Source organism: Bartonella sp. AA9NXGY, assembly GCF_042196845.1.
Lineage (GTDB): Bacteria > Pseudomonadota > Alphaproteobacteria > Rhizobiales > Rhizobiaceae > Bartonella.
Genome location: NZ_JBHIRB010000010.1, coordinates 1 through 57671 on the forward strand (window position 1 = coordinate 1; position 57671 = coordinate 57671).

A 57671-nucleotide genomic window follows, 5' to 3' on the forward strand; every position below is an offset into this window, starting at 1 on the left:
GTTTTGCTATTCGTGAAGGTGGTCGTACTGTTGGTGCCGGTATCGTCTCTAAGATCATTGAATAAATAATGCTTGTTAAAGGGGTGTTAAAAGTGTTTTAGTTTTGAGAGTTAGGGGTATAGCTCAGTTGGTAGAGCGGCGGTCTCCAAAACCGCAGGTCGCGGGTTCAAGTCCTGCTGCCCCTGCCAAAGAGGGATTTTACATATAAGGGAGTGGATTTTGCTGCCTTTTTCGCTTTTTTTGATATGGGGCTTGTTTTTTTGTGTGTGAAACGGTATTGAATAGAAAGTAAGGAAATTGCATAAGTCTGAAAGTTGGCTTTTGCATTTTTTCCTGTTTATTTTGTTCTATAAAACACAATAGGACTAGAGAGAGTATAGTGTGACGATGGCATCTAAAACCAATCCGATTACCTTTTTGAAGCAGGTTTATGCAGAAACAATTAAAGTGAAATGGCCTACACGTCGTGAGACGGTTATTTCTACTATTATGGTTTTGTTGGTAACTGCATTGGCTTCAGCTTTCTTTTTTATTGTGGATCAGGTTATGCATTTTGGTGTTTGGCGGGTTATTGATCTTCTGAAATATCTTTTTAGTTGAGAATGTAAGGAAGTGTGACTGTGGCAGCTCGTTGGTATATTGTTCAGGCATATTCAAATTTTGAAAAGAAAGTAGCGGAAGCTATTGATAAGGAGGCAAAGCAAAAGGGACTTGATCATCTTTTTGAAAAGATTTTTGTTCCAACAGAGCGTGTTGTAGAGGTTCGTCGTGGACGCAAAGTTGATACTGAGCGAAAATTTTTTCCTGGTTATGTTCTTGTTCGTGCTGAGTTAACAGATGAAGTTTATCATCTTATTAAGAATACGCCTAAAGTGACAGGTTTTTTAGGGTCGGATGCGCGTCCTGTTCCTATTTCTGATCGAGAGGTTGAACAAATTCTCAAACAAGTTCAGGAAAGGGTTGAGTCTCCAAAGTCCTCTGTATTGTTTGAGGTTGGAGAGCAAGTTCGCGTTGCTGATGGTCCTTTTGTTTCGTTTAATGGAATTGTTCAAGAGGTTGAAGAAGAGCGCTCTCGTCTTAAGGTTGAAGTGCTTATTTTTGGGCGTCCTACGCCTGTTGATTTGGAATTTGGTCAGGTTGAAAAACTCTGATTAAACTTAGAGTAGTTTTAATTACTTTAAGGAAGGAGTGGGAGGTGATTTATAGCTTTTGTCGGCTTAATGATCCGAACCACGTGACTGCAAGCGGGTAACGGGCAAGATGAATTGTCAGTATACCAGTGAAATTAAAGGCAGATTGTTATGGCAAAAAAAAGTATAGGTCAGCTTAAGTTGCAGGTTCCTGCAGGAGCTGCTACTCCATCTCCACCAATTGGTCCAGCTCTTGGGCAGCGTGGTATTAATATCATGGAATTTTGTAAGGCGTTTAATGCAGCGACACAAGAAATGGAAAAGGGGGCACCGATTCCAGTTGTTATTACGTATTACCAAGATAAGTCTTTCACCTTTTCTCTCAAGACGCCTCCTGTATCATTCTTTTTAAAGAAGGAAGCAAACCTGAAATCTGGCTCAAAAGAGCCTGGTAAAGTGTCTGTAGGAAGCATTTCTCGCGATAAAATTCGTTCGATTGCGGAATCAAAGATGAAAGATCTTAATGCGAATGACATTGAGGCAGCAATGCGTATGGTTGAAGGTTCTGCTCGCTCGATGGGCTTGGAAGTGGTGGGCTAATATTATGGCAAAAGTAGCAAAAAGAATAAAAAATATCCGAAAAGATATTGATTTTAATGAACTCTACGCTTTAAAAGATGCCGTTTCAATGGTTAAGGAGCGTGCCGTTGCTAAGTTTGATGAAACAATCGAAATTTCAATGAACTTGGGTGTTGATCCTCGTCATGCTGATCAAATGGTTCGAGGCGTTGCTTATTTGCCTAATGGAACAGGGAGAAATATTCGTGTTGCCGTTTTTGCTCGTGGGGATAAGGCTGAGGAAGCTAAGGCGGCAGGAGCTGATATTGTGGGTGCCGAAGATTTATTTGAAAGCGTTAATAGAGGGACTATAGATTTTGATCGTTGTATTGCAACGCCAGACATGATGCCTCTTGTTGGTCGTCTTGGTAAGATTCTTGGTCCACGGAGTTTGATGCCGAATCCGAAAGTTGGTACTGTAACACTTGATGTCGCCGGTGCTGTCAAAGCTTCTAAAGGTGGTGCTGTTGAGTTTCGTGTGGAAAAAGCTGGTATTGTGCATGCTGGTATTGGTAAGGCTTCTTTTGGTGTTGAAAAAATCGTAGAAAATATAAAAGCCTTTGCAAGTGCAGTTATTAAAGCCAAACCGCAAGGTGCAAAAGGTGAGTATATTAAGCGCGTTGCTGTTTCGTCGACTATGGGAATTGGTGTTAAAGTTGATCCAGCAACGGTTCGTTCAGAGCTAGTATAAGCTGATTTATAATTTTGTTTTGGGGTATGGGAATATCAAAATTGTATTTAAAATGCTGATTTTGATCAGCTCGCTATCTAAGCTTTATAGGGCTTAGGTTGTACCGGGAGAAATTCCGGAATATCCTGTCCGAGATTGTAGGTGATGCTTTTAAGTATCTTAATCAAAAAAACCTGCATGAGACTGGGGTAAAAACTGAGAGTTAAAAGACTTAAAGGGTTTGAGCCAAGGTTGCCTTTGAACGCTGTGCGTGAAAAAGGGGACAGGATCCTCATCGGTGACATGAAGTATTTTATGTTATCAAAGGTAACCAACAGGTTTGTTTTAAGCAAATCTGTTAAATGGAGAGAGACAGTGAATAGAGCGGAAAAACGCGAATTTGTTACATGGCTTAACGAGGCTTTTCGGAAGTCTGGTTCTGTTGTTGTTGCACATTATTCCGGTCTGACAGTTTCACAGATGAATGATCTGCGTTCGAAAATGGGTGAAGCTGGCGGTGCCGTTAAGGTCGCCAAAAACCGTCTTGCTAAAATCGCTCTTCAGGGCACGGAATCTGAATCGATAGTGGGTTTGTTTACTGGACAAACACTTATTGCTTATTCAGAAGATCCAATCACAGCACCGAAAGTTGCTGTTGATTTTGCGAAAAGCAATGACAAATTTGTCATACTTGGCGGTTCAATGGGTGCAACAAGTTTAACTGTAGATGCTGTGAAGTCATTGGCTTCATTGCCTTCATTAAACGAGTTGCGTGCAAAACTTGTGGGTATGATTTCTACCCCTGCGACCCGTATTGCACAGGTTGTTAATGCCCCTGCTGGTCAGGTTGCACGTGTCATTGGAGCATATGCTCAGGAGGATAAGGCGGCTTAAGGCTGTTTGTATTCACGTTTATGGAAGAGCTTTAATGCTTTTCTGTTTTTTTGAATAAGATTTAATAATGGTTCAAATCTTTTAATTGAAGGAATTTAAAAATGGCTGATCTAGAGAAGATCGTAGAAGACCTTTCTAATCTAACCCTTTTGGAAGCCGCTGAGCTTTCTAAGTTACTTGAAGAAAAGTGGGGAGTTTCGGCTGCTGCTCCTGTAGCTGTCGCTGCTGTTGCTGGTGCTGCTGCTCCAGCTGCTGAAGAAAAAACAGAATTTGATGTTATTCTTGTTGAAGGTGGCGCACAAAAAATTAATGTTATTAAGGAAGTTCGTGCTCTTACTGGACTTGGTCTTAAAGAAGCTAAAGATCTGGTTGAAGGTGCACCTAAGCCTATTAAAGAGGCTGCTTCTAAAGAAGAAGCAGAAAAAATTAAATCTCAACTTGAAGCTGCCGGTGCTAAGGTGGAACTTAAGTAAATTTAATTTTATCGGCGGGCATTTATGTTCGCCGATTTTCTTTCTCTTAATACAAAGAGGGAAAATAATGAGTAAAAAACTTTTCCCAATGGTTTCGTAACAGGAATGGGATAGGTTTGGATTACTTACCCCTTCATCATAGAGTCAAAGAGATAAATGGCTTATGTTGGTGGGGAAAGTTAATGATGCTCATTATTGAGTGTCAAGTGAACTGGTCTGCATATGCAGGTTAATGGTATAAGGCTTTCAAGGTTGGTCTACCTTGAAGAGTAAAGATCAAGGAGCGACGATGGCTCAGACTCACGCAATGATGTCTCAATTCAATGGTCGTAAGCGCGTACGGAAATTTTTTGGTAAGATTCCTGAAGTAGCAGAAATGCCGAATCTTATTGAGGTTCAAAAAGCCTCATACGATCAATTTCTCATGGTTGAGGAACCGAAAGGTGGGCGACCAGATGAAGGTTTGCAAGCTGTTTTTAAATCGGTTTTTCCTATTTCAGATTTTTCCGGTACAGCTATGCTTGAGTTTGTAGGTTATGAATTTGATTTACCAAAATTTGATGTTGAAGAGTGCCGTCAACGTGATTTAACTTATGCTGCCCCATTAAAGGTCATATTGCGTTTGATTGTTTTTGATGTTGATGAGGATACTGGCTCCAAAGATATCAAAGACATTAAAGAGCAAGGCGTTTATATGGGCGATATGCCTTTAATGACGACGAATGGTACCTTTATTGTTAATGGTACGGAGCGTGTTATTGTTTCTCAGATGCATCGTTCTCCTGGTGTCTTTTTTGACCATGATAAAGGAAAGTCCCATTCATCAGGAAAGCTTCTTTTTGCTGCTCGTGTTATTCCGTATCGTGGTTCTTGGCTTGATATTGAGTTTGATGCTAAGGACATCATTTATGCGCGTATTGATCGACGGCGCAAGATTCCTGTTACTAGTCTTTTGATGGCATTAGGTATGGATGCGTCGGATATTTTATCGACGTTTTATGATAAAGTGACTTATGAGCGTGATGGAGAAGGATGGCGAGTTCCTTATTCTGTGGATCGCTTTAAAGGAATGAAGCTCATTTCTGACCTTATAGATGCAGATAGTGGTGAAGTCGTTGCGGAGGCTGGTAAAAAATTAACAGTTCGTACTGCGAAGTCTTTGGTAGAAAAAGGACTTAAAGCGGTTAAAGTTAGTGAAGATGATTTATTAGGTTGTTATCTAGCCGAAGATATCGTCAATTACGAAACAGGTGAAATCTACCTTGAAGCTGGTGATGAAATTGACGAAAAAGTATTAAAAGTTCTGCTCGATGTTAGTGCTGATCAAGTCAATATTCTTGATATTGATCACATGAATATTGGCGCTTACATCCGCAATACTTTGAAGGTGGATAAAAATGAAAGTCGGCAGGATGCGTTATTTGATATTTACCGGGTGATGCGTCCAGGTGAACCTCCAACAATCGATACAGCAGAAGCAATGTTCCATTCATTGTTTTTTGATCCAGAGCGTTATGATCTTTCAGCTGTCGGGCGTGTTAAGATGAATTTACGTATGGATCTTGATTGTCCAGACACAGTTCGCATTTTACGCCAAGAGGATATTCTTGCTGTTGTTAAGATGTTGGTTGAATTGCGTGATGGACGTGGTGAAATTGATGATATTGATAATCTTGGCAACCGTCGCGTTCGTTCCGTCGGGGAGTTGATGGAAAATCAATATCGCATTGGTCTTCTTCGTATGGAACGTGCGATAAAAGAGCGTATGTCATCGGTTGAAATTGATACAGTTATGCCACAGGATTTGATCAATGCAAAGCCTGCGGCAGCAGCAGTCCGTGAATTTTTTGGGTCTTCACAATTGTCGCAGTTTATGGATCAAACCAATCCATTGTCAGAAATTACCCATAAGCGCCGTCTTTCTGCTCTTGGTCCAGGTGGTTTGACTCGTGAACGTGCGGGTTTTGAAGTCCGTGACGTACATCCTACGCATTATGGTCGTATTTGTCCGATTGAAACACCAGAAGGCCCCAATATTGGTCTGATTAACTCCTTAGCAACATTTGCGCGAGTTAACAAATATGGCTTTATTGAAAGCCCATATCGAAAAATTATTGATGGAAAAGTCACAAAAGAAGTTATTTATCTTTCAGCGATGGAAGAAGCAAAGCATTATGTCGCTCAGGCTAATTCTTCATTAGATAACGAAGGTCGTTTTATAGAAGAGTTTGTTGTTTGCCGTCATGCTGGTGAAGTTTTAATGGCGCCGCGTGATCATGTTGATTTGATGGATGTTTCACCAAAACAGTTGGTTTCAGTTGCAGCAGCGCTTATTCCTTTTTTGGAAAATGATGATGCGAATCGTGCGCTTATGGGATCGAACATGCAGCGTCAAGCAGTTCCTCTTGTACGCGCTGAAGCGCCATTTGTTGGGACGGGAATGGAATCTATTGTTGCGCGCGATTCAGGAGCTGCTGTGAGTGCAAAACGTAGTGGTGTTGTTGATCAAGTCGATGCTACCCGTATTGTTATCCGTGCAACAGAAGATTTAGATCCTTCAAAATCAGGCGTTGATATTTACCGCTTACAGAAATTTCAGCGTTCTAATCAGTCCACTTGTATTAATCAGCGTCCTCTTGTACATGTCGGTGATAGGGTAGAGAAAGGTGATATCATTGCAGATGGTCCATCCACGGATCTTGGTGATTTGGCTCTTGGGCGGAATGTTCTCGTAGCCTTTATGCCTTGGAATGGATACAATTATGAAGATTCTATTTTGTTATCCGAGCGCATTGTTGCTGATGATGTGTTTACTTCAATTCATATCGAGGAATTTGAAGTTGCGGCACGCGATACAAAACTTGGACCTGAGGAAATTACGCGCGACATTCCTAATGTTGCGGAAGAAGCGTTAAGAAATCTTGATGAAGCTGGCATTATTTATATTGGTGCTGAAGTTCAACCAGGTGATATTTTAGTTGGAAAGATTACCCCGAAAGGTGAAAGTCCCATGACGCCGGAAGAAAAGCTTCTGCGTGCAATTTTTGGGGAAAAGGCATCCGATGTTCGTGATACTTCTATGCGTATGCCTCCTGGGACTTTTGGTACTGTTGTTGAAGTTCGCGTTTTTAATCGCCATGGCGTGGAAAAAGATGAACGTGCGATGGCAATTGAGCGTGAAGAAATTGAGCGTTTAGCAAAAGACCGTGATGATGAACAGTCTATTCTTGATCGCAATGTTTATGCGCGCCTCACCGATATGTTGACAGGTAAAGTTGCTGTAGAAGGTCCGAAAGGCTTTTCGGGTAGTAAAAAGCTTGATAGTACAGTAATGGGGCATTATCCGCGATCCCAGTGGTGGCAATTTGCTGTTGAGGATGAAAAGCTTCAAAATGAAATTGAAGCTTTGCGCAAGCAATATGATGAATCAAAAGAAGCATTACAACGTCGCTTTATGGATAAGGTTGAAAAGGTCCAAAGAGGTGATGAAATGCCTCCTGGTGTCATGAAAATGGTGAAAGTTTTTGTGGCTGTGAAGCGCAAAATCCAACCAGGTGACAAGATGGCGGGACGTCACGGGAATAAGGGTGTTGTTTCACGTATTCTTCCCGTAGAGGATATGCCATTTCTTGAAGATGGGACCCATGCTGATATCGTCTTGAATCCGCTGGGTGTGCCTAGTCGTATGAATGTTGGACAAATTCTTGAAACGCATCTTGGTTGGGCATGTGCGGGGATGGGCAAGAAGATTGGTGCTTTGTTAGAGTTATATCAAGAGACTGGGGATATATTGCCGTTGCGTCAGCGTATTGAAAATCTTATGCCTGATGATAATCATAATGAACCAGTTCGTCAGTATGATAATGAAAGCCTTTACAAATTGGCATTGCAGATGAAGAAAGGGGTTTCAATTGCAACGCCTGTTTTTGATGGAGCACATGAGTCTGATATTAACATGATGCTGGAAGACGCAGGCTTAGATAGTTCAGGGCAGGTTACGCTTTATGATGGTCGTACTGGGGAGCCTTTTGATCGTCCAGTAACGGTGGGATATATTTACATGTTGAAATTGCATCACCTTGTTGATGATAAGATTCATGCGCGTTCTATTGGTCCCTATTCACTTGTTACGCAGCAGCCATTAGGAGGTAAGGCACAATTTGGTGGTCAGCGTTTTGGTGAAATGGAGGTATGGGCGCTTGAAGCTTATGGTGCTGCATACACTTTGCAGGAGATGCTAACAGTAAAATCAGATGATGTGGCTGGTCGAACAAAAGTCTATGAGGCAATTGTGCGTGGTGATGATACATTTGAGGCAGGTATACCCGAAAGCTTTAATGTGTTGGTAAAAGAAATGCGCTCACTTGCTCTTAATGTGGAGCTTGATGATGCGCGTGAACTTATTGCACAGCGGGCATTGTCTGATACGGCAGAATAATAATTCAAGGAGCGCACTAGAAAAGGGCTGCGCTCTTATTACTTTAAGAGGCTCAATAACCTTATTAAGGCTATACAGGTCATTTTTAAAAGTAAATGTATTTTAAAGAAGATCTGTTATAAAATAAATGAGATATTACAACAGGTTCTAAGAATCTTTGAAGGAGAACAGCATGAACCACGAGGTCATGAATCTTTTCAATCCTCAAGCGCCAGCGCAGACATTTGACTCTATTCGTATTTCTATTGCGAGTCCTGAGAAAATTTTGTCCTGGTCGTATGGTGAGATTAAGAAGCCTGAGACTATTAATTATCGGACTTTTAAACCAGAACGTGATGGTCTTTTTTGTGCACGTATATTTGGCCCTATTAAGGACTATGAATGTCTATGTGGCAAATATAAACGCATGAAGTATAAGGGCATTATTTGTGAAAAATGTGGTGTAGAGGTTACTCTTTCGCGCGTACGTCGTGAGCGTATGGGGCATATTGAACTTGCGGCACCCGTTGCGCATATATGGTTTCTTAAATCATTACCAGGTCGTATTTCTACACTTTTAGATTTAACTTTAAAAGATATTGAACGGGTTCTTTATTTTGAGAATTATATTGTAACCGAACCAGGGTTAACATCTCTTAAGCTCCATCAGCTTCTTTCTGAAGAAGAATATATGCTTGCTATTGATGAATTTGGAGAAGATCAGTTTACAGCTATGATTGGCGCTGAAGCTATTTACGAGCTTTTAGCTAGTATGGAGTTAGATAAAATCGCTAATGATTTGCGTCTTGAATTAGCTGAAACAACTTCAGAGTTAAAGCAGAAAAAATTGATTAAACGACTTAAAATCGTTGAAAATTTTCTTGAATCTGGAAATAAGCCAGAGTGGATGATTATGAAAACAATTCCGGTTATTCCACCGGATTTGCGTCCATTGGTTCCGCTTGATGGTGGGCGTTTTGCGACATCAGATCTGAATGATCTTTATCGGCGTGTTATTAATCGTAATAACCGCTTGAAGCGGCTGATTGAATTGCGAGCTCCTGGAATTATCGTACGCAATGAAAAGCGTATGGTACAAGAAGCTGTTGATGCATTGTTTGATAATGGACGGCGTGGGCGTGTGATTACTGGAGCCAATAAACGTCCTCTTAAGTCTTTATCAGATATGTTGAAGGGCAAGCAAGGACGTTTTCGTCAGAACTTACTTGGGAAGCGTGTTGATTACTCGGGGCGTTCTGTTATCGTGACGGGTCCTGAATTAAAATTGCATCAATGTGGTCTTCCCAAAAAAATGGCTCTTGAATTATTTAAGCCTTTTATTTATGCGCGGCTTGATGCAAAAGGCTATTCATCAACGGTAAAGCAGGCAAAGAAGCTTGTTGAAAAAGAACATCCAGAAGTTTGGGATATCTTGGATGAGGTTATTCGTGAACACCCTGTTTTACTCAACCGCGCGCCAACATTGCACCGTTTGGGGATTCAGGCTTTTGAACCTATCTTAATTGAAGGCAAAGCTATTCAACTTCATCCACTGGTGTGTACTGCTTTTAATGCAGATTTTGATGGTGATCAGATGGCGGTTCACGTGCCGCTTTCTCTTGAAGCACAACTTGAAGCCCGTGTTTTGATGATGTCCACCAATAATATTCTTCATCCGGCCAATGGTGCTCCCATTATTGTTCCCTCACAGGATATGGTTCTTGGTCTTTATTATCTTTCAATTGTTTCTGAAAAAGAACCAGGTGAAGGAATGGCCTTTTCTGATATAGGTGAGCTTCATTATGCCTTGGAAAATAAGGTTATAACGCTTCATACGAAGATTAAAGGCCGTGTTAAGAATATGGGGAAGGATGGAAAAGAAGTCTCTAAACTTTATGATACGACACCTGGTCGTTTGATTATCGGTGAGCTTTTGCCAAAAAGTGCGGATATCTCATTTGATATTGTCAATCAAGAGATGACGAAAAAGAACATTTCTAAAATGATTGATCATGTTTATCGGCACTGTGGACAAAAAGAGACGGTTATTTTTTGTGACCGTATTATGCAGCTTGGCTTTTCTTATGCTTGTCGTGCAGGAATTTCATTCGGTAAGGACGATATGGTTATTCCTGATAGTAAGTCGCGTTTAGTCGCAGAAACAGAAGCTTTGGCTAAGGAGTACGAACAGCAATATAATGATGGTTTGATTACACAAGGTGAAAAATACAATAAGGTTGTAGATGCTTGGGGTAAATGTACAGATCGCGTCGCAGATGAAATGATGAAACGTATTCAAGCTGTGGATTTTGATCCTAAAACAGGTCGTCAACGGCCGATGAATTCTATCTATATGATGTCGCACTCTGGTGCTCGTGGTTCTGCTAACCAGATGAGACAATTGGCCGGTATGCGTGGATTAATGGCAAAACCATCGGGTGAAATTATTGAAACACCCATTATTTCAAATTTTAAAGAAGGTCTAACTGTTAATGAATACTTCAATTCCACGCATGGTGCACGTAAAGGACTTGCTGATACTGCGTTAAAGACGGCGAACTCTGGTTATTTAACACGGCGTCTTGTTGATGTTGCACAGGATGCTATTATTTCAGCAGTTGATTGTGGTACCGCAAAAGGGCTTACCATGCAGCCGATTGTTGATGCAGGACAAATTGTTGCCTCCCTTGGGCAAAGAATTCTTGGTCGTACAGCGCTTGTTGATATTCTACATCCTGTCTCTGGAGAGGTTATCCTTGAAGGTGGAGCAATGATTGAGGAAGCTGATGTCGCGAAGATTGAAGCAGCTGGGATTCAATCTGTTCAAATTCGTTCTGCATTAACATGTGAAACACGTCTTGGTGTTTGTGCAAAATGCTATGGTCGTGATTTGGCGCGTGGAACACCTGTTAATCAGGGAGAAGCGGTTGGTGTTATTGCTGCTCAATCCATTGGTGAGCCGGGAACACAGCTTACTATGCGTACTTTTCACTTAGGAGGAACTGCGCAGGTTGTTGATTCATCGTATTTAGAGGCATCTTATGAAGGTAAGGTGGAGATTCGTAATCGTAATGTAGTTCGTAACTCTGAAGGCCATTTGGTTGTTATGGGGCGTAATATGGCTATCCTTATCAAGGATGAGTTAGGAAAAGAGCGCGTTGTACATCGTGTTAGCTATGGTGCTCATATTTTTGTTGATGATGGTGATGTGGTTAAACGTGGCCAACGTATAGCAGAATGGGATCCTTATACACGTCCAATTTTAACGGAAGTTGAAGGCTATGTGGGTTTTGAAGATATGATTGATGGTTTATCTGTCACTGAAACAGCTGATGAATCTACGGGTATTACGAAGCGTTTGGTGATTGATTGGCGCGCTAATCCACGTGGTGCGGATCTTAAACCAGCTATTATTATTCACACGGATAAAGAAGGTGAATCCATTGCTAAATTGTATAAGGGAGGTGAAGCCCGTTATATGATGTCAGTGGAAACTATTCTTTCTGTTGAGCTTGGTGCTCATGTTAAGGCTGGTGATGTTATTGCTCGTTTGCCAATGGAAAGTGCCAAGACGAAAGATATTACGGGTGGTCTTCCTCGTGTGGCTGAGCTTTTTGAAGCGCGTCGTCCAAAGGATCATGCGATTATTGCTGAAGTTAGTGGTACAATTCGATTTGGCCGTGGTTATAAGAATAAACGTCGTATCATTATTGAACCAAATGATGAAACTCTTGAGGCAGTAGAATACTTGATTCCAAAAGGTAAGTTGTTCCACTTCCAAGAAGGCGATCAAATTGAAAAGGGAGATTATATCCTTGATGGTAATCCAGCACCTCATGACATCTTGGCGATTAAGGGGGTTGAAGCTTTGGCATCTTATCTTGTTAATGAGATTCAGGAGGTTTATCGTCTGCAGGGAGTTCTTATTAATGATAAGCACATTGAAGTGATTGTTCGTCAAATGTTGCAAAAAGTTGAAATTACTGAATCTGGAGATTCTGGTTATATTCCAGGTGATAATGTTGATCGTATTGAACTTGATGAAATCAATGATAATTTGATTGCAGAAGGGAAGAAACCTGCATCTGGTAATCCCATTCTTCTTGGAATTACAAAAGCTTCTCTTCAAACACCTTCTTTCATTTCGGCGGCATCGTTTCAGGAAACAACACGTGTTCTTACTGAAGCAGCAGTTTCTGGTAAAATTGATACTTTGCAAGGACTTAAAGAGAACGTTATTGTCGGTCGTCTTATTCCAGCAGGTACGGGTGGTACAATTTCTCAAATCCGTCGTATTGCTGCAGTTCGTGATGATTTGATTGTAGATGAGCAGCGTAAGTCTAGTAATAACGAAGTGGCTAAGGCTATGTTGACAAATATGACAACCGGGGCCGTTACTGAATAATTTAAATACAACACCACATAATATAAAAACGTCTGAATAGAAAGTTCAGACGTTTTTTATTTCGAAATGCAGAAGTTGTATATTTTCTTGAAAAATATCAAAAATTATAAGGCGATAGTTATTTTAAACATCTTTAGTAGCTTATTATTTTGTAATGATGCTTATCTTTTTTGTTACTTTATTTTAAAGTTTCTTAATTTCTAAAAGCAGTATAGAATTTTTCCAAAATATGTGAAACTCAAAAATCATATTCAAGGAAAAGAGTTGATTATCTACAAATCAAATAAGATTGATTTTGAACTTTAGGAAAATTTTTGATTGATATCTTCTATAAAAATTTAAAAGGACTTATGATGAAAGATCAAGAGTCTTTTCTATAATCTAAAAAATAATTGATTCTCTACTATACAATGTTTGTGAATGTATTTTCTTCTAAATTAGAATGCAGAAAAGTAGAGATTAAGGTGCTCACTAAGTTTTATAAAAAATAGACATATTTCTTATAACAATGTGATCTATGCAGACAGAATAATAAAATGTACGAATATTATTCAATTGGAAAATTAACACGTGAGTTTTCAATAATAGCTCGAACTTTGCTATGAAGAAGAGGGACTTCTTATCCCTTTTCGGTGTGGAAGTACACGGCTTTATACATAAACGGATCGTCATAAGTTAAAACAAATCCTGTATGCTAACAGAGTAAAATTTTCGTTGTCTGAAATATCTGATATGTTGACAATGGTTGGAAAACCACCTGATGATGAGAAAAAGCTTAAGAAATTAATTGCAGGAATTCATAAAAAACAAACTGATTTAAAGCAGATGCAGCATGATGTTGATGATCTTCTACAGGATTTAGAACGAATTGAAGAGAGTTTTTTTTGAGAGCTTAGCGGAGTTGGGGGGTAGTCATTGATTATAAATTTATTTTGTCTTCTTTTAGACTAATTTCTTTCTCTTAAAAGAGATAGATTATACCGTCTCTAAGGGGAATATTTACCACTGCGTGAAATGTGTAAGTCATTTAAAGAAATAGAGTGTTTGAAAAAGCTGCAAAGGTATTTTCGCAGTATATTATTCTTGATAAGAAAAAACTATTTTTCATAAAGAAAGTAAAAACAATGACAGTTTCTCCTATGAGTGTTTTTCAATCTATATTGTCACGAAAGTCAATTCGCGCTTTTACTGATCAGCCAGTTAGTTTGGAAACAATCAAAGAAATCTTAAAACTTGCAGCACGTGCACCATCTGGAACAAATATTCAGCCATGGCAAGTAATTGTGCTTACAGGAAGTGTATTACAGAAAGTAGGGCAAGAGCTTTCACAACTTGTGCTTTCAGGTGTAAAAGGAGAGCGTGAATATAGTTATTATCCACGTCAGTGGCGTGAGCCCTATATTTCAAGGCGTCGAAAAGTTGGTTTGGATCTTTATCAGAGTCTTGGAATTCAAAAAGGTGATGAAGAAAAAATACTTCATCAAAAGGCGCGAAATTTTTTATTTTTTGATGCACCTGTAGGACTCTTATTTACAATGGATCACGACATGGAAATGGGGAGTTGGCTTGATTTGGGTATGTTTATGCAGACCATTATGTTAGCTGCACGTGGATTTGGATTAGATACCTGTCCTCAAGCTGCTTTTGCTGATTATCATAAACAGATTCGTACGCTTTTATCTATTCCTTCTGATCGCCATATTATCTGTGGTATGGCACTTGGTTATCGCGATATGAGTGCTCCAGAAAACAATTTTGAGACAGAACGAGAATCGTTAGAAAAATTTGTACGTTTCATTGAAACATACCCATAAAATATTTTATACAATTAAGCATATGTTTTGAAGAACTTAGTGCATTATGAAAAATATTTCCGATAAGATTTCTCATCCTTATTGAATTTTAATATTGCATATTAACACTTATTTTACTACGTTTGGAACATTGGGAGTGGTGACTCTAGGGGCATTGTCCGTTTTAAAGGTTGGCTAATGGAAAACACTATAGAAAGAAAGTGTTGGGTGGTAGCAAGACGAGCGACATTCGTGTTTATTGTTGTCATTTTTTTAGTTTATCTCGCAATTTGATTTTAAACGGAAGAAACGTTATGAAAAAGCATATATGCTCAAGCTGTACTATAGTTTAAGGTGATACGTGTTTCTATCTGTTTTTGAACTTTTTAAAATTGGGATTGGTCCTTCTAGCTCACATACGATGGGACCAATGACTGCTGCTAATATGTTTTTGCAAAAGATAGGAGATTTTTCTCAGTCGTCTGATGTTCAAGTTTCTCGTATACGTGTTTATCTTTATGGTTCTTTAGCTTTCACGGGTATTGGTCATGCAACAGATAGAGCTATCATATTAGGACTTTTAGGAGAAAAAGCTTCTACTGTTGATCCTGATAGCATGGGGTTTTTGTTAGAAAAAGTTATACGTGAAAAAAAAGTGCAACCAGAAGGTCATCCCGCTTATCAGTTTGATGTGCAACGTGATCTTATTTTTGAACGAAAGCAAATCCTCCCTGGACATACAAATGGACTAGCCTTTGAAGGACTTGATACTGATGGGAATGTTCTGTTGCGGCAGATTTATTATTCTATCGGTGGTGGCTTTGTTGTGACTGAGGATGAATTAAGCCATATGAATGATAATATACAACCAGAAGCATTTGAGGTACCATATCCATTCGATTCTGCTTGTACAATGTTATCAATGGCAGAAAAATCAGGACTTTCAATTGCTGAAATGAAGCGCTTAAATGAAGAAACAAAGATAGAGCGTTTTTCTCTTGATGTAGGGCTTGATGAAATTTTTTCAGCGATGACAAATTGCATTGATAGAGGTCTTTCACAAGAAGGTGAGTTGCCTGGTGGATTGCGTGTTCTAAGGCGCGCTAAAAAGCTGCATGAAACGCTTTTGGAAAAACAAAAGAAAAATTACAATTATCCACTTTGGGCAAATGATTGGCTTTCGGTATATGCTATAGCAGTCAATGAGGAAAATGCAGCGGGTGGTCGTGTTGTTACAGCACCAACAAATGGAGCAGCCGGTGTCGTCCCAGCCGTTTTGCGTTATTATCTTCAGTTTAATGATGATTCAGATCGAGAGGGAATACATAATTTTCTATTAACTGCAGCAGCTATAGGCGGTGTTATCAAACATAATGCCTCTATTTCTGGTGCAGAAGTTGGGTGTCAAGGTGAAGTTGGAACGGCATCTTCAATGGCCGCAGCAGGGTTGACCGCAGCGTTAGGTGGAACACCAGCTCAAATTGAAAATGCGGCAGAAATTGCGCTTGAACATCACTTGGGAATGACATGTGATCCTGTTGCAGGTCTTGTACAAGTGCCTTGTATTGAGCGTAATGCAATGGGAGCTGTTAAGGCGGTAACGGCTTCTTCTCTTGCATTATATGGTAATGGAGATCATTTTGTTTCTCTTGATGCTTGTATAGAAACAATGCGCCAGACTGGTCATGATATGAGTGAACGCTATAAAGAGACAAGTAAAGGTGGTCTTGCAGTCAATGCGATATCTTGTTAAGAGCTGGAACATTTTTCAATCCATAACTGGACTTTTTGGAGAGAGATCGTATTTCCTAATAAAGCTTATGTTTTTTGTTCCTTATAAATCAAAATTCCACTTTAATGCAGCAGTAGTTTGAAATAAATCTGAGATGATTCAGTGTTTTCTTAACGAATAATAGCTTTTTCATGCAAGCTTGGAGGGGAGAGTGTTGTACATCTGTTTGATTTGTCTCTAAAGTGGGGAAAAAGTGTAATTTGGAAAAAATAAGAAAGCGTAAAGTAAAATTAGTGATCAATCTGCCATTATTTTTAGCTGGGTTTTATGGCTTTAAAAAGTTTCCATAGCCATATATCTTTTAAGTAATGGAAGATTATGCCTGAGTATCCAAGGAAAATTTGTTTTAAGTCTGAATAATTATGATGAAGAAAGTAGAATTTTAAAGGTTTTAATTTTTTAAAAGTGAAGTTTTTTTCTACCTAGTATGGTAAAAAATGCCTTGAAAAAAAAACACTAATTTACAATAATTAAGAGATATATTGGAAATATCTTTTTTATTTATAAATTTTGTACCGACAAAAAAATTAAAATAAATAATAACGTATACATTAAGAAATATTTATAAAAATTCTCATGAGAATAGAATGCACACAATAGAACATTGTTGTGTTACGCGTTCGTGAGTTCGTTTTAAAAAAATATCTCTCAGGCCTCCCCCCAAGCTCATTTCGCGATGGCACCTGTGAATGATATAACGGTAAATCCATTGAGCTGTCTCTATCTTTATGCTTAATAAAAAGAAGTACGCTGGCATGGTTACACACTTTACCAGAGCCCCCCTCTGTACAGGGGGACTAAAGCACTTGGCATTTGAAACGGTTCATTATAGGCATTTTTAGTCTTTTTGGGACAGTTTCACGCTACACACTAATCTCGCTCATAACATGCAAGAGACGGTTTTGATTGATTCAACATAAACAGATTTTAAATGAGAGAATCTTACGATATTCGAGATTCTCATCTAACAAACAAAATAATTAATTATCTTTATAAATCAGTATCTTGCATATGAATAATATAATGTAAGTTTTCCATGAATGGTATAAAATCTATAGAGTATTAGCATCTTTATTTATAAAGGGAGAAAACCAGCACTATCATCCTTTTTTTCAACTTTCAATATTACAAAAGATCCTAGTACTTGAAATGATTCATAAGGGATACTTTGATTCCTTTTGTAAATGCTTTATATGTCAATTTTGCTCGTGATGAGCAAGCGAGCGATTTTGACTGATTCAATATAAGAAGTAAAATAAGAGTATTTTACGAAAATCTCTTGTTCAATATGCAAAAAATAAATTATAATTATAAATTAAAATCTTATGGAAATCGTTATCATAATATTTAATCTGATAATTTATTTACGTTTTTTCATCGATAGTATTTGTATTTTCCAATTTTCTGTGCCTGTTGACATAAATACAAGTAAGAGAAGTGAGATTGTTTTTTTTTACAGCGTTTATGTTGTATAGGGAGCGTTATTAAGAGGGATTTTCTTTATTGAACTTTTACAATAATCCCACCAAATGATAAGCTTTCATCTAATGAAGCTATTCATTTTTTCCAGAAAGATATCAAGGATAATTTTTTATATTAAATCCAAAAGTGGAAAAATATTGGGTATTTTTATGTCCTTAACAATGTTTTATTGAAAGCTTGAAGATATTGGATAGTTGGAAAAGCTGTCAGAAAATTCAACAATTTAAGAAAAAAGTATGTTTATCAAAAGGTTTTCTGAGGCTGTAGATAATGGTTAATAATAAAATAATTTTTTAGAGAGGGCTGTAGAATTAAATATTTGTTGCTCCTAAACGGATTTTAATAGGCACATTACCAGTTTGGCTCGCAACGCGTAAATGAATGCGTACAGGAGGCATTATGAGACGACGGTTGCGCATTGTTTGGCAAATGAGAAGGTTAACAAGAGACTGTGTATCTAATGCAGTCGAATTATATTTTAAACCAGTAAGTTTTGCGGCAGCATCGTGAAGAGAACGCAATGAAAGGAGGGATGATTGCTTCAATAAAACTTCTTTTTTATGGAATGAAGCAAAAGCATTATCTGTCATAATACTATCCTTAACGCAGAATTCAAAAATTTTTAGTAGGCTACAGTATAGCAGTTAAAATTTGCTTTCTTTAATGTAGAGCAAGCATCAAATGCAGCTTTTTTTGATTGAAACCCTGTAAAGCGCGCTCGGTAATAACGCTGCCCATTTTTTTCAAACAGTTGCATATGTGAAGATGCGTTCTTTAAAGTGGAAAAAGCTGTATTTTTTGCTTTTAAAAGTAGAGTTTTTGCTTGTTCTTCACTAGGAAGAGAACCAATTTGGATAGCCCATCCGGCATTTTCGGACAAAGAGACTGTTACAATTTTATGAGTCTCAGCCGGTATAGTTTTTTGAGGATTCGGTATTGGTATAATTACCTTATTGACAGCCGTTATTGCGATATTGGAGTTTTTAGGTTGTTCTGCAAATGCTGTCAACATAGTCGAAATTTCATCGTCAAAATTACTTGAATCAGCTTTAATGGTCGGTATAGGAGTATTGGCCCCAGTGGGTAAGTGATAGCGTACAGAAGCTATTAAACGTTCACCACTTTTCATTTGGCTTGCTTTGGGCAAATATTGATTCAATAAGCTAGCCATATGCTCGTCACGTGCAGTAGATGATTTACCTCCCATAACAACAGCGACAATAGAGCGCCCCTCAAGACGCATCGAAGTTGCTAAATTAGAACCTGACATTTGTGTGTAGCCTGTTTTAATTCCATCGACACCTTTCATTATTTTAATAAGTTTATTGTGGCTGTTAATTTTATGTCCACGGAAATTAAAACTTTTTGTTTTGAACAATTTATATTGTTTGGGAAAATGTTTACGTAAAGCTAATGACAAAGTCGCTATATCTCGTGCTGTAGAATAATTGCGCACATCCGGAAGTCCTGAAGCATTTGCGAAATGTGTATGTTTCATGCCAAGTTTACGAGCTTTTACTGTCATCATTTGAGCGAATTTTTTTTCACTACCTCCAAGATATTCTGCAATGGCAGCAGCAACATCATTTGCGGACCTTGTAATGAGTGCTTTAGCTGCTGATTCTGCAGAAATTGTTTGGCCTGCTTTAAATCCAATTTTTGTCGGTGGACGCATTGCTGCATAATGTGAAACAGGAATTGGTGTATTTGGTGTCACACGACGCATCTGCATAGCTTCAAAGAGTAAGTACAATGTCATCATTTTTGTTAAAGAAGCAGGATAACGTTTCAGTGTTGCATTGGCTTGAAATAAAGTTTTTCCCGTAGTAGCATCTATAACAATAGCCGCATACTTATCAGGATAGGCCCCTTGAGGTGTGGCGGATGCCCAACAGTAAGAAAAAGCTAACATAACAAAAGAAATTGCTATTGTTTTACAGTAGCGCATAATTTTTTGATAATTAATATACACTTGCAGTATCCTATTTCTCCATTTATCCTCAAAAACTTCTATAAAGCTTCCTTTTCTGTAATTTATTGATGCAGTTTAGACGAATGGTATTACTAATTTGTTTACAGAAGTTATTTTATGAGTGAGTGATTGAAGTCTAACCATAGAGGAAAATTTTTTTCTAATACAAACAGGTATTGCAATAGTTATGAAAGAATTTAAAATTAATAAAAATGTACTGCATGGAAAACGATAATGGGACAGATGCTCATAATAAACTCTATAGCTCATATTATGCATAATGAAAAGGGCAAGAATTGGGATGAAGGTAGGCATGGTGCAGTTATAATGCCTAAGGCTAGAGAAAAACTCGAAAAACCTAAATTATGTCGAGTTTTTTTGCTTAATGATGATTACACACCTATGGATTTTGTTGTTTTCGTTTTGAAGAACTTTTTTAAAAAAAGTTTCGAAGAGGCAACGCGGATAATGTTAAATGTTCATCACAATGGGATAGGAGAATGTGGGACTTACACTTATGAAGTCGCTGAAATGAAAATATTACAAGTGAGGGAATGTGCGCGTCAAAATGAACATCCGTTACAATGTGTAATGGAATGGAAGTGAGGAGCTATGCCATCTTTTACACCTAGTCTTGAAGAGGTTTTGCATCGTGCATTAACAATTGCTACTCAAGCACGGCATGAATATGCAACACTAGAGCATCTTCTACTTGCGCTGTTAGATGATGCCGATGCAAATTCCGTTATTCAGGCTTGCCAAGTAGATGTAGAGGAATTGCGAGAGCGCTTAACCAATTATCTTCGCTCAGAGTTAGATGAACAGATTAGAGCTGATGAGGATACAAAGCCTACAGCTTTTTTCCAGCGTGTTATCCAACGTGCGGTGATTCATGCACAATCAGCTGGAAAAGATGAAGTATCGGGGGCAAATGTTCTTGTTGCAATTTTTTCTGAACGTGAAAGCCATGCAGCATATTTTCTTCAAGAGATGGGAATGACACGCTACGATGCTGTACGTTTTATTTCACAGGGTGTCACGCGTGATGATGGGTTATCCATGTTACTTGAAGGACTTGAAGAGCAATTAGATCAGCAGATTTCGGATAATGGTGAAAGAGGAACAAGTGCTTTAACGAATTATTGTGTTGATCTCAATTGTAAAGCACGTAATGGAAAAGTTGATTTATTAATTGGCCGTGAAATAGAAATTTCACGCATGATTCAGATTTTATGTCGAAGGTCGAAAAACAATCCGCTTTTGGTTGGTGATCCTGGAGTGGGAAAAACCGCTATAATTGAAGGATTGGCAAAGCGCATTGTTGATGGGCAAGTGCCTGAAGTTTTATCAAATGCAACAATATTTTCTCTTGATATGGGGGGACTTGTTGCAGGTACACGTTATCGCGGTGATTTTGAAGAACGCTTAAAGCAAGTTATTAAAGAGTTTGAGCTGTATCCAGATGCTATTTTATTTATTGATGAAATTCATACCTTAATTGGAGCAGGAGCGACATTAGGGGGAAATATGGATGCAGCAAATCTTTTGAAACCTGTGTTATCTTCTGGAACTATGCGATGTATTGGTTCGACGACTTACAGAGAATATCGCAAATTCTTTGAACAAGATCGTGCTTTAGAGCGTCGTTTTCAGAAGATTGATATTAATGAACCTTCTGTTACAGATGCGATTAAGATTTTGCAGGGGATGAAGCCTTACTTTGAAGATTTTCATCAGATTAAATATACAGATCAGGCGATGAAGGCATCTGTAGAATTATCTTCACGTTATATAATTGACCGTAGGTTACCTGACAAAGCAATTGATATTATTGATGAAAGTGGCGCAGCGCAAAAGCTTTTGCCACAAAAACAACGCAAGAAGAGTATAGGTGTTAAAGAAATTGAAGCGACTGTTGCCACAATTGCAAGAATTCCATCAAAAACAGTTTCTCGGAATGATCAGAAGATACTGAGTAAGCTTGAAAGAGAACTCAAACATGTTGTTTATGGTCAAGATCAGGCAATTTCCGTCTTAGTTTCATCCATAAAATTGGCGCGAGCAGGTTTACGCGAACCGGATAAACCAATAGGAAGTTATTTATTTTCAGGACCAACAGGTGTAGGAAAAACTGAAGTTGCAAAACAGCTTGCATCATCTTTAGGCATTGAATTATTGCGTTTTGATATGTCAGAATATATGGAACGGCATACGATAGCACGTTTAATCGGAGCACCTCCAGGTTATATAGGGTTTGATCAAGGAGGTCTCCTTACAGATGCCGTTGATCAGAAACCTCACGCAGTTCTATTGCTAGATGAGATTGAGAAAGCGCATCCAGAGTTATTTAATATTTTATTGCAGGTAATGGATTATGGTAGATTAACAGACCATAATGGTAAGAAAATTGATTTCCGCAATGTTATTTTGATTATGACGACTAATGCGGGTGCTTCAGATATGGCAAAATCAGCTATTGGATTTGGGAAAGTACATCGTGATGGTGAGGATATAGAAGCAATCAATCGGTTATTTACACCAGAATTTCGTAATCGGTTAGATGCAATTATTCCGTTTGCACCTTTATCTCATTTAATCATCAATCAGATAGTGCAAAAATTTATTTTTCAGCTTGAAGCACAATTAGCTGATCGGGGAATTTGTTTTGAATTAAGCCCTTCTGCAACTTTATGGCTTTCCAATAAAGGATATGATTCTCAGATGGGAGCACGCCCATTAGGGCGTGTTATACAAGAATATATTAAAAAGCCATTAGCTGATGAAATTTTATTTGGAAAGTTACGCAATGGTGGTACCGTTCGCGTATTGACACAAAAATCAAATGGTAAAAAAGAAAGCTTACAGTTAGAAATTTCATCTTCCGATATATCTGTAAGTTCAAAGAAAAGTAAAATGGAAAACTTTACAAAAAAACGTGTAGGAAAAAAAAGCACAACAACTTAAGAGTGTGTTATAAAGCTGCACGAATTTTTTTTGCATTCTCTTCAAGTATTTCTGGAGGCGTTACCATATCATTATGAGGGGTAAGCTCTATTCCCTCCATACGTGGTATAATATGAAAATGAAGGTGATAGACGGTTTGTTGACTAGCTGCTTCATTAAATTGCATGACAGTTATGCCATCTGCTTGAAAGGCTTTTTTGACAGCATTTGCAATTTTTTGAACAGCTTTAATAACAGGAAATAATGTTTCAGGATCTGCATCAAGTAAGTTTCTAGAGCCTTTTTTAGGAATGACCAGCGTATGACCTGGTGCCTGTGGCATGATATCCATAAATCCAATAACATCATCATCTTCGTAGACCCGAACAGAAGGGATTTCATTGCGAATCAATTTAGCAAAAATATTGTTATTGTCATAAGCTTGTTTCATACAAATATTTCCTTTTATCGTAAGTTTAAGATTCTAATTTAAAAACGAAAAAATGCAAGGTTTATCAGAGTGTAAGACAAAGAAGTATTTTGACTTCAGTTATATTTAGGATAATGCACTGTCTTAATGAAGGTTTAGATTTCTATGATGGCTTCAACTTCTACAGGAACATCCATAGGAAGAGAGGCAACACCAATAGCAGAACGGGCGTGTTTTCCAATTTCACCAAGGATATTGACGAATAAATTAGAAGCTCCATTGGCAACAAAAGGAATATCGGTAAAATGAGAATCTACAGCCACAAAAACAGTAATTTTGACCACACGTTTTATTTTATTTAAGTCACCCAGAGTTGCCTTGAGTTGCGCGAGAATATTGAGAGCGCAAGCTTCAGATGCTTTTTGGGCTTGTTCGGTATTCACAGTTGCACCAACTTTACCGATGGCTATTGGTTTTCCATTAATAAGAGGGAGTTGTCCAGAAATAAAGAGTTGATTGCCACTTTGTGAAGTGGTGATGTAATTGGCAAGGGGGGAGATTACTTCAGGAAGAGTGATTCCGAATTTTTCTAAGTTTTTTTCAATCATATTGGTCATAATTTTAACTCCATAGCTGCTCTATAATATATTCATTGCATAATCTATTTTTTGATTTAAGAAAATGTGTGGTTAATTGAGAAATTAACCTTTTTTGCCTTATTGTATGATGTTATGCAACGGGGATAAAGTTCGGAAGTTGGGAATGATTAGATCATTATTTATAATAATTTTATATATTGTTTTTTTATGTACTGCGAGAGCTGAAGAGCGCATTTTTATTGTGCCTCATCGAGCAATTTATGATTTTCATCTCGATAGTGTTTCTCATGAAATGACAATTTCTGCGATGTCAGGACGAATGGTTTACGAGCTTACTGGTTCGGCATGCCAAGGCTATAGCACACGTTTTCGTTTCATTAGCCGTGTTCACATTGAAGATATGCCAGTACGTTTGACGGATCAACAGACGACGAGTTATGAAACAGGAGACAGCCGTACATTTCGTTTTAATATTACAGATCAAGAGGGAGAAGAGGTTGTGCATCGTGCCGAGGGGGTTGCGGAGCGTACGCAAGATGGTATCACAGTTACCTTAAAAAAGCCAAAGGAAAAAGAGTATAAGCTTGCAATGGCTGAATTTCCAATGATGCAACTAAAAAATATTATCCGCCATGCAAAAGCAGGAGATCATTTTTACAATGTTACTGTATTTGATGGGACAAATAAAGCAGATAAAGTTATAAAAGAAAGTATCGTCATAGGGGAAAAGAAGACGCTTTTATCTGATAGCGAAACGGAAAAAGTAAGAAAATTGGATGAAGAAGAATATTGGCCTGTTACAATTTCTTATTTTGATGATGGAGAAAATAAAGATGGTTTGCCGGTTTATCGTAGCAGTTTTCTCTTACATGAGAATGGTGTCATGCGTGATCTTCATATAGATTATGGAACTTTTTCAGTGCGTGCAAAATTGAACAGTCTCGAATTCTTGGAACTTGGAAAAGATCTTAATCAATGCGAAAATGCAAATATTAAATGATTAAAGAAAATAACTTGAAAAAGAATCAAATATTAGTATGTTTGCGCTATTCCACACGCGGAGTCTGGGTGTTTGCAAATGATCTGTGAGAAACTTCTAGCAAGCATCCGCCGGTAGCAGGTCTTCCTGCTTTTTCCGCGGAGGTTGAACCGGAAAGGATAAGATTTATGGCACTACCCGATTTTACTATGCACCAGCTTTTAGAAGCCGGTGTGCATTTTGGTCACCAGACTCATCGCTGGAATCCCAAAATGACTCCCTATATTTATGGCCAGCGTAATAATATCCATATTATTGACCTTGCTCAGACCGTTCCACTTTTACACCAAGCACTTAAACTTGTTTCAGATACTGTAGCGCGTGGTGGTCGTATTCTCTTTGTTGGTACGAAACGGCAAGCATCTGACATTATCGCAGATGCGGCGAATCGTTCCGCTCAGTATTACGTTAATGCACGTTGGCTTGGCGGCATGCTCACAAACTGGAAAACGATTTCCAATTCGATCCATCGTTTGCGGAAGCTTGACAAAATTCTTGCTGCTGAAGCGCAAGGCTTTACTAAAAAGGAACGTTTAAATCTTGAACGTGATCGTGAAAAGCTTAATCGTGCGCTTGGTGGTATTAAAGATATGGGTTCTGTTCCAGATCTTATCTTTGTTATCGATACGAATAAAGAAAATATTGCACTCCAAGAAGCAAAGCGTTTAGGTATTCCAGTGATTGCTATTATTGATACCAATTGTGATCCCGATGACGTAACACATCCAATACCAGGTAATGACGATGCTTCACGTGCAATTTCTCTTTATTGCGATCTTTTTGCCCGTGCTGCTCTTGATGGTATTGCACGCCAGCAAGGAGCAATGGGTATCGATTTAGGAGCTCAAGTTGATGCACCTGTGGAGCCTATTTTGGAAGAAAATGCAGTTTCAGAAGTTTCTGAATAATATAAAATGCCTAATTAAGGTACTTTTATTGTCTAAAGAAGAAGTTATAGGCGTGCAGAGGGATTTTGCACGCTTTCACTGTTATAAAATAAAGAGGCAAATATGAGCATTACTGCTGCACAAGTAAAAGAACTTCGAGAACTATCTGGCGCTGGTATGATGGACTGTAAAGCCGCCCTAGCAGAGACCAATGGTGATATGGAAGCTGCTGTTGATTGGCTTCGTAAAAAAGGAATAGCTAAAGCAGATAAAAAGGCTGGTCGTACAGCAGCTGAGGGATTAATCGGAGTCGTATCAAAAGATTCACATGCAGTTTTGGTTGAGATTAATTCTGAAACAGATTTTGTTGCGCGCAATGATGGATTCCAAGACATCGTGCGTAAAGTAGCAACTGCTGCCTTAGATACGCTAGGGGATGTTGAATCTGTTTCTGTTTCTCTTTATCCAGGTTCTGAGAAGACTGTAGAGCTTACGATTAAAGATGCAATTGGTACAATTGGCGAAAATATGACATTTCGTCGTTCCGCTAAATTGTCTGTTGAGAATGGTGTTGTTGCGACTTATATACACAATAGTGTGGCTGATGGGCTTGGAAAACTTGGTGTTTTGGTTGCGATTGAAACAACAGGAAATAAAGAGGCTGCTCTTGCTTTTGGTCGGCAGGTCGCGATGCATATTGCGGCAACCAATCCATTAGCACTTACAGCACAAGATGTTGATGCTGCTGCTGTTGAGCGAGAAAAAGAAATTTTTTCAGATCAAGCACGTCAGTCTGGAAAACCTGAAAATATCATTGAAAAAATGGTAGAAGGACGTATGCGTAAGTTTTTTGAAGAGGTTGTTTTGCTTTCTCAAGCTTTTGTTATGAATCCTGATATAACTGTTGAGGCCGCTTTAAAGGATGCTGAGAAATCAATTGGTGCTCCAGCAAAAATTACAGGCTTTATTCGTTTTGCATTAGGTGAAGGTGTGGAAAAAGAGGAGTCTGATTTTGCTGCAGAGGTTGCTGCTGCTGTAAAAGGCTAGTTATTGCAAACTCTTGAACAGAGATTTAAAGTCATATCGTTGGTTGTAGAATCTCTGAGGGGAACAATGTAATTGTTGAGAGGGCGTCACGTGAAAAAAGTGGTGCCCTTCGTGATGTCAAAAGCAAAAAGTAAATAGGCTTTTGGGGAGATTATTAATGGCATTAGCACTTCCGTATAAACGTATTCTTTTAAAGGCTTCTGGTGAAGCTCTTATGGGAGGGCAGAATTTTGGCATTGATGTTTCTGTTGTAGACCGTATTGCCGCTGATATTGCAGAAGTGCGCACAATGGGGATAGAAGTTGCGGTTGTTATCGGTGGGGGAAATATTTTTCGTGGCGTTGCTGTTGCTTCGCATGGTGGGGACCGAGTGACAGGTGATCATATGGGAATGCTTGCAACTGCTATTAACTCTTTAGCATTGCGAACATCTTTGACAAAAATAGGGGTTGAAACTGTTGTACTCTCTGCGATTGCTATGCCACAAATTTGTGAAAGTTTCTCGCAACGTAAAGCAATAGCTTATATGAATCAGGGAAAAGTTGTTATTTTTGCAGGTGGTACAGGAAATCCATTTTTTACCACTGATTCTGCTGCTACTTTACGTGCAGCAGAAATTGGTGCAGATGTCCTTCTTAAAGGAACACAAGTTGATGGTATTTATTCAGCAGATCCAAAAATAGACCCTACGGCTAAGCGTTTTGACCAATTAACACATGTTGAAGTTTTGCAATGGGGATTATCTGTTATGGATTCAACGGCGGTCACTTTAGCACGTGAGAACAATGTACCGATTATTGTGTACTCCATTCATGAAAAAGGCGGTTTGGCTAAGGTCTTGAATGGAACAGGACGCTTTACAATAGTATCGGAATAAGGGTAAGCTTCAAAGGACAATTGAAGGAGACAGAAATATGAATGTTACATCGATTATGGATGATCTGAAACGTCGCATGGATGGTGCCATTACGGCTTTTAAACATGAATTAGGTGGTTTACGGACTGGACGTGCATCGGCCAGCTTATTAGAGCCGTTGACCGTTGAATCTTATGGTTCTGTTGTGCATATAAATCAGGTTGCTAATATTTCTGTTCCTGAACCTCGGATGCTTTCTGTTTCTGTATGGGATAAAACGATGGTCGGAGCTGTAGAGCGCGCTATTCGCGATTCTGGTCTTGGTTTAAATCCCATAACTGATGGTACGAATCTACGTATTCCTTTGCCTGAGTTGAATGAAGAGCGCCGTAAAGAACTTGTAAAAATTGCGCATCACTATGCAGAGCAAGCGCGTGTTGCTACACGTCATGTTCGTCGGGATGGTCTGGACAATTTGAAAAAGTTAGAAAAAGATGGTGAAATTGGACAAGATGAAGCCCATAGTTTGTCTGAAAAAGTTCAAAAACTCACAGATGAAACTATTGCTGATATTGATAAAATTTTAGCCGTAAAAGAATCTGAAATTATGCACGTTTAAGACGATTTTGTCACTAGAAAAAGGATGTTTACTCCCAGCCTGTAAATTGTTTCTAGGGAAATTGTAGGGAGTGGTGTGCTCTGTGGTAGCAAGGTGTGATGCAGGAAGGTATTCTATCATTTTGATATGGGAGAGACTGATTTGAAAGGGCAGATGTTTTTATTTTTTAGTCTGCGTGGTAAATCATGCCCTTTGCTGGGAGATACTATTTAACAGCATGGTGCGGTTTTTTAGTTGAGCACGTCTTTGTTAAAATGCATAATGAAAGCATTGTTAGAAATTATTCAAATATTCTAAGATGAAGGTTGGGGAAAGAATATAATGCAAAAAAACAAGCCTAACCGTTCTCTTATTTCTCATTATAAAACATGGTAAGTATAATCGATCAAGCAGATGTTATGTGGCGTAATTCGTTTTTTAATGACGAATAGTTGATAGAAAAGTGTTTTTATACGAAACCTATATTAGTTAATTTGTGTGGGGCAGAGGTAACTGCTTTTTCATTTTATATTTGAGAAAATATTAAAAAATATTTTATAATTTTGACGAAGATTTTTGAAGCTGTTTTCATTGATTATTAGTCTCATAAGCGCTATCTTAGTAGACTGAATTATTTATGATAAATTATAAGAGAAATTATACAGGTATGAGATAAAAATACTGCGTAGGGGAGTTTTTCTTGCGTTAATTTTAGAGCTTGTATTTTCTATTTTTATTGTTTGGATGTTGTTTTGTCTAATTTGGTTTATCGTATTCTGACAGCTTTTGTTTTTGGCATTATTGCGTTGTATCTAACATGGTTGGGAGGAAACTTCTTTTTTTTATTTGTATGGTGTATTGGCGGTTTTGTTCTTTATGAGTGGATGAGTATTACTAAAGAGAAATGGTGTATTTTACAAAAAATATTAGCAAGTATCTTTTATTTAATTTTTGGCTTTTTTTTAGTGTTGAGTGTATCTGCTTCATTGATTTTTTGTGTTTTAATCATTTTAGCTACAGTGTTAGCTATTATATCTATAAAAAAGAGTGGTTGGGTTTTTTCTGGTTTTTTATATGCATCTTTTCCTGTTGTTGCTTTATGCTTTCTACGGGATCATGAAATGTTGGGGTTCCAAGTTGTTATTTTCTTATTTACGATAGTGTGGGGAACAGATATTGGTGGCTATTTTATCGGACGTGCATTAGGGGGGCCTAAATTAGCACCACAATTTTCTCCTAATAAAACATGGTCAGGAGCACTTGGTGGTACATTTGTCGGAGTTTTCGGTGGTATATGGGTCGCTTTTGGATTTTTTGATATAAATTTAGCCAGTTTTTTTGTGCCACTCCTTACACTTGTTTTGTCAATTGTTTCACAATTGAGTGATTTAGGGCAATCATGGCTCAAAAGACGGTTTTCTGTTAAAGATTCTAGTTCTTTATTGCCTGGACATGGTGGTTTTATGGATCGTATAGATGGATTGGTAGGGGCAGCTTTTCTTCTTTATTTAATTGGTTCATTTATGTCTGATATGGATGCGCCTTTTAATCTTTTTAGTATGATCTAATTGGGAGAAGATAGTTTGGAACTTTTAAATCATATCGTCACTATCGGTGATTTTCTTTTAAGAAGTTTGAGTATTCTTTTCATCATTATGATTATCATTTTTGTGCACGAATTTGGGCACTATCTCATTGGTCGGTGGTGTGGTATTAAGGCGTTAATTTTTTCGCTTGGATTTGGACCAGAAATAGCGAGTTATACAGATAAGCATGGCACGAAGTGGCGTTTAGCACTTATCCCCTTAGGAGGTTATGTAAAATTTGTTGGGGATGAGGAAAAAATCGATACGGAATCATCCCAATCATCTCTGATTGTTGATGGTTCATTTGTTAGTGCGCATGCTTGGAAAAAAGCAGCAACTGTTTTTGCCGGTCCTTTCTTTAATGCCCTTTTTACTGTTGTTATTCTAACATTTTTTTTCTTTATCTATGGTCGTGTAGCCATTGAGCCCGTTGTTGGTTCTTTGGTAAAAGATAGCCCTGCTCTTCAATCCGGTTTGGAATTAGGTGATCGTTTTGTTGAAATGGATGGACGACGGGTTGAAAGCTTTGAAGATTTGATGAATTATGTAGCTTTTCACGGAAGAGAACCCATAGAGTTTAAAATAGAACGCATGGGGCGAGTCTTTACAACGATGATTACCCCGAAAGTCGTTGAGCGAGATGATGGATTTGGTAATCGAACACGAAGTGCTATGATAGGTGTAGGTGTTCCTGTTGATTTAAATAATCCTGCACGTTTAGATCCAACTTATATAAAACATATTCGCTATGGTTTTGTAACAGCTGTAAGAAAAGCGTCAGACCGTACTGTGTTTATCGCCACTCAAACCGTTCTTTTTATGAGTCGTTTAATAGGAGGCAAAGAGGATCGTTGTCGGCTAAGTGGACCTTCTAAAACCGTTAAAATTGCTTGGAAAGTGAGCGAGACAGGTTTTATCTCTTTGTTGAATTTGGCAGCTTTTCTTTCAATAAGTGTTGGGCTTATTAACCTTTTTCCGATTCTACCGCTTGACGGTGGGCATCTTTTATTGCATGTCATTGAGGTCATTACTGGGAGGAAAATATCTGCTAAAATTCAGGGAATCGTTTTTCGTTTAGGTTTTTTCATTCTTCTCCTTTTTATGATCTTTGTCTTTTTTAATGATTATTTTTGTTGGTTTAGCTAATTAAATTATGGAAAACGCTTTATAAATTAAGTAATAATAGCAAAAACAAATTGAAGGTTGTTTACCATGTCTACAAAATGTTGTGGCGTTGTACATTATAATGAGTAATTAAGGAATGAAAAGTCTCGCTGTAAAAAGGTTGTTATGGCAGTTAGCTTTTAAGGCATCATGTCCAAGGAACGAGAGTAAGGTAAAAAAGCCAATGACTACGAATTCAAAGTTTTTAAATGCAGCATCTGTATTGGTGTTAAAGATGGGGATGATTGCCCCAGCAACGGTTTTTATGTCAATTGCTGCGGTCGGAGAAATACAAGCGTCTGTAGTCCGCTCTATTGAGGTTCGTGGGAATAAGTTTGTAAGTTCTCAGGCGATTCGAGACAATATGGGGATTAAGGTTGGGCAAGGTGTTTCCAGTGGTGATGTTGATAGTGCTGTGAAGAATCTTTTCGAATTGGGTTTATTTTATGATGTTAAAATAAATCCGGTGGGTGATAAATTGGTTGTATTCGTAAAAGAATATGAGGTTGTCAATCAAATATTGTTTCAAGGAAATAAATCTTTTAAAGACCCAGATCTTAAGCGGTTTATTTCTTTAAAACCGAATGAGCCTTTTAATTCTGCTAAGCTTTCTGCTGATATAAATACAATTCGTGAGGCTTATAAAACTCTTGGTCGTAATAATATCACTGTTAACGTTCAAACGATTAACCTTGGAAAAGGGCGGGTTAATGTGGTATTTAATGTCGTTGAAGGGAAAAAAACAAAGATTGGTGATATCACTTTTAAGGGAAATAATGTCTTTGGAAGTCGTCGTTTGCGTGATGTGATTTCAACAAAAACTTCAGGAATTTTTTCGAAGTTGTTGGGAGGTGATGTTTACAGTGAAGAGCGCCTCGCTGTTGATGAAGAAGCTTTACGTCGCTTTTATTATAACCGTGGTTATGCGGATTTTCGTGTAGTCTCTTCTAAAGCAACTTTTGATGCAGCAAGCAATACGTATAAAATTTCTTTCGTTCTTGATGAGGGTGCGCTCTATAAAATTAGCGATATTCAGGTTGAAAGTGATGTTGATGGAATTGACGTTCAATCTGTGAAAAGGATGCTTAAAACCCAGCCAGGTAATGTTTATAGTGCAGAAGATATTGAACAGTCTGTTGCAACTATTAATAACAAAGTTGCTGATTCGGGATATGCTTTTGCTAAAGTTGAACCGCGGGGAAATCGTAATTTAGCAAATCATACAATTTCAATTTTATATAATATTGAACGGGGTACACGTGCTTATATTCAACGTATTGATATACGTGGCAATGAGAAAACGCGTGATTACGTCATTCGCCGTGAGATTGATTTAAACGAAGGAGATGCTTACAATCAAACTTTATTACAGCGGGCAAAACGTCGTCTAGAAAGTTTAGGTTTCTTCAAAGCCGTTAATATTTCAATGGTTCCTACAGATCAATCTGACCAAGTTGTTTTGGTAATAGATGTCGTTGAAGCTTCAACAGGAGATCTCTCTCTTTCTGGAGGGTATACAACAGGGGGAACAAGTCCTGGTATGTCACTTGAAGTTTCTGTTACTGAACGTAATCTTGGGGGACGTGGTCAATATGTTCGTTTAGGATTAGGTGCGGGGCAAGAAAAATCTCGTAATTATAATTTATCATTTGTTGATCCTTATTTCTTAGGGTATCGTTTATCTGCTGGTGTTGATGTTTTTCGTAGTACTTATCGTGCTGATAAAGCCTATGATGTACGGCAGACAGGTGGATCGCTGCGGTTTTCGTTACCTATTAATAATCAATTATCTGCTAATGTAGCTTATTCTTATGTGCAGGAAGAATATGATTTTGGCGGAGAGTATGATTTTGACAAAGAGAGTGACATAATAGAATTATATGGGAAATATTCTGGTGCGATTGTTCAAGCTGCAAAACACAGCCCTTGGAAACGTTCATCAATTAGTTATGGTTTCACCTATAATACGATTGATGATATGAGATCCCCCCATGATGGGTGGTACGTGCATCTGCTTCAGGAATATGCAGGGCTTGGTGGGAGTGCAAAGTTCTTGAAGACCACGGGTAAGGCGATGATGTACAAGACTCTTTCTGACCAGAAGGATATCGTTGGTTTGCTTTCCTTTGGGGGTGGTTATATCCACGGAATGGGCCGAGATGGTGTTCGTATTTTCGATATGTTTAAAGTAAATTCTGATATGATTCGAGGGTTCAAATATAATGGAATAGGTCCGCGTCAGGTTTCCAGTAAGGGTGAGGTTTATTTCTTGGGGGGAACGACATATATGAATGCGACTGCTGAAGTACAGTTCCCTATCCCTGTCGTGCCTGAGGGATTTGGGTTGCGCGGTGCTTTATTTGCGGATATTGCCACGCTTTATGGCAATAATTATAAAGCCGTTTTTAAGGGTGAACCGTCTGTTACCAATACCAAAAGTGCTTGGCGTTCATCTGCAGGTGTGAGTTTGATGTGGGATTCTCCGTTTGGTCCTTTGCGTTTTGATTATGCTTGGCCAATAACGAAACAGGAAGGTGATCGTGTGCAACAATTGAACTTTGGTATTTCTACGAAGTTCTGATTTGAGCGATTTTAAGAAGGAAAAACTTGAAGAGAATAGCTTAAGCTGGGAGAGAAAGTGTTTTGATGGCGGATACATTTTTTTTTACGCCGTCCCGACGATTGACAGTTGCAAATGCTGCTGAGTTGACGGGTGCAAAGCTTCTTAATCCAGAGTTTTCTCATAAAGTTATCAATACTCTTTCTTCACTTGAGAGTGCTGTGGAAGGTTCGCTTGTTTTTGTAGAGCATCGGAAGTTTTCTGATGCTTTACTGGACAGTTCTGCTGTTGCTGTTTTGTGTACGAATGAGATTGTTTTTAAAGTTCCCGAAACTATGGCAATTTTGGTGACATCCACACCACAGCGTGACTTTGCTCAGATTGGTCGTATTTTGTTTCCAGATTCTGTCAAGCCAATGCCTTGGTTGGGGCAGAAGGGGATTTCATCGCATGCGCATATTCATCCAACGGCTAAGTTGGCACATGATGTGTGTATTGAAGCGGGAGCTGTTATTGGTAAAAATGTTGAGATTGGTGCAGGAACTCTTATTTCATCCACAGCTGTTATCGGTGAAAATTGCCGTATTGGATGTGACTGCTATATTGCTCCTAAGGTAACAGTTCAGTGTTCTATAATAGGTGATAAGGTTCAGCTTTATCCTGGTGTTTGCATTGGGCAAGATGGTTTTGGTTATGTTGGGGGCGTTTCTGGAATCGAGAAAATTCCACAGCTTGGTCGCGTTATTATTGAGGATGGTGTAGAAGTTGGTGCGAACACGACAATTGATCGTGGAACATTTCAAGATACTGTTATTGGTGAAGGAAGCAAGATTGATAATCTTGTACAAATTGCCCACAATGTCAAAATTGGACGCTATTGTCTTATTGCCGCTCAATGTGGCATTGCGGGAAGTACATCTATAGGGGATATGTCTCAGCTTGGCGGAAGTGTGGGAGTAGCGGATCACATCATAATAGGTAAATCTGTTCAGATTGCTGCTCGTAGTGGTGTTATGAATGACATTCCGGATGGCGAAAAATGGGGAGGTAGTCCAGCGCGACCATTTAAACAATGGTTTCGTGAAGTAGCGGCATTGCGCAGTATGGGAAAAGTTAAAAAGGAGAAACGCTGATATGATCAGCAGTGAAAAAACTAAAAACTTAGAGGCTGTCGATATTGAAAAACTATTATCAATATTACCGCACCGTTATCCATTTTTATTAATTGATCGTATCGTTGATATTGATGGTGAACAAGAAGCGATTGGTATTAAAAATATAACGATTAACGAGCCACATTTTATGGGACATTTTCCCTCAAAGCCTGTTATGCCTGGAGTTTTGATTTTAGAAGCTATGGCACAAACGGCAGGAGCAATAGCACTTTTAAATTTAGGCAATAAGCAAACAAATTTAGTTTACCTTATGACGGTTGATAATGCGAAATTTCGTAAGCCGGTTATGCCTGGTGATCAGCTAAAAATCCATGTTCAGCTTTTGAAAAAAAGATCTGGTATGAGACGTTTTTCATGTGTTGCAAAAGTAGAAGATGTTCGCGTCGCTGAAGCAGAAATTGCTGCGATGATTGTCGAAGAAGCATAAACGATATTTGATGGGAATTAAAAAATGTCCGGTACGAAAATCCATCCAACTGCTCTTGTGGAGAAGGGAGCGCAGCTTGGTGAGAATGTACGCGTTGGACCATTTTGCCATATTAGTTCAGAGGCTGTTATTGGTGATGAATGTAGTTTGACAAGTCATGTTGTAATAATGGGAAAGACAACGTTAGGAGCCAAGAGTAAAGTATTTTCTCATGCCGTTTTGGGGGCAGATCCGCAAAATAATAAACATAAAGGAGGGGCTACAACTCTTTTTATTGGTAAGAATTGTACGATTCGTGAAGGTGTAACAATGCATAGGGGTTCCGATTCGAGTGTAGGAATGACAGTTGTTGGTGATAATTGCCAATTTTTTTGTTATGCGCATATCGCTCACGATTGTTATGTAGGCAATCATGTAACATTTGCCAATAACGCAATGATTGCTGGTCATGTTACTATTGGTGATTATGTGATTATTGGTGGTGGTGCTGCTGTTCATCAATTTGTTCGTGTTGGACATCATGCATTTATCGGCGGCGTATCTGCACTGGTTGGTGATCTGATACCTTATGGAACAGCTGTTGGTGTGCAGGCAAAACTTGCTGGACTCAATATTATTGGCATGAAGCGTGCAGGACTTGAGCGTCAAGATATTCATGCACTCCGTCATGCGGTTGCTATGCTTTTTGATCATAGCAAACCATTTAAAGAGCGTGTCAGTGATGTTGCTTCTTTCTATTCTTCTTCTCAGTCTGTTTCTGAAGTTGTTAATTTTATTAAAGAAGAAGGAAAGCGTTTTTATTGTACACCAAAATTTGAAGGTGTTAGAATAAAAGAACATAAGGATTAAAAATGCCTATTTGGGGAGCCAGAAGTTTTCTTTCCGGCCGTACTGCTATTATAGCAGGAAATGGTGTTCTACCGATTACTGTTGCGCAGACTCTTGAGAAGAATGGAGAAAATCCTTTTCTTGTGCTTTTGCATGGTGAGGCAGATTCTGTTCTTTATCGCTATGAGCATTGCGAGCTATCAATTGTAGAGTTAGCACGACTCGTTAAAATTTTAAAAGAGGCTGGTGTATATAATGTTGTTTTGGCAGGTGGTGTAAAAAAGCGTCCACTTCTTAAACAATTGCGACTGGACTGGACAACATTTTTAGCTCTTCCTAAGTTAATCGGAGCTTTGAAGAGGGGAGACGATGCGTTATTAAAAGCTTTTATACGGGTTATTGAAGCACACGGTTTTTGTGTTATCGGTGCTCACGAAATAGTCCCAGATCTTTTAGCTCCCATAGAATTTAATTTAACAGTACGGCGCGCTACTCCAAAAGAGAAAAAAGATATTTTTTTAGCAGTAGAAGCAGCAAAGCTTTTAGGTCAATTAGATATCGGGCAAGCCGTTGTCGTTGTCCAAGGAAGGGTGGTTGCTCTAGAGGGCGCTGAGGGAACTGATAATATGTTGTGGCGTATTTGTGAAATGCGAGAAAGAGGGCAAATTCCCCTTAAAGGTGGCATTCTTGTAAAATGCGCAAAACCACAACAGGATAATCGCGTTGATTTGCCATCAATTGGGCCCGCGACAATAATGAATATTGCAAAGAGTGGTTTATCTGGTGTTGCGGTGGAGGCAAATAGAAGTCTAATATTATCAGTGAAAACAACAATAGAAAAAGCCAACAAATATTCTTTATTTATAGAGACATTTGAAAAGTTTGGTCATGAATAATTGTTTCTTAAAGATTGCAGTGGTTTCAGGTGAGGAATCTGGTGATTTACTTGGGGCCGATCTAATTTCTTGTTTATCACAACAGATAGGATGCAATATTCATTTGATTGGTGTTGGGGGGAGCCATTTAAAGGCATTAGGCTTAAAAAGCTTTTTTGATTCCCATGATATTGCTTTAATAGGTTTAAAGGAGGTGTTGAAAAAACTACCATTGTTGTTGCTACATATTCGCAATTTATCCAAATTTATTGCACAAGAACAACCTGATTGTTTAATTATTATTGATAGTCCTGATTTCACGCATCGTATTGCAAAAAAGGTACGTGCTTTAGCGCCTTCTATTCCTATCATTAAATATATTGCACCGACTGTTTGGGCATGGAGGCCAGAGCGTGCAAAAGCTATGTGTGGATTTGTTGATCATGTTTTAGCGGTTTTTCCTTTTGAAGAAAAGATTATGCAAGATTTGGGAGGCCCTGCCACGACTTATGTTGGACATCGTCTTTTGACATATCCTCCCCTTTTGAGAGTTCAGTCAGAAAAAAAAAGCCAATTAGAACAAAGAAATTTGATCGATACACAAACATTATCGCCTACATTAGTTATTTTGCCAGGATCACGCAATTCAGAAATTCGTTCCTTAATGCCTATTTTTCGAGAAACAGTAGAGATTCTTGTACAACGTATTCCTCATTTACGTATTATTTTACCAACCTTACCTCATTTGGTAGATAGAATCCGGGACTTTGTGCAGGGCTGGAAAAGCAAGATAGAAATTGTAGTTGGTGAAGATGAAAAATGGCGTGCTTTTGCACAAGCAAATGTTGCTCTTGCTGCACATGGAACTGTTTCACTTGAATTAGCCTTAGCAAAAGTTCCTATGGTTCTTTGCTATAAACTTGATTTCTTTTCTAAATTATTTATTTTTCCTAAAATGATGTTATGGAGTGCTGCTCTTCCAAATATTATTGCTGATAAGCCTATTGTTTCGGAATATTTGAATGAATTAATCCGTCCTGGCATGTTAGCAAGACAGGTAGAACAACTTTTGGCTAATCCTTTATTGCGACAGGCACAACTTGATTCCTTTGAGATGGTAGAACAGAAAATGAAAACTGAAGTACCATCGGGGGTTGTTGGCGCACAAACAATTATCACTCTTTTAAAAAGCAGGAATAAAATTGTATAAATAAAGCAATATTTTAATGATTAATATTTAATTTTAGCAAGAAAATTACAAGCACGTTGGCTTTTAGGATTGGTAAAAAATTCTTCAGAGGCTGCATCTTCAACAATTTTTCCATTTTCTAGAAAGAGTATTCTTTCTGAGACTTTACGTGCGAAGCCCATTTCATGGGTAACACAAAGCATTGTGATCCCTGTATCGGCTAATCGAGCCATCACTTCCAAAACTTCTCCCACACTTTCTGGATCAAGAGCAGAGGTTGGTTCATCAAAAAGCATGACTTCGGGTTCCATACAAAGTGCACGGGCAATCGCAACACGTTGTTGTTGCCCACCAGAAAGTTGTAAAGGATATTTTTCACAGTGTTTTTCAATACCAACATGCGTTAAGTAACGAATTGCCCGTTCTTGTGCTTGTTGTTTGGAAAGCCCTTGAACGGTCATAGGTGCTAAAATACAATTTTGTATAACGCTCATGTGGGGAAATAAATTAAAGTTCTGAAAGACCATTCCTATCTTACGAAGAACATTTTTTTGCTGTTGTATAGGTGCAGTATGGATATCAACGTTATGGATACAGATTGAACCTTTTTGTGCTTGTTCTAATTGATTAATACAACGAATTAACGTTGATTTTCCTGATCCGGATGGTCCACAAATAACGATATGTTCACCAGCTTGAACATTAAAGTTGATATCATGTAGGACCTGAAAGTTTCCATACCATTTATTTAGATTTTGGATAGAGATCACAGGGTTTTTACTGGGAGAGATCGATTTATTATTTTTCAAATTCATCTTATTTTATTCTTTCATTGATGAAGAACTTGATTAATTCAACATTTTGATTTGATACTGTTTTTTATGATCATTTTATTTACCGTAAATATCGAGTGAGGCGCTGCTCGATAAAAACAATAAAACGATGAATGAGTTCAACGATAAAGAGATAGATAAGAGCAGCCCAAACGTAAACTTGAAAATCGAAAGTCCGTGAATAAGCGAGTTTAGCAACCCCCATTAAATCATAAACAGTAATAAGTGAGGCAACAGCACTGGATTTAATCATTAAAATCAACTCATTTCCTAAGGGGCGTAATGCTACAATCATTGCTTGTGGAAGAATAACTCTAAAAAATGTGACAGAGTTGCTTAAACCTAAAGCTTTTGATGCTTCGCGTTGTCCAGTTGTTACGGATAGAAAACTTCCTTTAAAGATCTCAGATTGATAGGCAGCAGAATTGAGTGTAAAAATAAAAAGACAACAATACCACGCGTTTTGAAAAAACCACCATAGCCCCACTTGTTGCCAAAAACTGTTCATTGAACCAAGCCCATAATAAAAAAGAAAGAGTTGAGCTAATAAAGGAGAGCCACGGAAAAAATAGACATAAGCATTTGCAAAATATTGTAAAAATGTATTCTCTGATAGACGTGCAAAAGCGATAATCATACCAAGAAAAAGGCCTAGAGAACAAGAAATAGAAACAAGTTCAACAGTAACAATAAAGCCATTAATAAATTTGGGTCCATAATGACTTAAAAGATCAGGATTAAAAAGAAAATAAAGCCACTCAGGAATCATTGACTTAGCACCTTTTTATAGCCTATTTGAGTGTATGTTTCCAAATGGCGTAAGATTGCAGTAAAAACCGCTGAAAATAACAAATAGAGTAAGCATGCTACAAAATAAAATAGCATGGGTTTATTGGTAGCAGCGACAGCTAGATTCGTTTGTCTCATGAGGTCAACAAGCGCGATGGTAGAAACAAGGGATGTATCTTTCAGTAAAGTAAGCCAATTATTAGAAAGTCCTGGCAAGGCATTTCGGATGAGCTGAGGGAAGACAATACGAAAAAATGTGGTTGACCGTGAAAGTCCTAAAGCTTTAGCTGCTTCATATTGACCTTTATCAAAAATATTAAATGCTCCAAGCCAAACTTCACAAGAAAAAGCTGCAAGAACCATACTAAGGGCAAGAACACCAGCAACAAAAGCATTGATACTGAACATGATTTCAAAACTAAAATAGTCAAATAAATTTTGAATAAGGCTTTGTAATCCGTAGTAAACTAAAAACAAAGTTAAAAGCTCTGGTAGCCCACGAAATATCGTTGAAAAGAGGCGTGCCATAGCTTTGGCCATCTTAATATTGGATCGAATCATCACTGCATTGAGAAGCCCTAGAGGAAATCCTAGAAGTCCACAACATAATGCCAATGACAAAGTCATTCCTGCACTGGAAAGTATAACTGCTCCCCATCCACCATTGCTAAATGATAGCAATGCTAAATTTTCAATCATTCTTATATTCCTCATGAAAGAGTTAGATAATATTTTTTAGCAATAACCAACGGGTTTCATTAAAATATCATATTGATATTTAATAAACATCACTTGTAAAATATTTTCTCATAATCTTTTCATAAGTTCCATCCAAACGGATTTCTTTTATAGCTTCATTGAACTTATTTTTAAGATCATTATTATTTTGACGGACTGCAATTGCAACAGGAAATCTTGTTTCTTCTAGAGTTCCCAAGAGGAGACAACAATCTTTTCCTTCATTTTTAAGCCAATTTAATGCTTGTAATTTATCAACAATGATCACATCAAGTCGATGATTTAAAAGATCACGATTCACTTCTATTGTGGAAGGATAGAGTTTTATTTTCACCTCTTCAGAGGCAAAATGATCTTCTGCATAGAAAGCTTGTGTTGTATTTGATTGCACACCAAGATTTTTACCTCTAAAGTCTTTTGTCGAGATTTCTTTAATTCCCGAAGCTTTGGTAACAATAACAGCCAGTGCTGTATCGTAGTAAGGATCTGTAAAGTCAATTTTTTGTAAACGCTCTTGTGTGAGAGAGAGGGAAGCAATGATAGCATCATATTTTTTTGCAATAAGTCCAGGGATCATTCCCTCGAAGTCTTGTGTAACAATAGTACACTCAACATTCATTTTTTTACAAAGTGCATAAGATATATCAATATCAAGTCCCTGCAATTTATTATTTGAGTCAATATAACTGAAGGGAGGATAGGTGCCTTCACTCGCAATTTTTAATGTTTTCGCATCAGCCAATTGGGTGAATAGTGCGGCGCTTATTATAAGAGCTCCTGCTAATAGTTTCATGATGTTCTCCTATTGGATAAGCGGGCAATATGAAATCATTATGTTTTTATAATCTGTAAGCTTTTTGGGAGCAATTCAAAAATTTATTGATGTTTATTTTAGATCATTATGTTGGGCATTATTGATAAAAAAAGAATAAATATCTTATTGCTTGTATGATAGCTTAATTTTCACGAAATGATTGATTTGAATCATTTCATGAGTAAAAACTGAGGATTTTTCTTGAAAATAAGGCTATTAAATTTGAACATAAAAAAATTAGATTTTGATACGGTAAAAATACAACCTTATTGTTGTCATTAGATTCTACAAAATATTTAGATCTCAAGGAGCAATTAAAAGTTATTTTGATAAATGTAAATTTTCTTATAAAAATGCCGAATTTCCAATTATACCTGCATGTTCAATAAAGAGTTAAAGATACCCCTTAAATATACAGATTGAGTTTTAATTCATAGTACTATCTAATTGATATCGAAAGTAAAATATTTTCTCATAATTTTCTCATAGGTTCCATCGGCGCGGATTTCTTCTATTGCTTTATTAAAACTGTTTTTAAGATCATTATTATTTTGACGGAGTGCAATTGCAATAGGAAAATTTGTTTCTTCTAGAGTTCCCAAGAGGAGACAGCAGTCTTTTCCTTCATTTTCAAGCCAATTTAATGCTTTTAATTTATCAAAGATGATGATATCAAGCCGATGGCTTAAAAGATCACGATTAACTTCTGTTGCTGTAGGATAAAGTTTGATATTAACTCCTTCAGAGGCATAATGATCTTCCGCATATGCAGCTTGTGTTGTATTTGATTGTACACCAAGGTTTTTACCTCTAAAGGCTTGTGTTGAGATTTCTTTAATTTCCGAATTTTTGGTAACGATAACAGCGAGTGCTGTGTTGTAGTAAGGATCTGTAAAATCAATTTTTTGTAAGCGCTCTTTTGTAGGAGAAAGGGAAGAAACGATAGCATCATATTTTTTGGCAAGAAGACCGGGAATCATCCCCTCAAAGTCTTGTGTGACAATAGTACATTCAACATTCATTTTTTTACAAAGCGCATAAGATATATCAATATCAAACCCTTGCAGTTTGTTATTTGAGTCAATATAACTAAATGGCGGATAAGAAGCATCGCTTGCAATTTTCAGCGTTTGAGAATTGGCCGATAGGGTAAACAGTGTCGCGCTTATTATAAGAGCTCCTGCTAATAATTTCATTATGTTCTCCTATTAGATAAGCTGGCAAATATGAAACCATCATGAATTTTTATAATCTGTAAGCTCTTTTGGAGCAATGTAAAAAATTTATCTGTGTTCATTTTGCTATCATTATGCTGAATATCATTATCAAAAAAATAATTTCTTTTTATAAAGTATGGGAATAAAAAATATAGGAAAGAAAGTCACCTCTTATTGGTTATAGGGTGATTTTTAATAATTTTATTTAAAAATCAATAATTTATCTTTAAAAGAAAAACTATCAACTTAAATACAAAGAAAATTTCAGCTTTTAACAGGACAAAATGTAAAAGTGTTTTTATTCTAATTAGAGAAGCACTTAATGTAAGCTTTTTGCAATTTTATCTGAAGAAGATAGAAAGAAAAATTCTGACATTGCTAGATTTTAATATGTAATAAGGCTTTTAAACATGGGGGAATGATAGGGAATACATTTCCATTAAAGATAATGAGGATTATAAGGTAAAATTTTCAATTTCTTTTTGCTAAATGTTTGGCTAATTTGCAGAAGAGTATTCTCAATTTCTTTACAGAGCTAAAACTTAGAATTTTTTAGTAAATTTTTATGATGATGTTATCTCTGTAGAAAGAGTTTTAAAATCACGTTTTATAAAAATTTTTAAAGGATGTTTTTTGATTACTCTCAATAAAGCTTCAGTAAATTGAAGCTTTATTGATTTCTTTTTTTAATTTGCACGTTCATCTATAGGAACATAGTCACGCATAGCATAGCCTGTGTAGAGTTGTCGAGGACGACCAATTTTTTGTGCAGGGTCTTCAATCATTTCTTTCCATTGTGCCACCCACCCGACACTGCGCGCCAATGCAAAAAGGACAGTAAACATTTCAGTTGGAAAACCTAGAGCTTTTAATGTAATGCCGGAATAGAAATCAACATTGGGATAAAGCTTTTTCTCAATAAAATATTCATCACTTAAGGCAATTCTTTCAAGCTCTATTGCAATATCAAGAAGAGGGTCATCTTGAATGTTGAGTTCTTTTAAAACTTTATGACAGGTTTTTTGCATGATTTTTGCACGTGGATCATAATTTTTATAGACACGGTGCCCAAAGCCCATAAGGCGGAAAGGATCATTTTTATCTTTTGCACGTGCAATAAATTCAGGAATTCTTTTAATAGAACCTATTTCTTGTAGCATTTTTAGGCATGCTTCATTGGCACCACCATGTGCTGGTCCCCAAAGGCATGCAACACCTGCTGCAATACAGGCAAACGGATTAGCACCTGAGGATCCAGCAAGACGTACCGTAGATGTAGAAGCATTTTGTTCATGATCTGCATGAAGGGTAAATATTTGATCCATCGCCCGAGCAAGCACAGGGTTTGTTTTATATTCTTCACAAGGAACAGCAAAACACATATGGAGGAAATTTGCAGCATAACTAAGATCATTACGTGGATAAACAAATGCTTGTCCAATACTGTATTTATAGGCCATAGCAGCAAGCGTTGGAACTTTTGAGATAAGACGAACAGAAGCAATCATTCTCTGGTGAGGATCTGTAATATCAATAGAGTCGTGATAGAACGCAGACATAGCGCCAAGGCAGGCAACCATGACGGCCATAGGATGAGAATCACGACGGAAGCCATGGAAGAAGCGTGCAAATTGTTCGTGGACCATGGTATGCTGCATAATACATCGATCAAATTCATTTTTTTCTTGCTGTGTTGGGAGTTCACCATAAAGTAAAAGATAACAACTTTCGAGAAAGTCTCCTTTTTCAGCCAATTGATCAATAGGATAACCACGATAAAGCAATATGCCTTTATCACCATCGATATAAGTAATTTTTGATTCACAAGAAGCTGTTGAAGTAAAACCAGGATCATAAGTAAAAATATCGGTTTTTTTATAGAGAGAAGCAATTTCAATGACTTCAGGTCCACTCGTGCCTTTACGCAAGGGAAGCTCTACTTTTTTATCATTCACAATAATATATGCGTTATTCTCAGACATTCGGTATTCCTTTCAGATCCTTCACTTCTAAAAATTAAGACTCTGCTTCATCAGAGTGGGGGATGTATAACTGAAGCTTTTCTTACTTATTTAAGGGTAGATTGCCTCTAAAAGTGAGTACATGCAATCTAAAAATATTTCCTTATTGATCATTATTACTCAATAAGAAATGTATTTCAATGATATAACATAAAAAACTCTTTTAGGGCGCGTTGAGATATCTGTATAGATCCTTATTTGAGGAAATATACTCAGTGCACATCATGGGCATATTGTTGTGATAAGTTGGTCCTTGATGCGATGAAGAGATTCATTGCGTCCTAATAAAATAAGAATATCCAAAACACCTGGTGATGTTGCACATCCTGTAAGAGCTGCGCGAAGTGGTTGGGCGATAGATCCAAATTTGAGATTCTGTGTTTGGACAAAAGAGCGAAGTGTTTCATCTAGAGTTTTTGTATCCCAAGAGGGGCAAGCTTTCAGAGCAAGATAAAGACCGTTTAAAATGGTTCGTCCATTTTTATCTAAGAGCATTTGAGCTTTTTCATCAAGTTGTAAAGGTCGTTGCGTAAAAATGAAGGAGGCATTGTCAATCAGTTCGCACAGTGTTTTTGAACGTTCTTTCAAATGCGGGATTGCTTTTAAAAATTGAACACGGCGTTTTTCATCAAGTCTTTCAATAATTTGTGCTCCCCTATCGGTTTCTGGTAGAATATTAAGAGCGGCATCAAAAAGTTCTTGATCATTACTCATACGCATATAGTGTCCGTTGATGGAATCGAGCTTTTTGAGATCAAAACGAGCAGCACCTTTGTTAATATCCTCAATATCAAACCAAGAAATCATATCTTTAAGTGACATCAGTTCGTCATCACCATGACTCCAACCTAAACGGACAAGGTAATTGCGCAAAGCAGCAGGAAGATATCCCATTGTTCGGTAGGCATCAACACCGAGCGCACCATGTCGCTTTGATAATTTTGCACCGTTTTCACCATGGATAAGAGGAATATGGGCCATAACAGGAATGTCCCATCCCATTGCTTTAAAGATAATCGTTTGTCGGGCTGCGTTGGTAAGATGATCGTCACCACGTATAATATGTGTGATGCCCATATCATGATCATCAACGACAACAGCATGCATATAGGTAGGCGAACCATCAGAACGCAAAATAATGAAGTCATCGAGATCTTTATTAGGAAAACGGACATCACCTTGAACACGATCATGTACAATCGTTTCTCCATCTTGAGGGGCTTTGATGCGAATAACAGGCTTAACACCTTTAGGAGCTTCAGAACTATCACGGTCACGCCAACGTCCATCATAACGTGGTGGGCGCCCTTCTGAACGGGCTTTTTCACGCATTTCAGCTAACTCCTCAGGTGAAGCATAACAATAATATGCTTTGCCATTCTTGACCAACTGTTCAGCGATTTGGCGGTGACGTTCTGCTCGTTCGAATTGCGAAATAGGGGCGCCATCATAACTAAGACCCATCCAGTGCAAGCCATCTATAATGGCTTTTACAGCTGCTTCGGTTGAACGCTCTCGGTCTGTATCTTCAATTCGTAAAAGCATTTTTCCACCGGTATGTTTTGCATAAAGCCAATTAAAAAGAGCAGTACGAGCACCACCAATGTGAAGGAAGCCAGTGGGTGAAGGGGCAAAACGAGTAATAACAGACACGAATATTTTCCTTTAAACTAAGATATTACTTATGGAATTTTATAGAAAAGTCATGTTAGCATAAGTGATGGGGCGTGCAATAGCCGTATTGCGAGTTAAAGTGGGGGACTGATGTTTTATAAAAGTAAAGAGGGTTTATCCGAAAAATCTGTTACAGAAAGAAAAAAGCCATGTCAGATAGGGCAGAGTGTTTTTTCTAGGTATGATGATGCAAAGAACAGTAGCTATAATCAACAAAAACTTTTTTTATTGACACTCTTAAAAGAAGTAATCATTTTTTTTCGCAAATGGTTAGAAGATTGTATTAATAAAGAAGTTTCTTTTGGTATCCTTTTTTCGCTGATTTTAGTCTTTTTTGCCCTAGGAATCATTTTCTATTTTCATTTAGAGTGGGAACCAAGTTGGGGACAATTGGGGGCGTTGGTCAGTATTTTTCTGGGAATATTCTATGTAGCACGTTTTTATCGAAAAATATCGATTCCCGTGGGGTTTCTGTTTTGTATTATATTGGGTGCTTTAGCGGCAAAAATAGAAACGTGGCGTATTGCAACACCCATGCTAAGCAGTGACATTGTCACTACATTGACGGGAAGAATTGTTTCTATTGAGTCAGGTGCCAAAGGAGGATTTCGTTTAGTTTTGGATATTTTGAATACAGAAAATCCCGTATTACGCCATAGTCTTCATCGTGTTCGTTTATCGGCAAGATATTTGCCATCTGGCTTAGCGATTGGTGATGGATTGCATGGAAAAGTTAAGATTCGTGCATTCTCTGGGCCGGTGCGTCCAGGAGGCTACGATTTTAGTTTTCATAATTATTTTAAAAGAATTGGAGCACAAGGCGTTTATTTAGGAAAACCAAGAAAAATATCCGTTTCGCAGCCTGATGGAATATTCGCTATCATTCTACAGAAAATTGAAAATTTACGCACGAAGATGACACAAAGAATCCGTATAGCCCTTGAAGGAGAAAAGGGGAGTGTTGCAGCTGCCCTCATAACAGGGCAGCGTGCTGGTATTTCAAATGAGACAAATGAAGCATTACGTACAGCTGGATTAGCTCATATTTTATCAATATCAGGTTTACATATGGCGTTGTTAAGCGGCATAGTTCTTTTGAGTATCCGTAGTTTTTTAGCATTTTTTCCAGTTTTTTCTTCCTATTATTCCAGTAAAAAATTTGCTGCTATCGTTGCTTTTATGATAACAGCTTTTTATTTGTTATTGTCGGGCTTAGCAATATCAGCGCAAAGAAGTTTTGTGATGATTGCTGTTATGTTGGTTGCTATATTGTGTAATCGCTCTGCTATAACAATGCGTAATTTTTCCATTGCAGGGTTGATAACTCTAGCGATGACACCCCATGAAATATTAGGTCCTAGCTTTCAAATGTCTTTTTCTGCGACTGCTGCTTTGATCGCTTTTTTTGATTGGTGGAGTGGAAGGTCATTTTTTCGTAAAAGAAAAACAACTCCCTCTTATGTTGGAGGAGGAGTGATAAATTTTGTTTTCTTATCGATGCTTTCAACATGTGCTTCTTCCTTTGTTGCAGGGAGTGCAAGTGGAATTTATGCTGCTTATCATTTTTCTAATATGGCATCGTTGAGCATTATCAGTAATGCTTTTGCTTTGCCTGTCATCTCAATTTTTGTCATTCCCTTTGGATTAATCGCAGTTCTTGCAATGTTAGGAGGATTCGAATGGCTTCCTCTTCAAATTATGGGTTTTGGAGTTGATCTTGTAATAAAGATTGCACATGCTATCAAGGCTATTTCTCCTGATTTGAATCCTGGTTTTATGCCGTTATCAGCGTTAGTTTTATTGAGTATAGGCTTGGTTGGACTGACTTTTTGCAAAACACCCATCCGGCTCTTTTTTAGTTTGTTTATTTTGGCAGGTATTTCTATTTGTGTATTGCATTCACCTGTACAACTGATTATAGCAGATAATATGCGCCTCGTGGGCGTTATTCATGATAAAAAATTATATATTGATCGTTACCATATTTCTAAGTTCACGACATCCATATGGAAAAAGTCATTTCGTGTGAATGAAACGATTAAACCAACAAAATATGGTCCTTCGTTGCACGGACAATTTATTTGTGATTATCATGTATGTACATCTTTATTGGATAATGGATTAAAAGTGATCGTTTTACAGAGAGAAACAGATCAATGTGTAGAGGCAGATATTCTCATTCAGACATTTGTGATGCATAATCCAACTTGTTACAAGAAGGCAAAAATGGTATTTATACCTCAACAATTGTTATCACGAGGAAGCGTTATGATGACCAAAGGTGGAGATATTATTTGGTCTTCGCTAGGGTTTCATAGACCATGGAATATGCACAGACAGCATTCATAAAAACATATAATCAGTCATATTTTGCTTCACATTTGGATAATGACAAAACAAAAAATAACAGAAGACTTTTCTCATAATATTTTACGGTATTTAAATTGGTAAGTTTATCAACGTTATTGAAATGAGATAATAATCTACAGTTTTCTAGAAATGGATGATTTTTTATATCTGATCATTTTAATTTTTTCAAAAAAATTGATATGTGCATCTTTGTGCATCCTATTGATAGCACAAAATAAATCAAAAATTCTTATTGAATGAGAAAAATGCTAACAAATATTCTCAAAGAAATAAAAAAGATAATTGTTGATTATTCTATTTTATTCTTATCATATATTTCTATAACGAGTAACATCTCTTCAAGCAAGAGATGATGGTCAATTTAAATAGATTGCGTCAAGAGGTTATCTTTTATTATCATTATTATCGGTGGTAATAGGGGTGATAAATGCTGCTTATACGGATAGAAGGCAAAGTCATTCATGAATGTTCAGCAGTTAAAAAAAATGGCAGCTATTAAAGCGCTTGAGTTTGTTGAAGATGGTATGCGGCTTGGTATCGGATCTGGTTCGACAGTCAATGAATTTATTCGTCTTCTAGGTGAGCGTGTTGCGGATGGTTTGCGGGTGACTGGTGTTGCTACTTCAAAATATTCTGAACAACTCTGTCATAAGTTTGGAGTGCCTGTTAGCACTTTAGAACAAATACCTGAGCTGGATCTTGATATTGACGGAGCAGATGAAATTGGTCCTGAGATGATGCTCATTAAAGGGGGAGGGGGAGCATTGTTGTATGAAAAAATTGTAGCGTCGGCATCTCGTGCAATGCTTGTCATTGCGGATGAAACAAAGGTGGTAAAAAGACTTGGTGCTTTTGCACTACCAATTGAAGTTAATCCATTTGGTATCCACACAACATGCAGAGCCATTGAAAAAGTCGCTGATGATTTAGGGCTTTCTGGAAAAATTGCATTGCGAATGAATGGAAAAAATCCTTTTGAAACAGATGGTGGCCATTTTATTCTTGATGCATTTTGGGGCTGCATTTTGCAACCAAAACCATTATCAGATGCACTTCTTGCTATTCCTGGTGTTGTTGAGCATGGCCTTTTTTTGGGGTTGGCTTCACGTGCAATTGTCGCTATGGCTGATGGTCAAATAAAAGTTTTAGAACCGTTTGATTTTTAGAAAAGGCATTTACATGATGATATGTTAGCACAGTAAAAAAGGGTCTTAAAGATTTTAGGTAGAATAACGAATTAAAATTATAATTAGCGATCGGGGTAATCATTAAATGAAAATAATATTTTCTTTTCAGCGTTTTGTCGTATATTTTAGTGCAATTGCTATTTTTGTTGTGAATGTTGGCATGGCTTATGCACAAGGTGTGAGTGATCAACATTTAGATTCAGCGCGAAAGGCAATCAGAGCTATTCATGCAACGGATCAATTTGATAGCTTTTTACCAAATGCGGTCCATGATTTCAAAAATGAACTGATTAGCGATGATCCGAATTTGGCAACAGCTATTTCTGATATTGTTGATAAGCAGGCGCTTGCTTTAATTAAAAGGCGCTCTGATCTAGAAAAAGAGATTGCTCATGTATATGCAAAATATTTTACTCAAAAAGAGCTTGATGCGATAACAACATTTTATAATTCTGATACCGGTAAAAAGTTTTTGACAGAAGTCCCCAATATTGCACGTGATTCTTATTCAGCATTTGATATATGGCGTACTGCTCTTATGCGGGATCTTGTAGAAAATGTGAAAAAAGAGATGTCTGAAACACTTAATTTGAATAATTCTACTATGCCTACAAATATGCCTATAAAATCAGAATCTTCAGAAAATAAAAAATAGCTTGATCGATATCATGACAACAATAGGCAATTTCTGATTTTTTTAATAGCGGCGGTTTTCCCGCCGTTTTAAATATTTTAATGAGAATAAGTCTTTTTAGAATACTGCTTTATAAAAAAGGCTTCTTCAAAAAAAAGACTTTCATTTGATAATAAAAGATCTTAGCCTACTCTTGCAGATGTATAAGAAGGAATAATTCGTGGGCTCTTTTGACTTTGATTTATTTGTTATTGGAAGTGGTTCTGGTGGAGTGCGTGCAGCACGGCTTGCTGGAGGTCTTGGCAAGCGGGTCGCTATAGCAGAGGAATATCGTATAGGGGGCACTTGTGTTATTCGTGGTTGCGTTCCCAAAAAACTTTATGTTTATGCATCACAATATGTAAAAGAATTTAAGAAAAGTGTTGGTTTTGGGTGGGAATATGCGGATCCAATTTTTAGCTGGGAAAAGTTGGTTGCAGCTAAAAATAAAGAAATATCAAGGTTAGAAGGGTTGTATCGTAAGGGATTAGAAAATAACAATGTGCATATTTATGAAAGTCGTGCTACTTTTATAGATGATCACACATTAGAGCTTTCTGCCACGGGTGAGCGGGTAAGTGCAGAAAAAATTTTGATTGCAACAGGGGCAAAACTTGCACCAAATACGTCCATAGAAGGCGGTGAATTTTGCCTTACTTCTAATGAGATTTTTGACCTTAATCAACTCCCAAAATCAATAGTGATTGTTGGTGGAGGGTATATTGGTGTTGAATTTGCTAATATTTTTCATGAATTAGGTGTAAAAACAACACTCCTTCATCGTGGTGATTTAATCCTTCGTAATTTTGATCATGATTTGCGGCAATTGCTCAGCGATGCAATGATTGAAAAAGGGATTTCTATTCTCTATGGCATAACAATTTCTAAAGTGCAGGCTGCAGAAAATTGTTATGAAGTTGTTTTATCAAATGGGAAAATAATCAGAGCCGATCAGATTATGTTGGCTACGGGGCGTGTACCAAATACAACGGGTTTAAGACTTGAGCGGGCAGGTGTTAAGGTGAATGAATTTGGTGCAGTTGTTGTTGATGAGAAAATGACAACAAATATCCCCCATATTTGGGCTGTTGGTGATGTAACAGGTCATATTCAATTAACACCCGTTGCGATTCATGATGCAATGTGTTTTGTTAAGACAGCATTTGAAAATATTCCAACAACACCTGATTATGATTTAATTACAACAGCAGTTTTTTCACAGCCAGAGATTGGAACGGTTGGTCTTTCAGAAGAGGAGGCGGTAAAGCGTTATAAGCGTCTTGAAATTTATCGTACAGTTTTTCGTCCTATGCGTAATATTCTTTCTGGTAGTTCAGAGAAAATGCTTATGAAACTCATTGTTGATGGTGAAAGCCGTATTGTTGTGGGCGCTCATATTTTAGGGGAAAATGCTGGTGAGATGGCTCAGCTTATAGGGATATCTCTCAAGGGTAAGCTGACGAAGGATATCTTTGATGAGACGATGGCAGTGCATCCAACGATGGCAGAAGAATTAGTAACGATGTATAAACCAAGTTATATATATGAAAATGGGAAGAAAATAGAAAGTTAAACAGCATATATTGCGGTAAAAAGCTTTTGATATGCTAATCTGTAAGATTAATCTTTAGAGAGAGTGTAATGATAAAAGAATGGGCGCCTGACACTTGGAGAACAAGGCCAATTAAACAAGTTCCGACTTATCCGGATAAGTCTATGTTAGAAGATGTTGAGCGAAAACTGAGAAGGTATCCTCCTTTAGTTTTTGCCGGTGAAGCACGTGATTTAAAAAATGAATTAGCAGCCGTTGCGAAAGGCCAAGCTTTTTTATTGCAAGGTGGTGATTGTGCCGAAAGCTTTGCAGAACATGAAGCTGATAATATTCGTGATTTTTTTCGTGTATTTTTGCAAATGGCGATTGTTTTGACCTTTGGTAGTTCTAAACCGGTTGTTAAAATTGGTCGTATTGCTGGTCAATTTGCAAAGCCTCGCTCTTCTGATATTGAAAGAAAAGAGGGAGTTGAATTTCCTGCTTATCGTGGGGATATTATTAATGGCATTGAATTTGAAGCCGGTTCTCGTATTCCAGATCCGCAACGGATGTCTATGGCTTATCGCCAATCTGCGGCAACACTTAATCTATTGCGTGCTTTTTCACAAGGTGGCTATGCTAATTTAGAAAATGTTCACACATGGATGTTGAGTTTTGTTTCTAACAGTCCGCAGGGAGAACGTTATGAATTATTGGCAGAGCGTATTTCTGAAGCAATTGATTTTATGCGTTCTATAGGGATTACATCCAAAACACATTCTTCATTGCGTGAAACATCTTTTTATACCAGTCATGAAGCACTGTTGCTTGGTTATGAAGAGGCTTTGACTCGGATTGATTCAACTTCAGGAAATTGGTATGCAACATCTGGTCATATGTTATGGATTGGTGACCGTACGCGTCAGATTGACCATGCTCACGTTGAATATTGTCGCGGCATTAAGAATCCTATAGGATTAAAATGTGGTCCTTCCATTGAACCTGATGAGCTTTTAAAATTAATTGATATTTTAAATCCTGAAAACGAGTTGGGGCGGCTTACTCTCATTACGCGCTTTGGTTATGATAAAGTTGAAAGTTATCTGCCTAAACTCATCCGTGCTGTTGAACGCGAGAAGCGTGCGGTTATATGGTCATGTGATCCAATGCATGGCAATACAATTACTGCCAATGGTTATAAGACGCGTCCTTTTGATTATGTTTTAAAAGAAGTAGAGAATTTTTTTGCAGTGCATCGTGGAGAAGGAACTTATCCAGGAGGCATTCATATTGAGATGACAGGTCGTGATGTTACTGAATGTACAGGAGGGGCGCACGCCATTTCTGTGGACGATTTATCTGATCGTTATCATACGCAATGTGATCCACGGTTAAATGCAGATCAAGCGTTAGAATTGGCTTTTCTTGTTGCTGAACTCCTTAAAAAAAATCGCGTGACTGAATCGTTAGCAATTGCTGCTGGGGGGTAGGCAAAAATTTGCCTAATATTTTTAGGTCATTATGGCAGAAAAGAATTTTAAAAAATGATGTTTCCGATGATGAAGAATAAAGTTGTGGTTGCTAAACTGATGAAATGATACAAAGGCTTATGAAAAATGATTTTCGGGTATCAATTGCCCAATTAAATCCTATTGTCGGTGATATTGAGGGGAATTTTTCTTTAGCTGTCATGGCGCATCAAAAGGCCAAAGAAGAGGGGGCTGATCTTGTTTTATTCACGGAACTTTTTATAAGTGCTTATCCGCCGGAAGATCTTGTTCTAAAACCTGCTTTTACAAAAACATGTGAAGAGACTGTTGAGAAATTAGCAAAGATAACCGTAGGCGGACCAGGAATTGTCATTGGTCTTCCATTAAGGCGCAATGGTAATATTTACAACGCTGTCATGGTTCTTGATGAAGGGAGAGTCATTGCCGAATGTTTGAAGTTTGATTTACCTAATTATGCTGAATTTGATGAAAAGCGTTTATTTTCTTCAGGTCCACGTCCTCAGCCTATTGTCTATCATGGAATTAAATTAGGAATAGTCATTTGTGAGGATCTTTGGAATGATTCCTCTCTTAGTACAGAGCTTAAAGATAAAGGAGCGGAAATTATTCTTGTCCTTAACGGATCTCCTTATTATCGTAATAAAACATTAAAACGTATAGACGTTGTTCATACACAGGCTCTACAATCTGGAGTGCCAATTATCTACGCTAATCAAGTAGGTGGTCAAGATGAGCTCGTTTTTGATGGTGGGTCTTTTGCCTTGAATGGACAAGGCAAAAAGATATTTCAAATGAAACACTTTGATAGCCATATTGCTTTAAGCCATTGGCAAAAAACAACGACGGGATGGCACTGTATTTCAGGTCCTAATGAAAGTCTTCTCAATGGATTAGCGGCTGATTATCAAGCTTGTGTTTTGGGGTTGAAAGATTACGTTAATAAAAACGGCTTTAAGGATGTTATTCTTGGTCTTTCAGGAGGAATTGATTCAGCCCTGTGTACGGCAATGGCGGTGGATGCTCTTGGTGCTGAGAGGGTTCGCACCATTATGATGCCCTATCATTATACTTCGCAAGAATCATTAAAAGATGCCAAAGAATGTGCTGATCTTTTGGGATGTCGTTATGAAATCATACCGATTGCACAACCTGTTGAGGCTTTTTTAAAGACAATGGCATCTGTTTTTTCAGGGTTACCCTCTGACGTCACAGAGGAAAATCTTCAAAGTCGTATACGCGGTACACTTTTAATGGCGCTTTCAAATAAATTCGGCTCAATGGTGGTAACGACAGGCAATAAGTCAGAAATGGCTGTGGGATATGCAACACTGTATGGGGATATGAATGGCGGGTTTAATCCTCTTAAAGATATTTATAAAATGCAGGTTTATGCATTAGCGGAGTGGCGCAATAAAAATCACTTGCACAATTTGAGAGGACCAGAAGGAATGATCATTCCATCCAATATTATAGAAAAAGCACCCTCTGCAGAGCTGCGGGAAAATCAAAAAGATGAAGATTCTCTTCCGCCTTATCCTATTTTAGATGATATATTACAATATCTTGTAGAAAATGACATGAGTATTTGTGATATTGTTAAACGTGGACATTCACGAGAAACTGTTGCGAAAGTTGAACAGCTTCTTTATGGTGCCGAATATAAAAGGCGTCAATCTGCGCCTGGTGTAAAAATCAGTTACAAAAATTTCGGACGCGATCGTCGCTATCCTATAGTCAATCATTTTCGCGATAAAAATTGAGTATTATTTTATGGTTAAAGTTCGTTTTGCTCCCTCTCCAACAGGTTATATTCATATTGGCAATATCCGTATTGCGCTTTTCAACTGGCTTTATGCGCAAGCGTATAAGGGAGAATTTATTTTACGCTATGATGATACAGATATTGAACGTTCTAAACAAGAATATATCGATGCTATTGCTGTTGACCTTGAATGGCTTGGTATTCAACCAGATGCAATTTATTACCAATCCAAGCGATTTAATCGATATGATGAAGTGGCAGAAATTCTCAAACAACGTGGCCTTCTTTATCCTTGTTATGAGACAACAGAGGAATTAGAGCGGCGTCGTAAAATCCAGCTTTCACGCAAATTGCCTCCTGTTTATGACCGTGCAGCATTGAAGTTGACAACAGAAGAGAGAAAAAACTTTGAATCACAAGGTCGTAAACCCCATTGGCGTTTTCTTCTTCCTAATTTTGAAAGTGATCCTTTACACACAAAGCGAACAGAAGTTTGCTGGAATGATGCAATAAAGGGAAAGCAGACGATTGATTTAGCTTCTCTTTCAGATCCTGTTCTTATTCGTGAAGATGGAACCTATCTTTATACATTGCCGTCTATTGTTGATGATGTAGATATGGCTATTACGCATATTATTCGTGGGGATGATCATATTACAAATACAGGCGCTCAAATTGCTCTTTTTAAAGCTCTTAATGCAGAATTACCGGTTTTTGCTCATACCAATTTATTGGCGACAGTTTTAGGAAAAGGATTTTCAAAACGTAATAATGATCTTTCTATTCGTTCTCTACGGGAAGAAGGATTTGAATCTATAGCTGTTCAATGCCTTGCCGTTTTGATTGGGACATCGCAAAATGTGCATCCCTATCCCAATCAAGCTGCGCTTTTAGAGCATTTTAATCTCCAAGATACGTCAAGATCCGTTGCAAAATTTGATATTGCTGATCTTCTTGCTTTGAATAGTCATCTTGTCCATGAGTTAACCTATGAGGAAGTAAAAATGCGCCTTAAAAAACTTTCTATTGAGGGAGATAAGGCGGAATATTTCTGGAACGCGATAAGAAGCAATATTAATAAAGTCAATGATGCTGTTTTTTGGTGGAAAATCATTCATGATGAACAGAATTTTGATACAGTAGCACTAGAGGATCGTGCTTTTGTGCACCAATCACTCGATTTCTTACCTGAAGGTGCTTTGAATGAGGAAAGTTGGAAAATTTGGACAACAGCATTAAAAGAAAAAACAGGTCGAAAAGGAAAAGCTTTATTTATGCCATTACGTCAGGCACTTACGGGCATGGATCATGGACCTGAAATGGGAAAAATTTTGCAGCTTTTAGGGCGTGAAAAGGTAACGGAAAGGCTCTCTAGGAAATAAGAGCGGATTTTTTAAAAGTATTTCGTTCATTTCACTCTAAAAGAGAGTAGAGAACGGGTTTATTTACACGTTTTTATAAGCATGAAAGCAGGAATATCATCACCAAATCCAATAGGTGTGTAATTCTTATTTTTTCGTGAGCGTTGTTGCTCAGATGGCTTCTCCTTATTATTTGCATTTTTGATATATTCTGTTTTATTCTCTTCTACAGATTTTTTAGTGTGAGCAACAGTCTCTTTTGGAGTAGTTTTCTTTGATGGTTTTGAAGATTTTTTCTTTACAACAATATCTTCTGTTTGATCATCGGCTATTAAAGTTGAGAGATCTCCATTGAGCCATTCAATTTTTTCATTACTCATTTCCTCGATGGCATTGATATATTTTTGATCAGCTTTTGTAACGATTGTAAAGGCTTTTCCGCTACGATTTGCACGCCCTGTACGACCAATTCGATGGATATAGTCTTCAGCATGTGTAGGAACATCATAGTTAAATACATGACTTACAGCTGGAATATCGAGTCCACGGGCAGCAACATCAGAAGCAACAAGAAGTGTAAGTTTATTATTTTTAAAATCAGCTAGGGTGTTCATGCGCGAATATTGGTCCATATCTCCATGAAGTGCCCCTACATTAAAGTTATGTTTGATGAGCGATCTAAAAAGTTCAGAAATATCTCTCTTTCGATTACAGAAAATGATTGCATTTTGAAGCTCTGCACCTTCATTTTGGATAAGCTCTCGTAAAACCGCTCTTTTATCCCATGATTTATTTCCAGATTTGACAAGCCGTTGTGTAATTGTGGTAGCTGTTGAGGAAGCTTTTGTAACTTCAACAGATACGGGAGAATGTAAAAATTGTTTCGTTAGTTTTGTAATTTCTGGCGCCATTGTTGCAGAAAAGAACAAAGTTTGACGCGTAAAAGGGGTTAGCTTACAGATACGTTCAATATCAGGAATAAAGCCCATATCCAACATGCGATCAGCTTCATCAATCACAAGGATTTCAACGCCCATCAGGAGTAGTTTACCGCGCTCGCAATGATCAAGAAGGCGCCCTGGTGTTGCTATAAGAACATCAGCTCCCCGTTCAAGTTTGCGATCTTGGAGTTCAAAAGAAACTCCACCAATCAAAAGAGCAACATTTAAACGATGATTTATTCCGTATTTATCGAAATTTTCTTCAACTTGAGCTGCAATTTCTCTTGTTGGTTCTAAGATGAGTGTACGGGGCATTCGTGCTCTTGCACGACCTTTTTCAAGGAGAGTGAGCATAGGCAATACGAAAGAGGCGGTTTTACCTGTTCCCGTTTGGGCGATT

Annotated in this window: 45 protein-coding genes, 1 tRNA gene and 1 pseudogene (1 of these 47 running past the window's edge); 35 read left to right on the forward strand and 12 right to left on the reverse strand. The window is 37.8% G+C overall.

All coding sequences use genetic code 11. From position 1 onward, the window contains the following. The 13 genes and pseudogenes from ACFIM6_RS06195 to ACFIM6_RS06255 all read left to right on the forward strand — a co-directional run. Positions 1 to 65 (forward strand): annotated as a pseudogene (locus ACFIM6_RS06195) (elongation factor Tu); the annotation flags it as partial. A gap of 47 nt (positions 66 to 112) precedes the next feature. Beyond that, a tRNA-Trp gene (locus ACFIM6_RS06200) sits at positions 113 to 188 on the forward strand. A gap of 199 nt (positions 189 to 387) precedes the next feature. Then, complete coding sequence (gene secE / locus ACFIM6_RS06205; RefSeq protein WP_273790652.1) at positions 388 to 600, forward strand: preprotein translocase subunit SecE; 213 nt, start codon at positions 388 to 390, stop codon at positions 598 to 600. A gap of 20 nt (positions 601 to 620) precedes the next feature. Continuing rightward, the gene (nusG, locus tag ACFIM6_RS06210) at positions 621 to 1151 is read left to right on the forward strand and encodes a transcription termination/antitermination protein NusG (protein ID WP_273790740.1); all 531 of its coding nucleotides are present in this window, start codon (positions 621 to 623) and stop codon (positions 1149 to 1151) included. A 150-nt stretch (positions 1152 to 1301) separates the two neighbouring features. Beyond that, the gene (rplK, locus tag ACFIM6_RS06215; RefSeq protein ID WP_273723157.1) at positions 1302 to 1730 is read left to right on the forward strand and encodes a 50S ribosomal protein L11; all 429 of its coding nucleotides are present in this window, start codon (positions 1302 to 1304) and stop codon (positions 1728 to 1730) included. Positions 1731 to 1734: 4 nt separating this feature from the next. Next, complete coding sequence (gene rplA, locus ACFIM6_RS06220; RefSeq protein ID WP_375612112.1) at positions 1735 to 2439, forward strand: 50S ribosomal protein L1; 705 nt, start codon at positions 1735 to 1737, stop codon at positions 2437 to 2439. Between the two features lie 354 nt (positions 2440 to 2793). Next, complete coding sequence (gene rplJ, locus ACFIM6_RS06225; RefSeq protein ID WP_012755027.1) at positions 2794 to 3312, forward strand: 50S ribosomal protein L10; 519 nt, start codon at positions 2794 to 2796, stop codon at positions 3310 to 3312. A 101-nt stretch (positions 3313 to 3413) separates the two neighbouring features. Continuing rightward, positions 3414 to 3785, forward strand: coding sequence for a 50S ribosomal protein L7/L12 (rplL, locus tag ACFIM6_RS06230; protein ID WP_273790654.1), 372 nt, complete (start codon positions 3414 to 3416; stop codon positions 3783 to 3785). A gap of 289 nt (positions 3786 to 4074) precedes the next feature. Further along, the gene (gene rpoB / locus ACFIM6_RS06235) at positions 4075 to 8223 is read left to right on the forward strand and encodes a DNA-directed RNA polymerase subunit beta (RefSeq protein ID WP_375612113.1); all 4149 of its coding nucleotides are present in this window, start codon (positions 4075 to 4077) and stop codon (positions 8221 to 8223) included. Positions 8224 to 8395: 172 nt separating this feature from the next. Further along, positions 8396 to 12607 carry a DNA-directed RNA polymerase subunit beta' gene (gene rpoC, locus ACFIM6_RS06240; RefSeq protein ID WP_375612114.1) on the forward strand — a complete coding sequence of 1404 codons (4212 nt, stop codon included), beginning with the start codon at positions 8396 to 8398 and terminating at the stop codon, positions 12605 to 12607. Between the two features lie 714 nt (positions 12608 to 13321). Beyond that, positions 13322 to 13495 (forward strand): hypothetical protein, encoded by a 174-nt coding sequence (locus tag ACFIM6_RS06245; protein WP_375612115.1) that lies wholly within the window; start codon positions 13322 to 13324, stop codon positions 13493 to 13495. A gap of 236 nt (positions 13496 to 13731) precedes the next feature. Further along, positions 13732 to 14421 carry a nitroreductase gene (locus tag ACFIM6_RS06250; RefSeq protein ID WP_375612167.1) on the forward strand — a complete coding sequence of 230 codons (690 nt, stop codon included), beginning with the start codon at positions 13732 to 13734 and terminating at the stop codon, positions 14419 to 14421. A 340-nt stretch (positions 14422 to 14761) separates the two neighbouring features. Beyond that, positions 14762 to 16153 (forward strand): L-serine ammonia-lyase, encoded by a 1392-nt coding sequence (locus ACFIM6_RS06255; RefSeq protein WP_375612116.1) that lies wholly within the window; start codon positions 14762 to 14764, stop codon positions 16151 to 16153. Positions 16154 to 17985: 1832 nt separating this feature from the next. On the opposite strand, the gene ACFIM6_RS06260 is transcribed toward ACFIM6_RS06255, so the two are convergent. Together ACFIM6_RS06260 and ACFIM6_RS06265 are read right to left on the reverse strand one after the other, a co-directional pair. After that, positions 17986 to 18264 carry a hypothetical protein gene (locus ACFIM6_RS06260; RefSeq protein WP_375612117.1) on the reverse strand — a complete coding sequence of 93 codons (279 nt, stop codon included), beginning with the start codon at positions 18262 to 18264 and terminating at the stop codon, positions 17986 to 17988. 32 nt (positions 18265 to 18296) lie between these two features. Then, positions 18297 to 19646, reverse strand: coding sequence for a D-alanyl-D-alanine carboxypeptidase (locus tag ACFIM6_RS06265; RefSeq protein ID WP_375612118.1), 1350 nt, complete (start codon positions 19644 to 19646; stop codon positions 18297 to 18299). Positions 19647 to 19880: 234 nt separating this feature from the next. Between ACFIM6_RS06265 and clpS the strand changes: the two genes are divergently transcribed. Together clpS and clpA are read left to right on the forward strand one after the other, a co-directional pair. Continuing rightward, entirely contained in the window at positions 19881 to 20252 is a 372-nt protein-coding gene (gene clpS, locus ACFIM6_RS06270; RefSeq protein WP_375612119.1) for an ATP-dependent Clp protease adapter ClpS, read from the forward strand. A 6-nt stretch (positions 20253 to 20258) separates the two neighbouring features. Beyond that, positions 20259 to 22610, forward strand: a complete 2352-nt coding sequence (gene clpA / locus ACFIM6_RS06275) for an ATP-dependent Clp protease ATP-binding subunit ClpA (protein ID WP_375612120.1) — start codon at positions 20259 to 20261, stop codon at positions 22608 to 22610. A gap of 7 nt (positions 22611 to 22617) precedes the next feature. Here clpA and ACFIM6_RS06280 read toward each other — a convergent pair whose 3' ends face one another. Both ACFIM6_RS06280 and ACFIM6_RS06285 read right to left on the reverse strand, forming a co-directional pair. Then, positions 22618 to 23040, reverse strand: a complete 423-nt coding sequence (locus tag ACFIM6_RS06280) for an HIT family protein (RefSeq protein WP_375607220.1) — start codon at positions 23038 to 23040, stop codon at positions 22618 to 22620. A gap of 134 nt (positions 23041 to 23174) precedes the next feature. Then, the gene (locus ACFIM6_RS06285; RefSeq protein ID WP_375607219.1) at positions 23175 to 23636 is read right to left on the reverse strand and encodes a RidA family protein; all 462 of its coding nucleotides are present in this window, start codon (positions 23634 to 23636) and stop codon (positions 23175 to 23177) included. Positions 23637 to 23781: 145 nt separating this feature from the next. Here ACFIM6_RS06285 and ACFIM6_RS06290 point away from each other — a divergent pair, with 145 nt between their 5' ends. The 13 genes from ACFIM6_RS06290 (at position 23782) to lpxB (ending at position 37870) form a co-directional block, all read left to right on the forward strand. Continuing rightward, positions 23782 to 24618, forward strand: coding sequence for a cell envelope integrity EipB family protein (locus tag ACFIM6_RS06290; RefSeq protein ID WP_375612121.1), 837 nt, complete (start codon positions 23782 to 23784; stop codon positions 24616 to 24618). 167 nt (positions 24619 to 24785) lie between these two features. After that, positions 24786 to 25565 carry a 30S ribosomal protein S2 gene (gene rpsB, locus ACFIM6_RS06295; RefSeq protein WP_273788135.1) on the forward strand — a complete coding sequence of 260 codons (780 nt, stop codon included), beginning with the start codon at positions 24786 to 24788 and terminating at the stop codon, positions 25563 to 25565. A 102-nt stretch (positions 25566 to 25667) separates the two neighbouring features. Further along, positions 25668 to 26591, forward strand: coding sequence for a translation elongation factor Ts (gene tsf, locus ACFIM6_RS06300; protein WP_375612122.1), 924 nt, complete (start codon positions 25668 to 25670; stop codon positions 26589 to 26591). Between the two features lie 157 nt (positions 26592 to 26748). Next, the gene (pyrH, locus tag ACFIM6_RS06305; RefSeq protein ID WP_375612123.1) at positions 26749 to 27468 is read left to right on the forward strand and encodes a UMP kinase; all 720 of its coding nucleotides are present in this window, start codon (positions 26749 to 26751) and stop codon (positions 27466 to 27468) included. A 37-nt stretch (positions 27469 to 27505) separates the two neighbouring features. Next, positions 27506 to 28066: a ribosome recycling factor gene (gene frr / locus ACFIM6_RS06310; protein WP_273790667.1), complete on the forward strand. Its 561-nt coding sequence runs from the start codon at positions 27506 to 27508 to the stop codon at positions 28064 to 28066. A 731-nt stretch (positions 28067 to 28797) separates the two neighbouring features. Further along, on the forward strand, positions 28798 to 29613 hold the full coding sequence (locus tag ACFIM6_RS06315) for a phosphatidate cytidylyltransferase (protein ID WP_375612124.1): 816 nt from the start codon (positions 28798 to 28800) through the stop codon (positions 29611 to 29613). Positions 29614 to 29628: 15 nt separating this feature from the next. Beyond that, positions 29629 to 30777 (forward strand): RIP metalloprotease, encoded by a 1149-nt coding sequence (locus ACFIM6_RS06320; RefSeq protein WP_375612125.1) that lies wholly within the window; start codon positions 29629 to 29631, stop codon positions 30775 to 30777. Positions 30778 to 30979: 202 nt separating this feature from the next. Beyond that, entirely contained in the window at positions 30980 to 33376 is a 2397-nt protein-coding gene (gene bamA / locus ACFIM6_RS06325; protein ID WP_375612126.1) for an outer membrane protein assembly factor BamA, read from the forward strand. A 65-nt stretch (positions 33377 to 33441) separates the two neighbouring features. Continuing rightward, complete coding sequence (lpxD, locus tag ACFIM6_RS06330; RefSeq protein WP_375612127.1) at positions 33442 to 34488, forward strand: UDP-3-O-(3-hydroxymyristoyl)glucosamine N-acyltransferase; 1047 nt, start codon at positions 33442 to 33444, stop codon at positions 34486 to 34488. Between the two features lies 1 nt (position 34489). Continuing rightward, on the forward strand, positions 34490 to 34957 hold the full coding sequence (gene fabZ / locus ACFIM6_RS06335; protein ID WP_375612128.1) for a 3-hydroxyacyl-ACP dehydratase FabZ: 468 nt from the start codon (positions 34490 to 34492) through the stop codon (positions 34955 to 34957). Between the two features lie 24 nt (positions 34958 to 34981). Beyond that, the gene (gene lpxA, locus ACFIM6_RS06340) at positions 34982 to 35806 is read left to right on the forward strand and encodes an acyl-ACP--UDP-N-acetylglucosamine O-acyltransferase (protein ID WP_375609506.1); all 825 of its coding nucleotides are present in this window, start codon (positions 34982 to 34984) and stop codon (positions 35804 to 35806) included. Positions 35807 to 35808: 2 nt separating this feature from the next. Continuing rightward, complete coding sequence (locus ACFIM6_RS06345; protein ID WP_375612129.1) at positions 35809 to 36681, forward strand: LpxI family protein; 873 nt, start codon at positions 35809 to 35811, stop codon at positions 36679 to 36681. After that, a complete protein-coding gene (lpxB, locus tag ACFIM6_RS06350) occupies positions 36674 to 37870 on the forward strand; it encodes a lipid-A-disaccharide synthase (protein ID WP_375612130.1) in 1197 nt (398 codons plus the stop codon). Before ACFIM6_RS06345 ends, lpxB begins: the two co-directional genes overlap by 8 nt. Positions 37871 to 37890: 20 nt before the next feature. On the opposite strand, the gene ACFIM6_RS06355 is transcribed toward lpxB, so the two are convergent. The 7 genes from ACFIM6_RS06355 to gltX (ACFIM6_RS06385) all read right to left on the reverse strand — a co-directional run bounded on the left by ACFIM6_RS06355 (position 37891) and on the right by gltX (ACFIM6_RS06385) (position 45914). After that, positions 37891 to 38664, reverse strand: a complete 774-nt coding sequence (locus tag ACFIM6_RS06355) for an amino acid ABC transporter ATP-binding protein (RefSeq protein WP_375612131.1) — start codon at positions 38662 to 38664, stop codon at positions 37891 to 37893. 79 nt (positions 38665 to 38743) lie between these two features. Further along, entirely contained in the window at positions 38744 to 39451 is a 708-nt protein-coding gene (locus ACFIM6_RS06360) for an ABC transporter permease (RefSeq protein ID WP_375612132.1), read from the reverse strand. Continuing rightward, positions 39448 to 40170 (reverse strand): ABC transporter permease, encoded by a 723-nt coding sequence (locus tag ACFIM6_RS06365; protein ID WP_375612133.1) that lies wholly within the window; start codon positions 40168 to 40170, stop codon positions 39448 to 39450. Before ACFIM6_RS06365 ends, ACFIM6_RS06360 begins: the two co-directional genes overlap by 4 nt. A 79-nt stretch (positions 40171 to 40249) precedes the next feature. Continuing rightward, positions 40250 to 41002 (reverse strand): transporter substrate-binding domain-containing protein, encoded by a 753-nt coding sequence (locus ACFIM6_RS06370; RefSeq protein WP_375612134.1) that lies wholly within the window; start codon positions 41000 to 41002, stop codon positions 40250 to 40252. Positions 41003 to 41466: 464 nt separating this feature from the next. Next, positions 41467 to 42219, reverse strand: coding sequence for a transporter substrate-binding domain-containing protein (locus ACFIM6_RS06375; RefSeq protein ID WP_375612135.1), 753 nt, complete (start codon positions 42217 to 42219; stop codon positions 41467 to 41469). A gap of 707 nt (positions 42220 to 42926) precedes the next feature. Further along, positions 42927 to 44222 carry a citrate synthase gene (gene gltA, locus ACFIM6_RS06380; RefSeq protein ID WP_375612136.1) on the reverse strand — a complete coding sequence of 432 codons (1296 nt, stop codon included), beginning with the start codon at positions 44220 to 44222 and terminating at the stop codon, positions 42927 to 42929. Between the two features lie 261 nt (positions 44223 to 44483). Further along, on the reverse strand, positions 44484 to 45914 hold the full coding sequence (gltX, locus tag ACFIM6_RS06385) for a glutamate--tRNA ligase (protein ID WP_375612137.1): 1431 nt from the start codon (positions 45912 to 45914) through the stop codon (positions 44484 to 44486). 111 nt (positions 45915 to 46025) lie between these two features. Here gltX (ACFIM6_RS06385) and ACFIM6_RS06390 point away from each other — a divergent pair, with 111 nt between their 5' ends. From ACFIM6_RS06390 to gltX (ACFIM6_RS06420), 7 genes are all read left to right on the forward strand, one after another. Beyond that, complete coding sequence (locus tag ACFIM6_RS06390; protein ID WP_375612138.1) at positions 46026 to 48284, forward strand: ComEC/Rec2 family competence protein; 2259 nt, start codon at positions 46026 to 46028, stop codon at positions 48282 to 48284. A gap of 482 nt (positions 48285 to 48766) precedes the next feature. After that, a complete protein-coding gene (gene rpiA, locus ACFIM6_RS06395; RefSeq protein WP_375612139.1) occupies positions 48767 to 49471 on the forward strand; it encodes a ribose-5-phosphate isomerase RpiA in 705 nt (234 codons plus the stop codon). 106 nt (positions 49472 to 49577) lie between these two features. Beyond that, complete coding sequence (locus ACFIM6_RS06400; protein WP_375612140.1) at positions 49578 to 50147, forward strand: DUF2059 domain-containing protein; 570 nt, start codon at positions 49578 to 49580, stop codon at positions 50145 to 50147. 199 nt (positions 50148 to 50346) lie between these two features. Beyond that, the gene (gene gor, locus ACFIM6_RS06405) at positions 50347 to 51738 is read left to right on the forward strand and encodes a glutathione-disulfide reductase (protein ID WP_375612141.1); all 1392 of its coding nucleotides are present in this window, start codon (positions 50347 to 50349) and stop codon (positions 51736 to 51738) included. A gap of 68 nt (positions 51739 to 51806) precedes the next feature. Further along, on the forward strand, positions 51807 to 53186 hold the full coding sequence (locus tag ACFIM6_RS06410) for a class II 3-deoxy-7-phosphoheptulonate synthase (RefSeq protein ID WP_375612142.1): 1380 nt from the start codon (positions 51807 to 51809) through the stop codon (positions 53184 to 53186). A 119-nt stretch (positions 53187 to 53305) separates the two neighbouring features. Further along, positions 53306 to 54967: an NAD+ synthase gene (locus tag ACFIM6_RS06415; RefSeq protein ID WP_375612143.1), complete on the forward strand. Its 1662-nt coding sequence runs from the start codon at positions 53306 to 53308 to the stop codon at positions 54965 to 54967. Positions 54968 to 54977: 10 nt separating this feature from the next. Next, positions 54978 to 56351 carry a glutamate--tRNA ligase gene (gene gltX / locus ACFIM6_RS06420; RefSeq protein ID WP_273790689.1) on the forward strand — a complete coding sequence of 458 codons (1374 nt, stop codon included), beginning with the start codon at positions 54978 to 54980 and terminating at the stop codon, positions 56349 to 56351. A 59-nt stretch (positions 56352 to 56410) separates the two neighbouring features. Here the strand turns inward: gltX (ACFIM6_RS06420) and ACFIM6_RS06425 are convergent, their stop codons facing one another. Then, positions 56411 to 57671, reverse strand: partial view of a DEAD/DEAH box helicase gene (locus ACFIM6_RS06425; protein WP_375612144.1) — the 3' portion only. 143 nt of this gene lie beyond the right edge of the window; the window shows 1261 of its 1404 coding nt (coding positions 144–1404); the start codon falls outside the window, past its right edge; the stop codon is at positions 56411 to 56413.

Excerpts from the sequence above, each read along its gene's own strand:
- secE (WP_273790652.1), top strand. The coding sequence starts at position 388 with ATGGCATCTAAAACCAATCCGATTACCTTTTTGAAGCAGGTTTATGCA.
- rplK (WP_273723157.1), top strand. The coding sequence starts at position 1,302 with ATGGCAAAAAAAAGTATAGGTCAGCTTAAGTTGCAGGTTCCTGCAGGA.
- rplA (WP_375612112.1), top strand. The coding sequence starts at position 1,735 with ATGGCAAAAGTAGCAAAAAGAATAAAAAATATCCGAAAAGATATTGAT.
- rplL (WP_273790654.1), top strand. The coding sequence starts at position 3,414 with ATGGCTGATCTAGAGAAGATCGTAGAAGACCTTTCTAATCTAACCCTT.
- rpoB (WP_375612113.1), top strand. The coding sequence starts at position 4,075 with ATGGCTCAGACTCACGCAATGATGTCTCAATTCAATGGTCGTAAGCGC.
- rpoC (WP_375612114.1), top strand. The coding sequence starts at position 8,396 with ATGAACCACGAGGTCATGAATCTTTTCAATCCTCAAGCGCCAGCGCAG.
- ACFIM6_RS06250 (WP_375612167.1), top strand. The coding sequence starts at position 13,732 with ATGACAGTTTCTCCTATGAGTGTTTTTCAATCTATATTGTCACGAAAG.
- ACFIM6_RS06260 (WP_375612117.1), bottom strand. The coding sequence starts at position 18,264 with ATGACAGATAATGCTTTTGCTTCATTCCATAAAAAAGAAGTTTTATTG.
- clpS (WP_375612119.1), top strand. The coding sequence starts at position 19,881 with ATGGGACAGATGCTCATAATAAACTCTATAGCTCATATTATGCATAAT.
- clpA (WP_375612120.1), top strand. The coding sequence starts at position 20,259 with ATGCCATCTTTTACACCTAGTCTTGAAGAGGTTTTGCATCGTGCATTA.
- ACFIM6_RS06280 (WP_375607220.1), bottom strand. The coding sequence starts at position 23,040 with ATGAAACAAGCTTATGACAATAACAATATTTTTGCTAAATTGATTCGC.
- ACFIM6_RS06285 (WP_375607219.1), bottom strand. The coding sequence starts at position 23,636 with ATGACCAATATGATTGAAAAAAACTTAGAAAAATTCGGAATCACTCTT.
- ACFIM6_RS06290 (WP_375612121.1), top strand. The coding sequence starts at position 23,782 with ATGATTAGATCATTATTTATAATAATTTTATATATTGTTTTTTTATGT.
- rpsB (WP_273788135.1), top strand. The coding sequence starts at position 24,786 with ATGGCACTACCCGATTTTACTATGCACCAGCTTTTAGAAGCCGGTGTG.
- tsf (WP_375612122.1), top strand. The coding sequence starts at position 25,668 with ATGAGCATTACTGCTGCACAAGTAAAAGAACTTCGAGAACTATCTGGC.
- pyrH (WP_375612123.1), top strand. The coding sequence starts at position 26,749 with ATGGCATTAGCACTTCCGTATAAACGTATTCTTTTAAAGGCTTCTGGT.
- frr (WP_273790667.1), top strand. The coding sequence starts at position 27,506 with ATGAATGTTACATCGATTATGGATGATCTGAAACGTCGCATGGATGGT.
- bamA (WP_375612126.1), top strand. The coding sequence starts at position 30,980 with ATGACTACGAATTCAAAGTTTTTAAATGCAGCATCTGTATTGGTGTTA.
- lpxD (WP_375612127.1), top strand. The coding sequence starts at position 33,442 with ATGGCGGATACATTTTTTTTTACGCCGTCCCGACGATTGACAGTTGCA.
- fabZ (WP_375612128.1), top strand. The coding sequence starts at position 34,490 with ATGATCAGCAGTGAAAAAACTAAAAACTTAGAGGCTGTCGATATTGAA.
- lpxA (WP_375609506.1), top strand. The coding sequence starts at position 34,982 with ATGTCCGGTACGAAAATCCATCCAACTGCTCTTGTGGAGAAGGGAGCG.
- ACFIM6_RS06345 (WP_375612129.1), top strand. The coding sequence starts at position 35,809 with ATGCCTATTTGGGGAGCCAGAAGTTTTCTTTCCGGCCGTACTGCTATT.
- lpxB (WP_375612130.1), top strand. The coding sequence starts at position 36,674 with ATGAATAATTGTTTCTTAAAGATTGCAGTGGTTTCAGGTGAGGAATCT.
- ACFIM6_RS06355 (WP_375612131.1), bottom strand. The coding sequence starts at position 38,664 with ATGAATTTGAAAAATAATAAATCGATCTCTCCCAGTAAAAACCCTGTG.
- ACFIM6_RS06360 (WP_375612132.1), bottom strand. The coding sequence starts at position 39,451 with ATGATTCCTGAGTGGCTTTATTTTCTTTTTAATCCTGATCTTTTAAGT.
- ACFIM6_RS06365 (WP_375612133.1), bottom strand. The coding sequence starts at position 40,170 with ATGATTGAAAATTTAGCATTGCTATCATTTAGCAATGGTGGATGGGGA.
- ACFIM6_RS06370 (WP_375612134.1), bottom strand. The coding sequence starts at position 41,002 with ATGAAACTATTAGCAGGAGCTCTTATAATAAGCGCCGCACTATTCACC.
- ACFIM6_RS06375 (WP_375612135.1), bottom strand. The coding sequence starts at position 42,219 with ATGAAATTATTAGCAGGAGCTCTTATAATAAGCGCGACACTGTTTACC.
- gltA (WP_375612136.1), bottom strand. The coding sequence starts at position 44,222 with ATGTCTGAGAATAACGCATATATTATTGTGAATGATAAAAAAGTAGAG.
- ACFIM6_RS06390 (WP_375612138.1), top strand. The coding sequence starts at position 46,026 with ATGTTTTATAAAAGTAAAGAGGGTTTATCCGAAAAATCTGTTACAGAA.
- rpiA (WP_375612139.1), top strand. The coding sequence starts at position 48,767 with ATGAATGTTCAGCAGTTAAAAAAAATGGCAGCTATTAAAGCGCTTGAG.
- ACFIM6_RS06400 (WP_375612140.1), top strand. The coding sequence starts at position 49,578 with ATGAAAATAATATTTTCTTTTCAGCGTTTTGTCGTATATTTTAGTGCA.
- ACFIM6_RS06410 (WP_375612142.1), top strand. The coding sequence starts at position 51,807 with ATGATAAAAGAATGGGCGCCTGACACTTGGAGAACAAGGCCAATTAAA.
- ACFIM6_RS06415 (WP_375612143.1), top strand. The coding sequence starts at position 53,306 with ATGAAAAATGATTTTCGGGTATCAATTGCCCAATTAAATCCTATTGTC.
- gltX (WP_273790689.1), top strand. The coding sequence starts at position 54,978 with ATGGTTAAAGTTCGTTTTGCTCCCTCTCCAACAGGTTATATTCATATT.